The following is a 57,671-nucleotide window of genomic DNA, read 5'->3' on the forward strand; positions in this document are numbered from 1 at the left end:
CCTGTTCCCATGCCGAACACAGAAGTTAAGCTCTTGAGCGCCAATGGTAGTTGGGGGCTGTCCCCCTGCGAGAGTAGGACGTTGCTAGGCATACATAAAGCACAGTTGATTATTCAACTGTGCTTTTTTAGGTGTTCTTAAATGTTTTTCAGAAACGAAGTGTTAACTGAAAGGAAGACAAACAGCTTAGACCAAACGTTATAAGAAAAAAAGTAAAACAAATAAAAATATAGAGCAAATTATCGATGTAACTAATTGACGAATGACAATACCTGCTGCCGTTTTTAGACCAAGTTCTCGGCCAATTGTCCATATAGTGACGAAGCATGCACTTAGTGTTGATGCCATGAAAACCAGTAGAAATAGCTGGCTGACAGAAAGCTGTGCGAGAAGAGCACCATTCCCTTGATTGAAAACGAGCATGCCATCTTTACGAATCATGGAGAAAGCAAGCCCTACTCCTGCATCTAATGGTAAATGCAATAATGCTAATAATGGATAAAATAGATATGCGATAAAATGAATAACATTAAAGAAATTAAGAAAAGAAGCAACAATACAGATTAAAATGAAAATCGGCATTGCTTGAAGCAAAAATTGCTTCACGACACCTTTCAAGCGAAAAATGGTCCCCTTCAGTGTTGGAGCTTGTAAAAAAGATCGTCGAATAAAAGTGGGGCCTCCTAATGCTGTAGTGCCGTGAGCATACCAAAGACGTGTGTGGAGAATACCGCCAAGAAATAAAAGCCCTATGTATGGAAGAAATAGCCAAACATGATGAGCAGCACTAAAGAGGGACAGTGTTGCTCCGATTTGATAACTACAGCTTGATCCGAACGCAATCAGTGATATGCAGGAGGTTCGTGTACAGTAACTACAATTGCGCGTTTGGAAAACGGCAACAACCTTACACCCAAATCCAGTTAAAACAGGAACAAGATCCTGACCATTTAAACCAATTTTTCTAAGCGGAGGATCTAAGCAGTCAACTATACGATCCTTCAGACCACTTTCATCAACAACAGCAGTACTAAAACCAATCAGAACAACAACCGGAAAAGCCCAAATAAACGAATAAATACCCAATGAGAGCAATCCATAATTTCCAACTAATAATTCCTTCAAAATAGAGGGCAGACCGTTCAAGCTTTCACTGAGGGGATGAATGACAAATTGATCTGCTAATGGCTGGATAACTCCAGAGAGCTGATAAGCTATCACAACTGGAATAAGAAAGATAGCAAGAATAAAGATCAACGCCTGAATATAGCCAAATAAGTTTTGACTAAAAATACGCTCTTTCGGAATCACATCATCCAGATGTATTTTAGTTAATAAATCAAGCTGGGAGCGAGTCAACGGTTCTTGCTCATAAATGAAGGAACGAATGTTAGCACATTGTTCCTCTTTTACTTTTCGTGAATCAACCACTATGAATGGTAAGTGATGTTGAAGTATAAATTTTCGCAGCAGCTGTTTGCTGGATTCTTGCATTTTATCAGCATGGGAAACAAGAATGACAAATGGTTTTTGTTGGTCTGTAACGAGTGGAAGGAGCTGGTTGAGCTCGTCATAAAACTGAGTTCCTCTAACAACCAGGATGAATCGACTTGCACGCTCGATTTCCTTTTTTACTACATGATTTGATAAGCTATCGTCAATCCTGATTCCAGGACTATCTACAAATTCTCCATCTGCAATTTTCTGAACTCGGATACTGTAGGTAGATCCCTTTACATTTATTTCATCACCAACATGATTACCAGTAAGATGAGAGAAAAGTGTTGTTTTTCCGGAAGATTCAAGACCAATAAGTAAAACACGCTCAACGACGGCGTTGTTAAACGGCTTTTTTTCCTCTAGCATTCGCAATTCACCTCGCAGCAGCTTAGATCCTCCAGATACATTTGATTTGCACGATACTCAGTGAATACATTAGAATCATGTGGCAAATGAAAGCGATCAACAATTGTCTGCGCAACCACTGCAAAGCGTTGACGAAATTTATAAATAAAACAGAAGACAGCTTGATGATGCTGCACATTAGGTCCAATCAAAAATAAATTTTGTACCAATGTCGATTCATCATTTTCCGTTAATAATGGTTTTCCATTTTCCTGCCATTCAAATAATGAGTCAATTTGCTTCGCACCAGAAATAAACCCAGTTGCTAAGATAGGTTTGGTTTTAGCTTCAAATGTTGATCCATCAGATAAGGAAAATTGAAAACTAGTACCAAGTTTTTTAATAGATTGTACAGATGTATTTTCAATAATACGCAGGAGCTTTGTACGAAGTGCGAGGCGTAGGCGTTCTTGCGTAAATGGTGATAGTGAAAGGCTTGGGTCCGCATCCTGCTCATTAGGAAATAAAAAAGTAGGACTGATCAGCGTTACTTTCTTCCCAAGGCTGGTAAGATGATAAGCGGCATCTACACCACTTTCATAACCGCCAATAACCGTCGCGTGTTCCGCACGGATTTTTTTCCAACTTTTGATTTGCCCATTATGCCGAGCAAATTCTGCACCGGGAAAGGGGCGATCATTCGGAAATTGAAACTCACCGGTTGCCCAAATTAAGGTACGCGTTTCAATTAATCCATGATTGGTCTCCAGTTTGAAAACATCTTGTTCTTTCTTTACATGAATGACTTTTGTCTGTTCTATTATTGGTAGTTCAAAATAACTTGCTAATAATTGAAGATAATCTCCATACTCTTCTCCACTCAAGTGTTCTTTATTAAAGGTATAGGCAGGGGATGTATTAGGTGCAATTGCGTTTAGATCCAATGCTCCGAATCCCTGCCCTGTGAAGGAAGGTGTGATTAATCGCATTTCCTTTGGCCATTGATAAAATGAAGATCCAACTATGTCTTTTTCTAATATCGAAAAGTTTACAATTCCAAGTTTTTTGAATAAAACACCAAGTCCAATGCCAGATGGGCCTGCACCGACAATTATAATGTTCTGCATATGTTGAACACCTCATTATTTCTTTTAAATAGTAATGATTACGGTTTAAAGACTATTATAAGTAAGTCATTCAGTCAAGTCAAACACTTTGGAGAAAAATAGAATGGTATAAAAACAGAACTATTTAATGTGTAACGAATAAACCGATTTTTTTGTAGATAAAAATCTAATTGTGTCGACTTATGAATTAGTATCGAAAATGGATAATAGCAAAAAAATTTTCTATTAAAACCTATTTGACATATTAGAATTATAGACATTATAATACGCTTATAAAATTTTTAAAAAATTTGCAAATTTTAGATATTTGCATAGAAGGAGGAATTCTTTATGGGGGTACAATTTGCCTATTGGGCGCCGAATGTAAGTGGAGGATTGGTTATTTCAAATATTCCTCAGAAAACGGGCTGGTCATTTGAAGACAACAAACGATACGCACAAATTGCAGAAGCAAATGGGTTTGACTATGTATTATTGCAAACTAGATTTTTTGCCAGCTATGGTGCAGAAAAACAATTAGAAGCTGCAACCCTTGCTTCTGCATTAGCTGTATCAACGAAAAAACTTAACATTATTACAGCAGTTTTACCTGGCTTGTGGCATCCAGGCGTGATCGCAAAAATCATTGCGACAATCGATCACATTAGTAACGGTCGTGCTGCCATCAATATTGTAAGTGGCTGGTTTAAAGGAGAATTTAACGGTTACGGAGAACCTTGGCTAGAACATGATGAACGCTATCGTCGTTCTGAGGAATTTATTGAAGTCATTCGTAGCTTATGGACAAATGAAACAACAACGTATAAAGGGGACTTTTATCGCCTGAATGAAGCTCCACTCAAGCCGAAACCTATTCAGTCCCCAAAAATCTTCCAAGGCGGCAATTCAAAAGCTGCGAAAGAAATGGCTGGACGTGTTTCCGATGTGTACTTTATGAATGGAGGCTCTCTGGAAGAAATAAAAGCTCAGATTGATGAAGTGAAAGCATTACGAAAAGCAAATGGGACGGGGGATATTCAGTTCGGAGTAAATGGTTTCGTCATTGTCCGCGATACGGAAGAAGAAGCGAAACAAGTGTTGCGAGATATCATCGTCAGTGCCAATGAAGAGGCTGTGGAGGGATTTAGAGATTCTGTGGCGGCCGCAGGGAAAGCATCTCCTGAAGGAAAGGGAATGTGGGCGGATTCAACTTTTGAAAATTTAGTTCAATACAACGACGGCTTCAAAACAGGATTAATCGGAACTGCTGAACAAGTAGCCAATCAAATATTAGAGCTGAAGAAAATTGGTATTGACATCGTATTAACAGGATTCCTCCATTACGATGAAGACCTAAAAGCATTTGGTGAAAAGGTCATTCCATTAGTTCAACAAAAGGAAGCGGCATTTAACAATGTTGCCGTAGCAAAATAAAGAGAATAATCGTTCAACAATACTAAAAATGAAGGGGGCACACGAATGACTGTCCATTATTTATTAGATTCTAAAGAAAAGCAAAGAGAAAGAGCACATCGAGATTTTCCAACATTCACTACGCCGATAGCGATTGATTCTATTGAATTTCAACAATTGTTAACTAAAATAGCTGAAGATGCTGAAAGACGTAGAAAGGCAGATACGGAAGAACACCCATACTATGGGGTGAAATTAATTCGCCAGGCTAAATTAGGTGCTCTTCGCTTGCCTGTCGAACTGGGTGGTAGCGGTGTAAGCATCCGAGATATTTTTCAAGTGGTGATTCGTTTAGCAGAAGCAGATCCAGATGTTGCACACATCCTGCGTTACCATTATTATCAAGTGGAACTTTTTCTTCTGAATCCACATACGGAACAAAACAAACAATATTTGAAAAAAGTCGCAGCAGGAGAGCTTATTGGCAATGCATTCACAGAAATATCTAAAAAAGATGTTGGAACGTTAACGTTTGAAACAACTATTACGCCAGATGGTGATGGGTATCGATTAAATGGTACAAAATATTTTAGTACAGGAACATTATATGCAGACTTGGTAGCTGTCATGGCAACTTCTCCGGAGGGACAAACAATATCTGCGATTATCCCAACGGATCGAGAAGGTCTAATTTTAGAAGATGATTGGGATGGCATTGGACAAAGATTGACTGGAAGTGGAACGACAAGATTAAATCATGTTTACGTTCAGAAGGACGAGGTAACAGTCGTTCATGTTGACGATACACCATTCAACTCCCATTTACAGCTTTATTTACAAGCTGTAATTACGGGGATCGTACACAATATTGTGGCTGATGCAAAGGCATTAGTTCTGGGGAGAGCAAGATCATTTACGTTTGCTGCCGCTAATACTCCATCAGCTGATCCACAGCTTCTACAAATTATAGGACAGCTTTCGAGCAGTGCCTTTGCTGCTGAAACGATTGTTCTTGAAGCAGCTTCTGCCCAGGATAAAGCTGTTCGCTTAGCCGTAAATGGTGTCATTGATTTTTCTCTTAGTCATAAGGCTTCACTTCGAGCGGCTCAGGCTAAAGTAATCGTGGATGAGCTTGCTTTAAAAGCAGCCTCATTCCTATTTGATGTTGGTGGAGCTTCCGCAACAAGAAAATCTGCACATTTGGACCGTCATTGGCGCAATATCCGTACAATCGCCTCCCATAATCCAGATGTATATAAATCTCGTGCAATAGGCGACTATATTGTCAACGGAAATGAACTCCCGATTAAAAGTGTATATTTTTAAGAATGGCTCAATTTCATAAGCCGTTTTCTTCTTAGAAAGTATGAATGTTTTATTATGAACAATTTTAATTATGATGAAGTGGAGGATAGCGGCTTCTCGAAAAGCATGCATTTACAATCAACATAGGGCATCTTCTCTTTTTCGTTTGATCACTGTAATTGTAACGAAAAGGAGGGAGGTGCCCCATTTTTACTGGAAAAGCGCTTTAATACGGAGAAGGGATTAGAACAATGAAATGAATTCAAAAAAAATCATCGGCATAATGATGATCTATAAGTGAAGTGTAGAGACATAGATTCATAAATCCTATAAGTTATTAGTATGATTCATTAGGGATGTCTAGAGTCAATCATGTATAATAAACGTAATAGTATATGTGGAAGGGTTAGTCATCATGACGAATAAATTATTTTTTACATTTGAAGGTCCAGAAGGTGCAGGAAAAACAACTGTCCTCAAAATGGTAGTCAGCAAATTACAAGAAGAGGGAAAAGAAGTGATTGCAACACGTGAACCGGGTGGTAGTGTTATTGCAGAAGAAATTAGGCAAGTCATTTTAAACCCAGCTCATACAGAAATGGATGCAAAAACGGAAGCTCTATTATATGCTGCTGCAAGAAGTCAGCATTTTGTTGAAAAGATAGAGCCTGCACTAAAACAAGGAAAATTAGTGTTATGTGATCGTTTCATCGATTCGTCATTAGCTTATCAAGGAATCGGTCGAGGGTTAGGTATTGAGGGAGTCAAGTCCATCAACGAATTTGCCATTGGTCAACGAATGCCAGATATGACGATCCTTTTTGATTTAGATCCTAAGATAGGGTTGGCGCGCATTAATGCTCATAAAAATAGAGAAATAAATCGCCTAGATGTTGAAAGCCTCGCGTTTCATCAAAAAGTACGGGAAGCCTATTTAAAACTTGCGGAAGAGTTCCCAGAAAGAATTTATGTTATTGATGCTAGTCAATCATTAGAAGAGGTTTTTCAAAATGTCTGGAAAGTTTTGAAAAATGCGGTATAAAGTAAATGAAGTGAAAGTATAAAATATGTTATAATTATGATTGAATCTATATACATTAAGGGGTGAATGCCGATGAAATTGGTTGTGGCCGTTGTACAAGATCAGGATAGTAACCGTCTTTCAAACGCTTTAACGAAAAATAATTTTCGCGCAACAAAGTTGGCCAGTACAGGTGGATTTCTTCGCTCAGGAAATACCACATTCTTAATTGGTACTGAAGATTCACTAACTCAAAAAGTATTAGATATCATCCGAGATAATTGTCGTTCTCGTGAGCAAATGGTGGCACCTATATCGCCAATGGGAGGAAATGCAGATGCGTATATCCCTTATCCGGTAGAAGTTGAGGTAGGGGGAGCGACTGTTTTCGTTTTACCAATCGACCAGTTTCATCATTTCTAGAGATGGAGGGACAATTAGGTGAAAATTAACCAAGACCTACGTATAGGATTGGATACAGCTAGACAAAAATTGCCCATTCATCAATCAGCTACACGTTTTGGTGAATTAGTTGTAAAGTCTGGGCAACGCATGCAGACAGAACAGATTACAAAGCTATTAGGCGATATATCAACAGCAGGCGACCGTATTGCAAAATCTAGGAATTTACGAGATTTAGCAAAATTTAAAATGCTCGTTAAGAGATTTTTAAAAGAAGCCGTGTCATATGGTTTGGAATTAAAACAATCTCATACTTGGAATCGTTTTGGTGAAGGTCGCCGTCTGAAAGTAGTAAATACAATTGACGAAAAACTAATAGAGTTAACAGAAGACGTTCTAAATGAAGAAAAGGATTCTGTGGATTTATTAGCTAAAATAGGTGAGATTAAAGGATTGTTAATCAACCTTTATACGTAAACCCCGTGTCTTTCGGAGCTCCGAAGCACGGGATTTTTTCAAACAATGAAAAGGTGATGGATAATGCATACAGCTGAAGAACTACTTCAATTACAACCGGTAGTCATGAAGCAGCTTCAAATGATTTTTGAAAAAAGCCGAGTAGGGCATGCGTACATATTCGAGGGTGGAAAAGGTACTGGAACAGAAGAAGTGATGCTTTTCTTTGTTCAGTTGTTATTATGTGAAAATCCACAAAATAATGTTCCATGTGAAACATGTCGTAGCTGTCAACGCATTAAGTCAGGAAATCACCCTAATTTTCATCAAGTATATCCTGAAGGGCAATATATCAAGGTAGATGCGATTGAAAAATTATTGAATGAAATGAGTAAGACAGGGTTAGAAGAAGGGCGTAAAATTTATGTCATTCATAATGCTGAACAATTGAATGTAAAATCAGCCAATAAGTTATTAAAGTTTTTAGAAGAACCTGAAGGTGTTGTAACAGCTATATTCGTGACTCAAAACATTAATGCGATTATCCCAACGATTCGTTCACGCTGTCAGCATATTAAATTTCAAGAAATTCAGCGAAATGTCATGATAAAAGAGTTGGTCGCTGAGGGGATCACACAGTCTATGGCGGCAACTGTCAGCATGGTAACAAGCGATTTAGAGGAAGCCTTGTCTCTTGCAAAAGATGATGCGTTTGCACAGTCTAGAAAGACAGTGTTAAAATTGGTAGAAGCAACTTTTAGAAATGTACATGAAGCAATGCTAGTTGTGCATGAAGACTGGTTACCTCTTTTTAAAGAAAAAGAGCAGATAGAACTAGCTTTAGATTTAATGTTATTTGCTTTTCGAGATATAGTAGCTATTAAAGCAAACGCAGAAGCGATGTGTACGTATCCTGATTTACTTTCAACATGGAAGGAAGCGGCACTTCACACAACCTTCGATAAGTTATCGTCGCAATTGCAAGCCATTTTAAATGCTCGTAAACAATTGCAAAGTAATATGAACAAGACGTTGATGATGGAGCAGTTGATGCTGAATCTGCAGGAGGGAAAAGCCTTTGTATAAAGTAGTAGGTGTTCGCTTTAAAAAAGCGGGTAAAATATATTATTTTGATCCTGGAGAGTATTCTTTGGAAAAAGGTCAATATGTGATTGTAGAAACAGCCAGGGGTATTGAGTATGGAAAAGTCGTCGTTTCTATGAAACAAGTCGGAGAAAATGACGTTGTTTTGCCACTTAAACAGGTGGTACGTCCAGCAAATGAACGTGATCGTATACAAGTTGATGAAAATTCACTAGAGTCTAAGCGTGCTTTTGATCTGGCAACAGGTAAAATAGTGGAACATGGTCTAGAAATGAAATTAGTAGACGTTGAATATACATTTGATCGCAATAAGATTATCTTTTATTTCACAGCTGAAGGAAGAGTAGATTTTCGTGAACTGGTCAAAGATCTTGCAGCCATTTTCCGAACGCGTATTGAACTTAGACAAATTGGCGTTCGTGATGAGGCTAAAATGTTAGGCGGTATTGGACCGTGTGGACGGATGTTATGCTGTTCTACATTTTTGGGGGATTTTGAGCCAGTATCTATAAAAATGGCAAAAGATCAAAACTTATCGCTCAATCCTTCAAAAATCTCAGGATTGTGTGGGCGGTTAATGTGCTGTTTAAAATATGAAAATGATGAATATGAAGAGGTACGAGGACAAATGCCTGATGTAGGTGAAAATGTGACAACACCAGATGGTAAGGGAAAAGTAATCGGACTGAACATATTAGAACGCGTGCTCCAAGTTGAATTATCTGAGGAACAACGAATCTTAGAATATACATTGGACGAATTGTTACAGTATGAAAATAGTTCCGTTCAATAGTGGGAATAACGAGGTGGCTTGAGTGAAGGACCGTAATTTTTTAAATAGTGTTATGGAGTTCGAACAACAGCTTGAATCGATGCAAACACAATTTGAGGCATTGAAGAAATTTGTTGCACTCATGATGGAAGAGCATCAAACATTACAGATGGAGAATAACCATCTTCGGACACGTTTAGAGGAAGTTCTTTCTGCGAAACAAGAGGGATCTGTTGAGTCAAATGATGAGGGAGAAAAGCAACAAATAATTGATGTAGGAGAGGGATATGATAATCTTGCTCGACTATATCATGAAGGATATCATGTCTGTCATGTACATTTTGGTAGTTCGAGAAAGGGCGAGGATTGTTTGTTCTGCCTATCGTTCTTAAATAAACAATAATTGATAAAGAAGACTGATTTCTCGTAAAAAGTAGATGTCAGTCTTTTATTATGTTGGAGGGCAAATGAATGGAACCATGGTTGAAAGAAGATGAAAGATTGGATTATTTGTTGGCAGAAGATTTGCGTATTATCCAAAGTCCATCTGTTTTTTCATTTTCGTTGGATGCCGTTTTATTATCCAAATTTGTTAGTATACCCTATCAAAAAGGGAATATCGTAGATCTATGTGCTGGAAATGGTGCGATTCCATTATTTTTAAGTGCAAGAACAAGAGGGCATATAACGGCTGTAGAATTACAAGATCGACTTGTTGATATGGCGAGTAGAAGTGTACAATACAATCAATTACAGGAGCAAATTACAGTTATGCAAGGCGATGTTCGGACGATTGCTCCATTATTAGGTATTGAAAATTATGATGTGGTAACGTGTAATCCACCTTATTTTCCTGCCTATAAGGCAAGTGAAAAAAATGTAAAAAAGCATGTCGCCATTGCGAGGCATGAAATTTATTTGAAATTAGATGAGATGGTTTATTCTGCGAGTAAACTACTAAAACAAGGTGGTAAAGCAGCATTTGTCCATCGCCCGGGACGATTGCTAGATATTGTAATAGCTATGCGAGCAAATCGTCTAGAACCAAAACGAATTCGCTTTGTCTATCCAAAAGAGGGGAAAGAAGCGAACATGTTATTAGTAGAAGGGATAAAAGATGGTAAGCCTGATTTAAAGATTTTACCGCCTTTATATATCTATGAAGCAGATGGGGAATATACAACCGAAGTGAGTGAAATGCTATATGGCAGCAAGCAATAATCATGTGATGTATGTATTAGAATGTTCGGATGGTACTTACTATACAGGGTATACAAACGATTTAGAAAAAAGGATTGCGACACATAATGCTGGTAAGGGTGCGAAATATACAAAAGCACGTAGACCTGTACACTGTGTTTATTTTGAAACATTTGAAAATAAGCATGATGCAATGAGTGCAGAATATGGTTTCAAACAATTAACGAGACAACAAAAGCTGCATTATATGGCAACAAGGAGTGAAACAGAATGAAATCACAAAAAAGCTCGATGCATGAGAAGGGGAGCTGTTTATATTTAGTAGCAACTCCTATTGGCAATTTGGAAGATATGACGATGCGGGCAATACGAATATTAAAAGAAGCAGATATTATTGCAGCAGAAGATACTAGAAATACAAAGAAGCTTTGCAATTATTTTGACATAGAAACGCCATTAGTAAGTTATCACGATCATAACCAAGCACAAGGTGGAGAAAAATTACTTCAATTTTTAAGAGAAGGGAAAACAGTCGCACTTGTAAGCGATGCTGGTTTACCTTGTATTTCAGATCCAGGAGCAGATATTGCCGCAAAAGCTATTGAGGAAGATTTTGCAGTAGTTCCGATACCTGGTGCTAATGCAGCGATCACTGCGCTTATTGCTTCAGGTCTATCACCACAGCCTTTCTTTTTTTACGGCTTTTTAAGTCGCCATAAAAAAGATCGTAAAGACTCACTGGAATCATTGAAAAAGCGCCATGAAACAATTCTATTTTATGAAGCACCACATCGTTTAAAAGAAACTTTAAAGGATATACAGGGGGTATTTGGCAATCGTCATATTGTCATGGCTCGTGAATTAACAAAGAAATTTGAGGAATTTTTACGTGGAACTGTAGATGAAGCGATCGAATGGGCAAATGATCATGAAATTCGTGGAGAGTTCTGCCTAGTAGTTGAAGGTAATCTAGGTGGAGAAGAAGAGGAAGAAGAAAATTGGTGGGGAAAACTATCCATTATAGAGCATGTCGACCAACTTATTTCTGAACAAAAACTTTCTTCAAAAGAAGCTATAAAAGAGGTTGCTAAGGCCCGCGGATTAGCAAAGAGAGAAGTTTACCAACAATATCATATTGAATCATGAGCCAAAAATCATTCGATTCATATTTATAGTGCTAGATAACCTAAAAATATCTATCTTGCTGAATCCTTGATCGAGGAATTGACGTAATTTGAGGCTAGCCTTAAAAAACTGGTTTGAATAGAGAAGCGTAAAGATTATTTTAAAAAAATAAAAGCCCATCCGAAACGGCGAATATTTCGGATGGGTTTTTTCATTTATGAAAATCACATTTGAAAGCAAGGTAAGGTAATAAAGTAAAAATAGCTTTTTATTTTATATCTTGTTGCTTGAAATTGCTAAATTCAATAAATTATTTATTATTTAATTTAGCTTGGATTTCTTTCATAAGGATTTGTGCACCTTCAGGGCTAAGAATTAGATTACCTCCAGCTAAACGGAAGTTATCATCAGATACTTCACCAGTTACAGCACATGTCATATTAGGCATGTATTTTTTTAAGATGATTTTGTCATCATCCACATAAATTTCCAATGCGTCTTTTTCGGCGATGCCTAAAGTACGGCGAAGTTCGATTGGAATAACCACGCGACCAAGTTCATCAACTTTACGTACAATACCAGTAGATTTCATAACAAGAGTTCCTCCTCTATTCATATTATTCGTCAAATTTCGACATAAACTCTGTTTCCGATGTATATCATACCAACTAATGCCATAAACGTCAATTATTTTTTCTCGCATTAGTAACTTTTTTTCAAAAAATTTCCGTTCTTTAAGGATATTAATCATACGGGGTTGTTTTATTTTACACAATATTTGTGCTTTTATACTGTTTTTTGCTTAAAATTCAAAATAATTTTCAAAAAAATCATTCGACAAAATTAGACAAAAATAAGTTGAGTAAACTTTAATTGAAAGGTTTTTCGTACTCAGATAAAATAGAAGGTATACTGTATAGCACTGGAGGAAGTTTTCGTGACAAATGAAAAGAAAACATTCTATATTACAACCCCAATTTACTACCCAAGTGGTAAATTCCATATTGGTACTGCGTACACAACTGTAGCAGCAGATACGATGGCTCGTTACAAACGATTACGAGGATATGATGTTCGATTACAAACAGGAATGGATGAGCACGGTCAAAAAATCCAAGAAAAAGCAGCAGAAGCAAAGAAACATCCAAAAGAATATGTCGATGAGATTGCAGCAGCAGCTAAAAAGCTTTGGAAACTAATGGACATCTCTTACGATGATTTTATCCAAACGACTGAAGAGAGACATACGAAAACTGTAGAGAAAATTTTCAAAAAATTCTTAGATAATGGTGATATTTATAAGGGTGAATATGAAGGATGGTACTGTACACCATGTGAGTCTTTCTTTACAGATACACAACTAGATAATGGCAATTGTCCAGACTGCGGTCGACCTGTCCATAGAGTAAAAGAAGAATCCTATTTCTTTAATATGAATAAATACGCAGATCGCCTTTTACAATTTTATGAGGAAAATCCGGAATTCATCCAACCGGAATCACGGAAAAATGAAATGATTAATAATTTCATTAAACCGGGACTAGAAGATCTTTCTGTATCTCGTACTTCATTTGATTGGGGCATTCGTGTACCTGGAGATCCTAAGCATGTTATTTATGTTTGGGTAGATGCTTTAACAAACTATATAACAACATTAGGATATGGTACAGAACATGATGAAGATTTCAAAAAATACTGGCCGGCAGATGTCCAAGTGGTTGGAAAAGATATCGTGAGATTCCATACAATCTATTGGCCAATTTTCTTGATGGCTTTAGGTTTACCACTTCCTAAAAAAGTATTCGCTCATGGTTTCATCATGATGAAAGACGGCAAAATGTCCAAATCTAAAGGGAATGTCGTTTATCCTGAAATGTTAATTGAACGTTATGGTTTAGACGCCACACGTTACTTCTTGCTACGTGAACTGCCTTTTGGTCAAGATGGTGTATTCTCTCCAGAGTCATTTGTTGAACGTACGAACTATGACCTTGCCAATGATCTAGGTAACTTATTGAACCGAACTGTTTCAATGATGAATAAATATTTTGATGGCATTATCCCAACGGAAGGTTTAGAGCCTACAGAATTTGATAAATCTCTTCAAGCACAAGCAAAAGAAACACAAGCAAAATATGAAGAAGATATGGAAAAAATGCAATTCAGCGTTGTATTAGCAGATGTATGGGAATTGATATCTCGTACGAACAAATATATAGATGAAACACAACCATGGGTGCTTGCTAAAGATGAGACCTTACAGGGTCAGCTTGCAACAGTTATGCATAATTTAGCAGAAAGTCTACGTCGTGTGGCGATCATGATTCAACCATTTATGACAAATTCACCAAAAGAGATTGTTCGCCAACTTGGCTTATCAGAAAAATTACTTGCATGGGATACGTTAAATGAAGAAAATGTCATTCCAAAAGGAACAAAGGTAGTCGACAAAGGAGTTCCTATCTTCCCTCGTCTAGATACAGAAGAAGAAGTAACTTATATTCGAGATCAAATGCGTCAATCTGTTAAGACTCCTACTGAGGAACCTAAAAAAGAGGAAGTTTCGGAAATTACCATTGATGATTTCATGAAAGTCGATCTCCGTGTAGCAACAGTGACAGCCTGTGACAAAGTTCCAAAGGCTGATAAATTGTTAAAGCTTCAATTAGATTTAGGTTATGAACAACGTCAAGTCGTATCAGGGATAGCAGAATATTATCAACCACAAGAGTTAGTAGGACGTAAAGTAATTGTCGTAGCAAATCTAAAACCTGTAAAACTTCGTGGCGAATTATCACAAGGTATGATTTTAGCCGGAAGTAAAGATGGGGTATTAACGCTAGCAACTGTTGATGAGAAGCTAGAAAATGGAGCAAAAGTTAAATAATCAAGTTAAATCTAAATGGATTAGATATGGGAACCTGCTGGAAAGTAACAGCAGGTTTTTGTATCTAATAGCCGATGTTGATTAGAAAGAAATTAGGCAATATATTTGGCATTATTCTTAAAGAAACATGTATTTTGGGCTCCATTTGTGTAGATTTTCGCTGAGACTTGCTTGAGCCCTCGAAAATGCATACGTATTTCCTTTGTAGTAAATTGATGAATATCAATAGTATTTTTAAATAAAATCTAAAAAAAACACCATAGTGTTTTATAGATTAGGCAGTAAGTATAATCCAAAGTGTAATGTTTGTAATAAAACTGTAATTTGGATGAGAACTGTGAAATGGTTTATTTAGATACAATGTTAATCATGTGAGGAGAATGAATATGTTTATAGATACGCATGTCCATTTAAATGCTGAACAATACGATAATGACTTACAAGATGTAATCGATCGTGCTCTAGCAGCCGATGTCAAAAAAATGATCGTAGTGGGTTTTGATCGTCCAACAATCACTCGCGCAATGGAATTGATTGATCAATATGATTTCCTATATGCGGCGATAGGATGGCATCCGGTTGATGCGATAGATTGCAAAGAAGAAGATTTGCGATGGATCGAAAAATTAGCAGCACATCCAAAAGTTGTGGCAATTGGTGAAACAGGATTAGATTATCACTGGGACAAGTCACCAAAAGACATTCAACAAGAGCTGCTACGAAAACAAATCCATTTAGCAAAACGTGTCAAATTACCAATTGTGATTCATAATCGTGAGGCAACAGCAGACTGTGTGCGTATTTTACAGGAAGAACACGCCGAAGAAGTTGGCGGTGTCATGCACTGTTTTAGTGGTAGCGTTGAAACAGCACAAGTATGTATCAAGATGAATTTTATGATTAGTCTAGGTGGTCCTGTTACATTTAAAAACGCAAAAAAACCAAAGGCAGTAGCAATGGCAATCCCTTTACAATATTTGATGATTGAAACAGATGCTCCGTATCTTGCACCACATCCATATCGTGGTAAAAGAAATGAGCCCTCGTTTGTGCCATTAGTCGCGCAGGAAATCGCACGATTGAAGGGTTTAACGATGGAAGAAGTAGCGCAAAAAACGACTGAAAATGCGCATCGTTTTTTCAAAGTGTAAGCTTAAAAAGAGTTAAATAAACAAATATCTCCCACATTCAAAATAGGATCTTCAACTCTTTTTCAATAATTTGTAAAATAGAATATCTGTTAACCATCAAAAAAGAGTCTATATAATCCAGAGTGAATGATAAGGAGACATTTATATGATAAATAATTCCATAAGAAAACTATTTTTAAAAGCATTAAAAAAACATCGAATAACAAGTAGTATAGCTATATTTTTATTAAGTATTACGGCTATGGTAAGCATAATATTTGCTGGCTTCATAGAGTTTGGACAAGTAGATGGTCAACAATCAGAAAAATGGATGGCAGCAAATACAATGAGTGATGGACATGCCAGCAACATAGGGAAATGGATTTCACTGAATAGCAATCATTTGTATGAGCAGAAAAATGATAAAATTTATAAGCAACCATCAGGAGAAACTTCGACTACGGTCGCTGACTTTTTAAAGCAACCTTCAGTTGAGTCAGGAGAAAATAGCGCAATTCTAAAAAATGAAGATACGCAAAATGCAAATGACACTACTGTATCTAACGTTCGAGTAGAAAAGGCCATCGATGTAGTGGAAGACTCCCATTATTCTGCCAATAAAAATTCTAACAAAAAAATTACGCTCGTAAGTAATCCAAAGAAATATCATACAACTGGAAATTTAAATATGCGTAAGGGTCCAAGTAAGAAATATAGAATCATCAAGGTTATACCTAAAGGTAAAAACGTTACGTATAAGGGCAAAAAAGGTAGTTGGTATAAAGTAACATATGGTGGAAAAACGGGCTATGTATCAAAATCCTATTTGCGATCAGGCTCTATCAAAAAAGTGTCCAACTCACTTGACGGCAAATCTATGTACGTTACATCAACTGCATATACTGCATATTGTAATGGATGCTCTGGCAAAACAGCCATTGGTATTAATCTACGAAAGGATCCATATAAAAAAGTTATCGCGGTAGATCCAAGAGTCATCCCGTTGCGTAAAATGGTTTATGTAAGTGGTTATGGTTTAGCAATAGCTGGTGACACAGGTGGTGCTATTAAGGGACATAGAATCGATGTATTCATGCCAACAAAACGACAAGCATACAGTTGGGGACGTCGAACAGTTAAAATTACCCTTCAAGATTAAAATGATCAGGCTGGGACATAATTAGCTTCAAATAGTGGTAAAGGAGAATTTGAGTGAATTCAAATTCTCCTTTACCTATTTTTGGCTACTTACAAGCGGAAGCAACCGGACTGAGCAAAGCAAGGGAGAAGGCTGGAGCGTGCCAGTGGAAAGCCTCTGCCATAGCGGAGAACAACGGCTACAAAGGCTCAAGTATCTTGATTAACGTTTCTCCCGCGTTAACGGGCAGTAAGATTCCCACCTCAAGGTTTAGAGAGAAGTGAGAAAGATAGGTGGGGGATCAACTGCCGCATGTGCCCGATTGGTTCGGGCCAACAAGATGGTTGGTCCCTCAGGTGTTGCCACAGGACGTGGCGCTTTTAACCTGAGTTCTTCTATTTCAGGGGGGGATGAAGAAAACCCCCACTGATGGAAGCTTTACTTTATAAAAATTTGTTTAAAAACGAATAACCTCAGAGTGATGCTATGTTTAATTTCTCCTGCGTTACTGTACAATAAGTGTAAAATCGAAGTAAAATGGTCAAAGGAACTTTTTAGAAAAGAGGATTTGATATCCGTGGATATAAAAGAAATCATTGTTGTTGAGGGAAAAGATGATACGACAGCCGTTAAGCGGGCAGTCCATGCAGATACAATTGAAACAAATGGTTCGGCTATTTCAGAAGAAACGATCCGTCATATTCAACATGCTCAGGATGTGCGAGGAGTGATCGTATTTACAGATCCTGATTATCCAGGACGTCGTATACGTGCAATTATCGAAGCGCATGTAGCAGGTGTAAAACATGCATTTTTGCCAAAGAAAAAGGCTATTGCTAAGAATGGTAAAAGTTTAGGAATTGAACATGCGAGCGATGAAGATATCCGTTATGCATTATCCAAGGTCTATACACCACAGGAGATAGGTCAAGAAACTCCATGTCCCATTACTTTAGATGACTTAATTGCAGCTAAGTTGTTATCGCATCCTGATGCACAACAGCGACGCGAACGCTTAGGTGAACTTTTAAATATTGGTTCTACAAACGGGAAGCAACTCGTAAAAAGATTAAAGATGTTTCAAATTACAGAAAAGCAATTTGGCGAAGCAATTGCAAAGATTAATCAGGAGGAACGAAATGCATAAAGATATCGCAACACCTGTACGCACAAAAGAAATATTGAAAAAATATGGTTTTTCATTTAAAAAAAGTTTAGGACAAAACTTTTTAATAGATCCTAACATTTTACGGAATATTGTAGGTTATGCCGATCTGACAAAGGAAAGTGCAGCAATTGAAATTGGACCGGGGATTGGAGCGTTGACAGAACATTTAGCTCGTGCTGCTGGGAAAGTGGTATCGTTTGAAATCGACCAGCGTTTATTGCCAGTATTAGAGGATACCTTAAGTCCATATAGCAACGTTAAAATCGTACATTCCGATGTTCTAAAGGCAGATGTTGCCAGTATCATTAAAGAGGAGCTAGCTCATTATAAAGACATAATGGTTGTAGCGAATCTTCCGTATTATGTAACGACACCAATTTTATTAAAACTGATCACAGAAAACCTTCCAATTCGTGGAATGGTCGTTATGATGCAAAAAGAAGTAGCGGATCGTATTTCAGCGACACCTGGGACAAAAGCATATGGCTCTTTGTCCATTGCTGTGCAATATTATATGAACGCAGAAGTCGTGATGACTGTGCCTAAAACAGTATTTATGCCCCAACCAAATGTTGACTCAGCTGTATTGCGTTTAACACGTCGTGAAGAGCTTCCTGTAAGGGTAATAGATGAGTCATTTTTATTTGAAGTAGTTCGTAGCTCCTTTGCACAAAGACGTAAAACGATTTTAAACAACTTACAATCCCAATTACCAAATGGCAAAGAGAAGAAAGAATATATTTTATCAGCATTAGCTGAAGTAAATATTGAACCAACAAGACGGGGAGAAACTTTATCCATTGTTGAGTTTGGGCAATTAGCGGATGCACTGTATCCATATTTCAAAAAATAAACCATATATTAGTATAATAAATAGAAAAAATAAGATTTATACAAAAAGTAATTGACATAGCTTATATGGATTGTTAAAATATAAATTTATATTGACAAGAACGGCTGTATTATGTATACTAGATATTAGTGAGGTGTAAGCGAATGCCAAAAACTTTAGCTGACATTAAAAAGTCGTTAGATTGTCATTTGGGTAAACGTTTGCAATTAAAGGCAAACGGTGGTCGCAAGAAAACGATTGAGCGCGCTGGAATATTACGTGAAACATATCGCGCAGTATTTGTAGTTGATCTTGATCAAGACGAAAACGCTTTTGAGCGTGTGTCTTACAGCTACACAGATATTTTAACAGAAGCAGTAGAGATTACATTTGATGACGAGGCAACTCAAATTGCTGCCATCAAATAAGTAAGTGTCATATTATAATTGAATTTTTTGTTCGAACGCTTGTAAAGCATTCTAGGTATTTCAAGAGAATGTTTTATGAGTGTTTTTTATTTTTGAGGACATACTATTATTGTCAGTCGTTAAAGGAGGAATTTCGTTTGGCGAGAAAGTCAATCATGTCTGACCGTTTAAAAGTTGAGATTGCAAAAGAGTTAGGTTTTTATGATACTGTTGAACGTGAAGGATGGGGCGGGATCAAAGCACGAGATGCCGGAAATATGGTGAAGAAAGCAATTGAAATGGCAGAACGCCAGCAAACAGCGGGCAATAGCCAAAAATAGGGCAATCTAAACCAAGCAACTATTATGAAACGTACTGACAAGAAGCAGTTCCCTTTCCGTTTTAAAGGTGAACTGCTTTTGATGTGCGCAGCGTAATGGGTGGGTAAATTTTTAAAGATCGACATACGATTTTCCTCAATTTTCTTTTCCTATGGTAAAATATGATTTAGTGAAAAAAGAACGGAGACCTGCATCTTCTTTTTTATATTTTTCGGGAGGAGGCGGAGATATGCTTTATGTAAAAGCACCTGCCAAGATTAATTTGACACTTGATGTACTTTATAAACGTCCGGATGGTTATCATGAAGTTGAAATGATTATGACGACAGTTGATCTAGCTGATCGTGTAGGTTTGAAAAAAAGACATGATGGACAAATCCAAATCCATTCGAGTAGTAATTTTGTTCCCGATGATGGGCGTAATCTAGCATATCAAGCAGCACAGTTATTGCAAGATACATATGGTGTTCAAGATGGTGTATCGATTACAATTGATAAGCAAATTCCTGTAGCAGCAGGTTTAGCTGGAGGTAGTAGCGATGCTGCTGCTACATTAAAAGGGCTCAATACTTTATGGAATTTAAATTTATCTATCGATAAATTAGCAGAGTTAGGCGCTAAGATAGGTTCAGATGTTTCGTTTTGTGTTTATGGAGGAACGGCAATTGCTAGAGGACGTGGGGAGAAGATTGAACATATAGCTGCACCACCAGCGTGTTGGGTTGTTTTGGCAAAACCGGCAATTGGTGTTTCAACGGCAACAGCTTACGGTAATTTAAATCTCGATGAAGTTGAACATCCAAATACAAAGCAAATGAAAGAAGCTATTGAAGCCAAAGATTATGCGCAGGTATGTGCTACTGTTAGTAATGTGTTAGAGAGTGTTACACTAAAACTACATCCGGAAGTATCAATTATTAAAGAACAAATGACTAGATTTGGAGCAGATGCCGTATTAATGAGCGGGAGCGGTCCAACAGTGTTTGGACTCGTGCAAAATAAGGCACGCGTTAGTCGGATTGTAAACGGTCTTAGAGGTTTTTGTGATGAAGTATACGCGGTGCGCATGTTAGGAGAAACGGATATTCTTGCTTAAATGCGTATGTTTGTGTTATTTTTTGTATAAAATATTCGTGTTCAGGAGAGGGTTTTTATGAAATGGAAGCGTAGTGAACGTCTTGTTGATATGACGTATTATTTGATGGAGCATCCTCAGCAGTTAATTCCCCTTACATTTTTCGCAGAATTGTATCAATCTGCAAAATCCTCTATCAGTGAAGATTTGTCGATTGTTAAAGATACATTTGAAGAGAGAGGAATCGGACTCCTAATGACTGTCCCAGGGGCTGCAGGGGGAGTAAAGTATATACCTAAAGTACCGGATGCAGCTGTAAAAGATGTAATACAAGAGCTGATTAAAGAATTGAGTCATTCCGATCGTTTATTGCCAGGCGGTTATCTATTTATGACTGATTTATTGGGGAATCCACAATTGATCAATCGAGTAGGTAAAGTATTTGCCTCAGCCTTTTGTGATCAACAAATAGATGTCATTATGACAGTAGCAACAAAAGGAATTTCAATTGCACATGCAATTGCTAGACATTTAAATGTCCCAGTTGTGGTTGTGCGTCGTGACAACAAGGTTACGGAAGGTTCTACAGTAAGTATCAACTACGTATCTGGCTCATCACGTCGTATACAAACGATGGTCCTCTCCAAACGTAGTATGAAAAGTGGCCAGCGTGTTCTTATTACGGATGACTTTATGAAGGTCGGGGGCACAATGAACGGAATGAAAAACTTATTGGAAGAGTTCGACTGTACGCTAGCAGGGGTTGCTGTATTAGTAGAGGCTGAACATCCCGATGAGCGTTTAGTGGACGATTATTATTCATTGGTCAAATTAAAAGAAGTCAATGAAAAAGATCGTACCATTGCTTTATGTGAGGGAAACTATTTTGAGAAAGGTGGAAATTAGTATGAATGTAGTAGCAACGAAAAATGCACCAGAAGCTATTGGACCATATGTACAAGGTGTAATCGCTAACAATCTTTTTTATAGCTCAGGACAGATTCCACTAACACCAGCAGGGGAATTTGTTGGCGGAGATATCACCCAACAAACCAATCAAGTTTTCGAAAATCTTGAAGCCGTTTTAGCAGAAGCTGGATCTTCTTTAGACAAAGTTGTCAAAACAACTGTTTTTATCGCGGATATGGAAGATTTTGCGGCCATGAATGAAGAATATGCAAAACACTTTGGTGCACATAAGCCAGCACGTACTACAGTAGAAGTTGCAAGACTACCAAAGGATGCTAAAGTAGAAATTGAAGTTATTGCATTAATTTAGATTTATCCCGCATTAACGGGCAGTAATGCTCCCCCTCAAAATTCAGCGAAAGCAAAGGCGGTAGGAGGGAGATCAACTGCCGCATGCGCCCGATTGGTTTAACTAATAATCAGTGGGGGATGAAGAAAACCCCACTGATTAACATTTCACTTTATCCTACTCTATCAATCGTGAATCACTTACGAAAAACAAGCCGCTATTGTAAAAGGGGCTTGTTTTTTATTACTATAGTGTTATTTTTCTATAAAATGACAGACGTGTTGATTATTCAATTTAATCCATAAAAATAGAGGAATTCGTTGATTGCAGCGAAGATCTTTATAAATGGTCCTGAAAATACAAGGTTTTTCAAAAATTACACCAAATAATGATTCCTAATTTTTGTAAAATCAACACACGTGATAAAATGAATTTCCACCTAGTCAACGGCTCCTTCATCTCTTGCTGTATATGAGTTGAACGGTTCGAACTTTTTACAAGAGGTTGATCTTCACCTGTCCTTCTTCTTTTTAGTGGAGTTTTGAAATGTGCCAACGATAAAGCCCGTTTATTTCCAAAAGCAGATAAAAATCAATTTTTTAGTTCATAAAACATAAGAAAAGATGGATTTTTGTCTATAAAAATGCCAATGCGATAGATTTTAGCAGCCTACTAGAAGTATGGGAAGAAGTTCACCGCCCGTTCCTGCGAGATAGAAACTAAATCATTTTTTAAATTATGAAAAAATTGTTTAAAATTAAGAAGGAGATAGTTATACTTTTCTTGAATATATAGTTAATAGATTCTGTTTCAACATCCAAGATGAGAGGTGGTGATAAAATGGAAGTAACAGATGTAAGACTTCGTCGTGTAGAGACTGATGGCCGCATGCGTGCCATTGCTTCCATCACACTGGACAACGAATTCGTCGTGCATGATATCCGTGTCATTGATGGAAATGCGGGATTGTTTGTAGCAATGCCAAGTAAAAGGACACCAGATGGTGAGTTCCGTGACATTGCACATCCGATTAACTCGAGTACACGATCAAAGATTCAAGAATCTGTCTTAGCAGCATACGCTGATTCTAGTAAGGAAGAAGTACAAGTACTTGAAAAAGAAAAAGCTCAATAATACGTGAAGCAGAGAGCCTTTCAATATCTGAAGCAGGCTCTTTTTTTATTGCCTGAAAATTACGTTTTACAGGGCGTTCCTTCAATTATTTGCTCCAGGGTCTCTACTGGACACGAATCCTCCTAAGAGTTACACAGGCTCCTCTCAGTCCATTTACACTACATGCTAAATCAGCAATCCCCTGACTTTTGGTGAAGGCTCATTTATAAAGGGCTCATTCCATAATTCGTTTTTTGATCCATTTCGTTAGAAAGAAACCATTTTTCTTTAGTATTCATATTGTTTTTTGGGGAGATTTGTTTTACAATCAAAAAGCCGATAATGATAATCATTATCAGTGCACTTTATAAATTTTAAAATAATTGAGGTGACATCTTGGATACACAAAATAGAAGCAGAATAGGCATGGGTAACATGTATTATGTTGTGATTGCTCTTTTAATCGTTTTTATACTGTTATCCGCTGTTTATTCTGTATCAATTGGACAAGTCCATATCCCATTTAGACAGTCCATGGATATCCTATTGCACACCATTACAAATGGCAAGTTTGGTTCGCTTGACAACGTGCAAAGTGAGTCCTTTTTAAATATCATTTTACAAATAAGAATGCCTCGCGTTGTTTTCGCTTTATTAATTGGCATTGGGCTATCACTTTGCGGGACTGTTATGCAAGCAGTTGTGCAAAATCCACTTGCTGACCCATACATACTAGGAATTTCATCAGGAGCCTCATTAGGGGCAACTTTTGCTATTTTAGTTGGTTTTGGTAGTAGTGCTCTTCTCGCTCAATTTGGCGTAGCATTCGGAGCCTTTGTGGGGGCAATGTTGACTTCAGTGGCAGTGTTGGTGTTATCGAGTATTGGAGGTAAAGCAACATCTGTAAAGTTAGTTTTGTCAGGGGTTGTCATCGGAGCATTATGTAGTTCATTTTCAAGTTTAATCATTTTCTTTGCTAATAATGCTGAGGGAATAAAAACGGTCACCTTTTGGTCAATGGGGAGCTTAGCATCTTCAAGTTGGGACAAGGCACCGATCATGGTGATTGTTGTTTTATTGGGCGCTATTTTATTTCTATTTCAACATCGAATATTAAACACCATGCTATTAGGTGATGAATCGGCGATTACATTAGGAATCAATTTAAGTGCTTACAGAAAATTCTATATGATTGCCACTGCTCTCGTTACAGGAACAATGGTGGCCTATGCAGGAATGATTGGGTTTGTAGGTCTGATTATTCCACATATAGCAAGAGGGATTTTTGGCGCAGATCATAAACGATTGATGCTTGGAACTTTGTTATTAGGTGGCCTTTTCATGATTTGGGCAGACGTTTTGTCACGAATTTTAATCGAAAATGTTGAGTTGCCAATTGGTATCATTACTTCTGTAATTGGATCACCATTGTTTATCTATATGATTGTAAAAAAAGGATACAATTTTGGAGGGTAGATAGAAAATGGAGTTAGTCGTAAAAGATATTGATGTCAATATAGGAAAAAAGGAAATCGTCAAAAATATATCTCTTCAAGTGAAAAATCAGCAGTTTGTAGGTCTAATAGGTCCGAATGGTTGTGGAAAGTCTACATTCTTGAAAAGTATTTATAAAAGTTTGAAGCCACAAAAAGGGCTTGTTTTATTGGATGATTTAGATGTTTTGAAAGCCTCCGAAAAGAAAGTTTCACAAAATCTAGGAGTTGTTGGACAGTTCAATGAGATGCATTTTGATCTGACAGTACAGCAAATGGTCATGTTGGGGAGAACACCGCACAAAAAACTACTTGAGTCAGATAGGCATGAGGATTTTGAAATTGTAGAGGAAGCACTAACGCGAACTAATTTACTAGATTACAAAACTCGCAGTTTCTTATCCTTATCTGGTGGTGAAAAACAGCGCGTTATCTTAGCGCGAACTATTGCACAGCAGCCAAAATTTATGATTTTAGATGAGCCGACAAATCACTTAGATATCCGCTATCAAATTGAAATTTTATCATGTGTCAAAAATTTAAATATTGGTGTTTTAGCAGCCCTTCATGATTTAGAACTCGCAGCACATTATTGTGATTATTTATATGCAGTAAAAGACGGTGAAGTCTATGCGTATGGTACACCCGAAGAAGTTTTAACACCAGAAATCATTGAAGCCTTATACCAAATCAAATGCCAAACCTATAAAAATCCAATTACAAATGGATTAAGTTTTGCGTACGAAATATAGGAGGAAATCATGAAAAAGAAACTATTTATAGGAATTTTATTAGCCGCATTATTAACATTAACCGCTTGTGGAGGAACAGAGAAAAGTAAAGATACATCTTCTTCAAATGATAAAAAAACAGAGGAAAAAACGGAGTATCCTGTCACAATTCATAACTATGCAAAAGCTGAAGGTGGAACAGAGTGGAAAGAAAAGGACCAAACATTCGATAAAGCACCAGAACGTATTATGGCAAATACAAAACCAGCAGCTGAGTTGTTATTACACCTTGGATTAGGAGATAAAATTGTCGGAGTGGGTGCAGATTTTGGCGCTTCAGATGAATCAGTCGCAAAAGAATATGCCAAACTAAAAATTCTTAGTGGGGACTATGTAGGAAAAGAAACAACACTTGGCACAAGCCCAGATTTAGTATTGGGTAGAGGTGATTTATTCGACAATGCAGAGTGGGGCGTCGGGACAGTAGACTCGCTCAATGAAATGGGTGTTAAAACCTATGTCTTGGGATCATCTGTTACAGGTGGTACGTACGATTCTATTTATACAGATATCGAGAATATCGGTAAAATTTTCAATGTTCAAGATAAAGCAGAAAGTTTTGCGAAAGAATTAAAAGATAAAGAAAAATCAATTGAAAAGAAATTAGCCAATATTCAAGAAAATAAAAAATTTGCACTTTTATTTATCTCAGATCCAAAAGATGTATCTATATATCCAGCGAACGGTGAAACTTTCTTCAATGAATCTTTTGAAAAAATGGTAAGATTAGATAATGTATTTAAAGATGTAAAAGGCGATAGTGTAGCTATTGAGAAATTAATCGATGCAGATCCTGATGTACTCATTATTCCTGATTGGCAGACATACAATGGTGATGATGCTGAAAAGGATCCCGAAAAAATTAAAAAGGCTCTTTATGCAAATCCTAAATTATCAGGCATGAAAGCTATCAAAAACAAACAAATTTATGCTGTTGATTATAATTATATGTTTGGTTATGGTTATGATACTATTGACGGTATGGAAAAATTGGCTAAAGAAATGTATCCAGATCTATTTAAATAAGGTCAATTGGGAATAAATAAACGGCTATCTAAAAGTGGAGGTAATCTATTTTTAGATAGCTTTCTTTACTTAAAAGGCTAAAAATTCAATTTTATTAGTAAAAAAGAAAAGAATTAATATAATAATGGTTTTGTAAATGTTTTGTCAAGTCATAAAGTCTTGAAAATTAATGAAATTTGCTTTATAGTCTAAAGAGAAAATCTGCTTAATGGAGGACTTATGAAATGACGAATATTTATGCTGTAGTTTTGGCTGCGGGCCAAGGCACTCGTATGAAGTCCAAATTATATAAAGTTCTTCATCCGGTTTGTGGTAAGCCAATGGTAGAACATGTGGTAGAGCATATTCGAGAATTGAATGCAAAACGCATTGTGACAGTTGTTGGTCACGGTGCTGAGAAAGTTCAAGAGCAATTGAAAGATAAAAGCGAATATGTGTTGCAAGCTGAACAATTAGGTACAGCCCATGCGGTTCAACAAGCAGAGTCGCTACTCGGTGATTTAGAAGGTACAACAATTGTTATTTGTGGCGATACACCATTGATTCGTCCAGAAACAATAAAAGCATTGTATGAATATCACGAAGCAAATCAAGCTAAAGCGACGATTTTAACGGCCATAGCCGAAGATCCTACAGGTTACGGTCGTATTTTACGAGAAGAAAATGGTCAGGTAGCGCAAATCGTCGAACATAAGGATGCAACACCTGAACAACGAAACGTAACCGAGATCAATACAGGAACATATTGTTTTGATAATAAGGCATTGTTTGCTGCATTGAAACAAGTCAACAATGATAATGCACAAGGTGAATATTATTTGCCAGATGTGATTGAAATTTTGCAAAAACAAGGTGAAGTTGTAGCAGCATATGTAACAGATAACTTCTCCGAAACACTTGGTGTAAATGATCGAGTTGCTTTATCGCAAGCAGAAAAGATCATGCGGACTCATATCAATGAAAAGCATATGCGTAATGGTGTTACCATTATTAATCCAGAAAACACTTATATAAGCGTGGATGCGCAAATTGGTCGTGATACAGTTATTCAACCAGGTGTCGTGATCGAAGGTACTTCTGTCATTGGGGAAGATTGTTTAATAGGACCTAACAGTCATATTCAAAATAGCCGGATTGGCGATCGAACTTCCGTACATTCTTCTGTTGTTGAAGATAGCCAAGTCGGAGATGATGTTGCAATTGGACCATTTGCACATATACGCCCAGCATCAAATGTTGGCAACCATGCGAAAGTTGGTAATTTTGTCGAGTTGAAAAAAACGACACTTGATGAAGGCAGCAAAGTATCGCATCTTACTTATTTAGGGGACGCGAAAGTTGGTGCTGATGTCAATATCGGCTGTGGTACAATTACTGTAAATTATGACGGGAAAAATAAATACCAAACAGTCATTGAGGATCATGCGTTTGTTGGATGTAATGCGAATTTAATAGCTCCTGTCACAGTTGGCAAAAATGCATTTGTCGCTGCTGGCTCAACCATTACAACGGATGTTCCAGAAAATGCACTTGCTATCGGTCGTTCTAGACAAGAAAACAAAGAAAACTATGTGAACAAATTAAATTTAAAATAATTAAACATTAACAGGAGGCCATTATGCCGTATCAATATGCTAACTCAAATTTAAAAATCTTTTCACTAAATTCAAACGAACCACTTGCAGCAGCAATTGCTAAAGAAGTAGGGGTAGAGTTAGGAAAAAGTTCTGTAAAACATTTCAGTGATGGAGAAATTCAAATTAGTATTGAGGAAAGTATTCGTGGTTGTGACGTATTTATCGTGCAGTCAACTTCAGCTCCAGTAAATGAAAATTTAATGGAACTACTTATTATGGTTGATGCTGTGAAACGTGCTTCTGCACGCACAGTAAATGTAGTAATGCCATACTATGGCTATGCTCGTCAAGACCGTAAAGCACGCTCACGTGAACCAATTACGGCAAAATTAGTGGCAAACTTATTAGAAACTGCTGGCGCAACTCGTGTAGTTGTTCTTGATTTACATGCTCCACAAATTCAAGGCTTCTTCGATATTTTAATCGATCATTTAATGGGGGTACCATTATTATCTGATTACTTCAAACAAAAAGGCTTCAATCCAGAAGATGTTGTCGTTGTATCACCTGACCATGGTGGCGTAACTCGTGCTCGTAAAATGGCAGAACGTTTGAAAGCACCAATCGCTATTATCGATAAACGTCGTCCAAAACCAAATGTAGCAGAAGTGATGAATATTGTCGGTAATGTTGAAGGAAAAGTTTGTATCTTAATCGATGATATTATTGACACAGCAGGTACCATCACAATCGGTGCGGAAGCTCTTGTCAAAAGCGGTGCAAAAGAAGTGTATGCTTGTTGTACACATCCTGTATTATCAGGCCCAGCAATTGAACGTATTGAAAACTCTGTGATCAAGGAATTAGTTGTAACGGATTCAATTCAATTACCAAAAGAAAAGAAAATACCAAAAATTAAAGAATTATCAGTTGCTACATTACTTGCAGATGCAATCGTTCGTATTTATGAAAATAAATCTGTAAGTAAATTATTTGATTAATCGTCAGTTTTTAAGCAGCTGTTTAAAATAGGATTTCAGTTTCACTTATGTGATGTAGAAAAACGAATCCTAAAAGAAAAAATAGCATGTTAGGAGTGATGCTAGCATGCTATTTTTTTGATATACAGATACATGCTTTTGGAGAAAAATAAGAAGTGTGGGATAAGAACCATAGAAATAGTTCAACATTGAAATTTTTCTAATTTTAAAAGCATATGTTAAAATAACAGGGATTAGTTAAAAAAGGAAGATACCAAATATGAAATTAATAATTGGTCTAGGGAATCCTGGAAAAGAATACGAACATACACACCACAATGTTGGGTTTGCTACCATTGATTTACTAGCAGAAAAGTGGAACATTCCATTAAATCAACAAAAATTTAATGCGCTGTATGGTATGGCTCACCGTCCAGAGGGAAAAGTAATGCTGCTGAAGCCGCTAACATATATGAACTTATCTGGTGAAGCTGTTCGCCCTATGATGGATTATTTTGATGTTGATGTAGAAGATATTGTTGTCATTTATGATGATCTAGACTTAGAAAAAGGCAAATTGCGCCTCCGTCAAAAAGGAAGTGCAGGTGGTCATAATGGAATTAAATCTCTGATTCAACATATAGGCACGCAAAATTTTAACCGTATTCGTATAGGGATTAGTCGTCCACCAGCAGGAATGAAAGTGCCAGATTATGTACTTTCAAGATTCTCAAAAGAGGAACAATCATTGATGCAAGATGCATTTCGTCGTGCCGCAGATGCATGTGAATATTGGTTGGAAAAACCATTTATCGAAGTGATGAATCGTTTCAACTAATCATGAAGCATAAAAGATGCCAAAGCTGTCTATACTTCTTATAAAGGGAGGCATGCTTATGGCTATTCGTTACAGATGTCGTCATTGCAACACGGAAATAGGCGTATTGCCATTTGATTCTGAAGATAGTATTCGTAAACTTCATCAACTAAGTGAACAAGAAGCCAAAGAATTCATCCATCATGAGCAAAATGGTGACACCACCGTAGAAAGTATTTGTGAACATTGCGAAAACTCACTGAAGAAGTTCCCAAATTATTATGCATTAAAAAATTGGTTACAGTAAAATCGCTTTGGCGCTTCGTGCGTCCAAGGCCTTTTTCTGTATTTGTACATTGACGATACATACATGTAGTTGTCAAACAAAGAAGGGAGGCCCATTATGGAAATACTACGCCAATTGTTATCTCAAGATCCACATGTACAACATTTGTTAGAAGATATTAAAAGTGGTCAAGAAGCACAACTAATTACAGGACTTTCAGGAAGTGCAAGACCGGCTTTTTTATATACAATTTATGACACGATTCAAAAACCGATTTACATCATTTCTCCGAATTTATTACAAGCCCAAAAGACATTTGATGATTTAGTAAAACTCTTAGGGGAGGATAATGTTCACTATTATCCAGCAGATGAATTTATCGCAGCGGATATGTCTATTGCTAGCCCAGAATTACGTGCTCAACGTATTGAAACATTAGATCATATGCTACATCAACAAAAGGGGATATATATCATCCCTATAGCAGGTATGCGCAAAATACTACCCCCAAAAGAAGAATGGCTAAATTTACATCTAACGGTAGCGGTTGCTGAAGAAATAATTGTTGAAGAATGGCTGCAAAATTTAGTAACAATGGGGTATACAAGAAGTCAAATGGTTACAACGCCTGGTGAATTTGCTTTACGCGGCGGCATTTTGGATATTTACCCTCCGTATGTTGAAAATCCTATTCGTATTGAATTATTTGACACAGAGGTCGATTCTATTCGTACATTTTCAGCGGATGACCAACGTTCGATTGAAAAATTAAATCAGGTCGATATTTTGCCTGCGTCTGAGTTGGTTTTAACAAAAGAACAACGTTTAATCTTTGCGCAAAAGCTGGAAGAAGCTTTATCGGATAGTTTGAAAAAGGTGAAAAAGAAAGAGATACAAGAACAGCTTTATCAGCATATTCAGGCTGATATCGAATTATTGAAGCAAGGTGAGCTTCCTGAATATGTGAATCGATATGGTTCACTATTATATGATCGAGCATCATTTTTAGGCGATTACTTTGTTCAAGATGGCCTTGTAGTTTATGATGAGCTTGGAAGAATCCAAGAAGTAATGGAAGCTTGGGAAAAGGAAGAAAAAGAGTGGTTCCTGTCTTTAATTGAAGAGGGAAAAATGGTGCATGCGGTGAAGCCTTCCTTTTCATTAAAGGAAATAATCGCTATGATCCATCAGCCATCTATCTATTTTGCTCTTTTTGCTAGGACATTTTCAGGTCTTCGCTTTAAGAAGACAACCAGTTTTTCTTGTAAACCAATGCAGCATTTCCATGGACAAATGCCTTTACTAAAAAATGAAGTAGAACGTTGGCAATTTGGGAAGTTTACGGTTCTTTTTGTGACAGAAGATGAAGAACGTCTAGCAACGATACAGACCACTTTAGAAGATTACGATATTCATATTCAAATCGGTGAACCAAGGGCAGAAGGTATTTTTGCTGTTACAGGTAAATTGACGGCAGGCTTTGAGTTACCTTTACAGCGTTTAGCCATTGTGACGGAAGAAGAACTTTTCAAACAAAAAACAAAGAAAAAAAGAAGCCGTTCTCAAAAAATGACCAATGCTGAACGGATAAAAAGCTATACAGAGATTAAACCAGGCGATTATGTTGTACATGTACATCATGGTATTGGAAAATATATAGGTATTGAAACGCTTGAAGTCAATGGCAAGCATAAGGATTATTTACATATCCGATATCGTGCGGATGATAAATTATATGTTCCTGTCGATCAAATTGATTTAATCCAAAAATATGTTGGTTCAGAAGATAAAGAGCCTAAGCTCCACAAACTGGGCGGAACGGAATGGAAGAAAACAAAGAGCAAGGTATCATCAGCGGTACAAGATATTGCAGATGACTTGATCAAATTATATGCAAAACGGGAAGCAGAGAAAGGTTTTGCATTTACTCCTGATGGGGATGAACAACGTGCCTTTGAGGAAGCGTTCCCATATGAGGAAACGGAAGATCAATTACGGACGATCCAAGAAGTAAAAATAGATATGGAAAAAGAACGCCCAATGGATAGGCTTATTTGTGGCGATGTCGGTTATGGTAAAACGGAAGTCGCTATTCGAGCAGCATTTAAGGCGGTTATGGACGGTAAGCAAGTAGCCTTTTTAGTTCCAACGACGATTTTAGCACAGCAACACTTTGAAACATTCCAAGAAAGATTTCAAGATCAGGCAGTTACGATTGGCCTTTTAAGCCGTTTCCGCACACGCAAACAACAACAAGAAACATTAAAAGGGCTAAGGGATGGAACCGTAGACATTGTGATTGGAACACATCGCCTATTATCAAAAGATGTTAGCTATAAAGATCTTGGTTTGCTTGTCGTCGATGAGGAACAACGCTTTGGGGTTACGCATAAAGAGAAAATCAAACAATTAAAAACAAATGTAGACGTGTTAACGTTAACGGCAACACCGATTCCACGTACACTACATATGTCAATGGTAGGGGTGAGGGATTTATCTGTTATTGAAACACCACCTGCTAATCGTTTCCCTGTTCAAACATATGTCATGGAATATAACGGAGCTCTTATACGAGAAGCTATTGAACGTGAAATGTCTAGAGGTGGGCAGATCTTTTATCTACACAATCGTGTAGACGATATGGCTCGAAAAGTAGAGGAAATTCAAATGCTTGTACCAGATGCTAGAGTAGGCTATGCACATGGACGAATGTCCGAGTCCGAGTTAGAGTCTGTTATTCTACGGTTTTTGGACGGAGATTATGATGTTTTAGTAACAACGACGATCATTGAAACAGGTATTGATATTCCAAACGTTAATACACTAATTGTCAATAATGCGGATCGTATGGGGCTATCACAACTCTATCAATTACGAGGACGTGTTGGACGATCCAATCGTATAGCATACGCCTATTTCATGTATCAACGTGATAAAGTATTAACAGAAGTTGCTGAACAACGTTTACAAGCAGTCAAAGAGTTTACAGAGCTTGGTTCAGGTTTTAAAATCGCGATGCGGGATTTATCTATTCGAGGTGCAGGCAATTTATTGGGCTCTCAGCAACATGGCTTTATCGATTCAGTTGGGTTCGATCTGTATTCACAAATGTTAGAAGAAGCTATTGCTGAACGGCAAACGGGTGTGAAAAAAGAGGAAGAAAAAGATATTGAAATATTGCTTCCATATGATGCATACATTCCAGATGCGTATATTCCAGATGGCTATCAAAAAATCCAAATGTATAAACGGATAAAAGGAATGGAAGAAGAGGAAGATTACTTCGAAATTATAGAAGAATTGCAAGACCGTTTTGGAGATTTACCAGTCGAAACAGAACGTTTGCTACGTATTGCACGTATAAAAGTATGGGCGAAAAAAGCAGGTGTCCATTCGATTAAGACCAAAAATAAGGTCATTACGATTGATATTTCAGAGGAAGGGACAGCAAGCTTAGATGGCAGTAAAATCGTTTCAGAATCGATGCAATTTGGGCATGCGGTAGGCTTCCAATTAGAAGAGCAACGGTTAATTTTAACGATTGATGAGAGAAAAGCAGAAAAGCAGCTACCATTTGATATTTTAGAATCATTAATGAAAGTATTGCCGACTGCCATTCGAGAAAAAGCAGAGGTAAGAGACTAATTTTTGTCATGTATATTTTTTATTTCATTGCCCCATACTAACGACAAGTACTATTATGAAAATTTGTCGAAAGTGAGGCAACATGAATGAAAGCAACAGGCATTGTGCGTCGAATTGATGATTTAGGACGTGTAGTTATCCCAAAAGAAATCCGAAGAACTTTACGCATTCGTGAAGGAGATCCATTAGAAATATTTACGGATCGAGAGGGAGAAATTATATTAAAAAAATATTCTCCGATTAATGAATTAAGTGATTTTGCGCTATCATATGTAGACACATTATTTGAAACATTAGGTGCAAGTGCATTGATCAGTGATCGAGATGAAATTATTGCTGTGGCAGGTGTATCTAAAAAGGATTATATACATCGTCAAATCTCTTCATTTGCGGAAGAATGTATTTTACAGCGTACAGTTCTTGTAGAAAAACATGAGAATTCCATTGAAATTGTACCAGGTCAGATTGAGCAGATTAAATCTTATTGTATAGTACCGATTGTTGTAGCAGGTGATGCAATAGGGGCTGTTTATATTTTATCGAAGATGCATTTTATCGGTGATACAGAACAAAAAGTGGCAGAAACAGCAGCACATTTTTTAGCAAAGCAGATGGAAGATTAATGATAAAAACCATTCGACTATTGATAGATGAAATAGCGAATGGTTTTTTCTTTGGATTCGATTAATCTTTTAAGCGAATGGATTTTAATGCAGACGATGCATTCAGATGATCTAACATTTCTTTCGCATTGCTGCTAGCTGTAGAAGAAAACTGTGAAGGCTTTTCTGAGGATTGTATTTCTTCATTCACACGCATTTCAGCAATTAAAATCTTTGTACCATTTGCTTTGACAAGATATTTACGAACATAACCGTTCTTTCTCTCCGTAATAATACGAAAAGATTTGTTTTTTAATCTTTCTTCAACTTGTAAATAATTTTCTTGAGTAAACGGTGATTGTTTGAATGTTGCTGCATTTTGAAATGTATCTACTTTTGTGACGGAAAACTTCATAGAAATCCCCTCCTTAGCCTTAATGATCAATATACATATCGTCGGAAATTTCTAAAAATAAATAGAAGGTCTTATTTTAATGGGAAAAATAAGGAAAAGGTATTAGAGGAAAGGAGTTTTTGCTTATTTTTTTGACAAAGTAACAGTGTTTCAATACGTTCTTGAACATATTCTCTCATATAGTGGAGATAGAGTAGGCACATTCCCATTTTTTGAAGGTGAATTGTTAAAATGGTAATTTTAGGATTAATATATTAATTTTTTATTATTTTAATTGACTTTGATAATCATTTTCATTTATCATGAAATGGCTAGTTGAAAATGATTATCAAAGGAGAACATTTATGAAAGGCAAAAAGACAATTGCAAATGTGGCAGCGGTTACAATCGCTGCATCAACAATCATGCCATCTGGGTTATGGGCAAAAGCAAATGAGAAACAGGATGAAAAAACACAATTAATCATCAAATATAAGGATGACCAGGAAATAACGGCTAAAAAGGCATCCGATATGAATCTAGATATTGTGAAGAAAACGGACGATACAGCATTAGTTGATGTATCGGTCGAGGATGTAGATCATGTGGTGGAAAAGCTAGAGGCTGATCGGCAGGTGGATTATGTCGAAGAAAATGCTACGTATACATTGGCAGATGATTCCACAACGGGTGATGCGGTGGATGATACATATTATGAGAATCAGTGGAATTTGTCAGCAATCGATGTTGAAGGTGCTTGGCAGCAAGCAAAACAAGAGAGTGATAAGAAAGAAGTAAAAGTAGCCGTATTAGATACAGGGGTATCAATGACGCATGATGATTTAAATGGGCGAGTATTGTCAGGAGAAACATTCCTAGAAGGAGTTGATCCAGAAGCAGAAGGTACTATTGGGGAAGATGATCAAGGTCACGGTACGTTTGTTTCAGGCATCATTGCGGCAAATGCAAATAACGGAAAGGGAATTGCAGGGGTAGCAGGTACAGAAGATGTAGAAATTTTACCTGTGAAAGTCATGAACAAATCAGGTGTTGGTGATGCCTTCCACATAGCTCAAGGAATCGAGTATGCGATCCAGCAAGGTGTAGACGTCATTAATATGAGTTTGAGCGGGGAATATAGTGAGGCCATCGATGAGGCAGTGCAAGAGGCGACTCAAAAAGGAATCGTTGTTGTAGCGGCTGCTGGTAATGGTGGTGGAAATGCAGATACTTCCTTCCCAGCAGCATTAGATAACGTCATTTCTGTTGGAGCAATTGCGAAAAAGGATCAAGTATATGAAGGTTCAAATGTTGGGGAAACAGTTGATCTAGTAGCACCAGGCGTTGGTGTAACAAGTACATCTTTACAAGGTGACTTAGGAGATGACAATGGTCATTATACAACAGGTACTGGAACTTCTTATGCAACTCCTCATGTAGCAGCAGTAGCAGCACTTTACAAAGCACAGCATCAGGATGCATCCGTACAAGAAGTGACAAAGGTATTGACCGAAACAGCTACTGATTTAGACGAAGAGGGCCGCGACAATCTCACAGGCTACGGAAAAGTGAATGCGGCAGCAGCTTTAACAGATCATGTGGAAGTGGCAGCTACGAGTTTTACAGCTCCTAAGAAAAATGCAAATGTAGTAGCAACTACCCCGATTAAATTAGCTATCAACAATCATACCATCACCAAAACAGCTTTCTTTGTAGATGATGTATCGGATAGCCATAAGCTAAAAGAAGTAGAAACAACGGACAATGGGGTTGAATTTGATTGGGATACTACGCAAGTATCAGATGGTGAACATACACTTATTGCTGTCTCTTATAATGACGGGGGTTCAGAGGTTACAAGATGTGAAACGACTGTAAAAGTCCAAAACCATGTAGCGTCAGGTTATATGTTCCATGTGAAAACACCTACTGGGACAATTGCGAAGGGTGCAACGGTAAGATTATTTGAAAAGGGCAAAGATGACAGCGGTCAAGAAGCATATACTGAATTGTGGTCAGGTGCAACAGATCAAGCAGGTGCTTTGCGTGTCCCAAGCTATGTAGGAACCGATTTGAAAGATCTACAAGTTGTAGTTCAGGGGAAATTTGATGCAGGTGAAGGCGAAAATACGAATTCTTGGTTTATGTATGCACGTGAAATAAGTGGTACTGGCGCGATCACATTAGAAAGTGAAAATACGGTGCCTGTAAAACTAAAAACAGTTGATGAAACAAGTTCAGAATTGACAGGTGCTCAATATTTCATTTCTATGAAAGATAAAAAAGGTATAACGCTTGGGAAAATGACCGCTATCAATACATTAGGGAGCGCAGCAGCTCCTACTGTTTATCTGGATAAAGGTGCCTACAATATCTTTTCTTATGCCAAACATAATGGCAATACGTACTTCTTATCCAATACAAAGGCGGATATTACAGCGAATACTTCATCCATAGAGTTTACAACAGCAGCTGCTGGTGAAGTCGAAGTCGATAATCAAGATAAAAAGTTAGAAAATGCTGTCCTCTATTTGTACAATGACGATATGACAGAAGCACTTGGTACAGATGAAACGGCAACTGGTCGTAAATTCTTTGTTTCACCAGGTGATTATCGCTATATGGTAGATGCAGAAGTAAAAGATACAAGTAACGATGGAAAAGGAAATTGGATTTATATTTTTGCAGATGACAAGAAAAAGGCAACCGTAACCACTGGCAACAAAACAACGATCCAAGCTGGTGGGTCTTTAGATATTTCAAACTTTAAGGCAGATCAAGAAGCTATAGAACGCTATGCGATTCAACGGGGCGTTGATTACATTGAACGCGATGATGAAAACACAGCTTATAAGGCTGATCAAGCTTTCTACACTACACAAACATTTAGTGATGCGTATGGCAATCAATTAGTGGGGATGTACCGTGGTTCACTAGATGCACAGGAAGATGCTATTTATAAAAAAGATGTACAAACTGGCGAAACATCTTCCACAACTGGTGATGACGAATGGAAAATAGAAGCTAAGGATTTTGGCGATATCTATCCAAATTATAGAGTTACACGTGTAAGCGATTCAAAAGTGATGGCAGATAGTAATGCCAAAAATCCAACAAATCCTGCCAATCGTATGTATTATATGTATGCATTTACACTGTTGACCTCAGCTGATATGGTAGCAGGACAATACCGATTTGATTTAATCGCAGATCGGAGCCCACTTGCACCACAGGGATTAACCCAAAGCCTTACTATGGACTTAAAGGATTCTGGCACAACGATGGATGTAGTTGATCAAGAAGGTAATAATGTCCCAGCGTATATTACATTAAATCGTGTAGAAAAGGATGAACACGGTGAATATGAATGGACGCAATTCTATGGACGTAATACAGATGCGAAAACAAAAGATCTATCCATTCCTGATAATTTAAAATTGAGTACTGAAAAGGGCGGTAATGTTGCGATTATCCGTTATACTGTAGATGGCAAATATGCATACATCTATCGAACCTTTGATAAAATTGAAGATTTGGATAAAGTTGAAATTCCAAACAATATGCAGGAAGTAACGATTAAAGCGATGGATGGCGATCAAAAACTTGATAAGATCTCCACAAAATTATGGATGATTAAACAGCCAGTAAGTATTAATGGCGAAACGACTTATGTAACAGCCAACAATCTGCAAGTCTATAAATATGACTCCATATACTTGGAACCAGCTGACTATGTTATCGAAGGCAACTATGTATCTATGCCAGATGCAAATGGAAAACAAGATAATTATTATTTCATCGAAGAAAATGCGAAAGTAAAAGAAAATGCAGAAAATATCATTACTTTTGATAAAGCAAAATTAGCTAAACTGACTATTGATGCAGACGCACAAGGTTATAGTGATGTTCGAGGTGCGATTGTATACCCATATAACAAATACAGTGACTCCTTTACAAAAACATTGCGAACAGGTTATACATTCTATTTGCCAACAAACTTAGAAATGAATGTACAAGTACAATTAGGTCTAGGCGATCCAGAATCTAAAAACAAGATTTGGAATTACTTCCTAACAAAAGGGCAAACCATTTTTACAGAACCAACAGCAACGACTTGGAAAGTTGGAGGACAGCTACAAACAAGTGTGAACTTAAAAGAAACAACTGTAGGAAAGGGTGCAGCACTTAGTGGTACAACAGCGATTCAAGATGCTTATGGAAATAATGTTTCATCCGTTTTAGTCAATCAGACAAATGATTATTCAATCGCAGAAGATGAAGAAATCGTTTATAAACAATTAAAAAATGGACAAATTGAAGAACAAAAAGTAAATACAAATTATTCCATTGCACATAGTGTACCAACAGCGGCTGCTGAAAGTGTCAAGCCTGTACTATCGATCGTATCTCAAAGCGGGGAAGTCGTATCCAAAAAAGCAAGTTTGGATTTCTATAGCCATGTAATAGGCGTTAGCGTTCCTACTGTAGCAGGTACTTATTATGCAAAATTAGCTATTGCAGGTAGTCCTTTAGGTGCGACAACTTCCAATTCGAAGGCAGGGATGTTCACTGTATCTACTTCAGACCATTCAACACCAGAAGTGCCAGAACCAGAAACACCAGTAGTATCCGTGCCAAAAACACCAACGATCCCATCAACCATATCAGACAAAACAAAAGTGGTGAGGGGGACAACGACACCAAATGCTACAGTTGTCCTTAAAAAAGGAAGTAAAATAATTGCCAAAACCAAAGCAGACAAAAAAGGAAACTATCAATTAACCATACCAACGCAAACGGCTGGTACGACATTGACGATTTTGTCCACATTGGATGGCAAAGTATATAGCAAAACTAAAACGATTAAAGTAAAAGATCAAACAGCACCTAAAGTGAATCATGTTCTAGTAACCGATAAATCAAATAAAATCACGGTAAAAACAGAAAAAGGTGCAACCATAAAGCTAACGATTGCTGGTAAAAATTATATCAAAAAAGCAAATAAGTCAGGAACTTATACATTTACAGTCAAAAATATAAAGGCAAATGTGAAATGGAGTATTATCGTTACAGATGCTGCAGGAAACGCTAAAAAGATTTCAGGTATCGTAAAAGACAAAACAGCTCCTAAAACAGCTTCCATCTTAACCAAAGTAACGAAAAATACGAAACATATCATCGGGAAAGCTGAAAAAAATGCGACTGTCTATGTTTATAAAAAAGGAAAGAAAATAAAAACGGCTAAAGTATCAAAAATAGGAAAATTTACGTTAGCCATTCCTAAACAAAAAACAGGTACAGTTTTAAGTATCATTGTAAAAGACAAAGCAGGCAATAAATCAAAAACGAAAAAAATCATTGTCAAAAAATGAGAATTTCAGCCACCTCTATAAAACAAATATCAATCATTCGTAGAGAGATCTATAAGTAAATTTGAATAAGACGAATAAGGAAGCCGAGAATGTTGTTCCATCAATATTCTTGGCTTTCTATTTTTACCTCTTGTGACAAGGCAGTAATCTTCCTATATCAAATATTAAATGGATAATTTAGAAGTCCCTCAAAGATTGAAGGTTTCTTTGCTACAGAATATGCGGTTACTCTATAATAAAAGGAGCATATTTTGCACAGTTAACAGAAAATACATTCTAAAGTTTGGAGGTAAAATATGTCTTTCACGAGAATGGATAAAAATGTTGTTTTTTTAGATTTCTATAAGGACCAATATAAAGAGAGGCTCAGCAATTATCGTTTAACGAATGAACAAATAATATATAGTGGACTTCCTATGGAATCAATAAATGAATGTAAACAGGATCCTGAACGACATCCCGTTGTTATTCTGTACGATCATAGACCTGTTGGCTTCCTCGTTCTTCATGGTTGGAGCGGTGTTAGACAATATAGTCAAAATCAAAATGCATTGCTTTTAAGAGCCTTTTCTGTGAATGGTGATTTTCAAGGTAAGGGAATAGCAACAAAATCATTACAACTATTGGATACTTTTATTAAAAAACATTTTCCAAAAACAGATGAAGTAATACTTGCCGTAAACCATAAAAATAATATGGCGCAGCATATTTATAAAAAGGTAGGCTACGTTGATAAAGGAATGAGAGCAATGGGGAAATATGGTGAAATGCTTATTTTAAGTAAGGCATTAGATGAAACGGTTGCTAAAATATAGGCATGTATTAATATTAGCGGATTGCTAGAATCTCGCATGAACAGGCAGTATGCCCCACTATTAATTGAACTTTATAGAGTACATGCTTATTGCCAAGTAAATTGTGTAGTATAAATCAGAAGACACATTATGAGGAGTTTGGTGGATATGCTATACTGATGGCACATATAATTCGTATGATGACAGATGAGATAAGGAATGAGGGTTTACATGTCCGAAAATTGGGGGATGAAGGCATATTTAAAAGGAGTTGCTTTGCTGACGATCGCGGCTCTTTTTGTAAAGGTATTGAGCGTAGTATACCGTGTGCCATTTCAAAACTTAGTAGGAGATCATGGCTTTTATATTTATCAGCAGATATACCCCTTTGTAGCGATTTTTGTTACATGGACATCTAGCGGTTTAGCTGTGGCCATTTCTAAAATTCTAGCAGATTTAGGACAAGATCAACGTCAGTATGAAAAAAACGCAATAGTACATATTCTATTTCTTTTTTTACTTGCGTTATCCATTATATGTTTTGTCATCTTGTTCTTTGGTGCCGCCACTTTTGCGCATTGGATGGGAGATCCGAAACTAGCAGATTTACTTCGACTTGGATCTTTTGTTGTGTTTAGTATGCCGGCATTAGCGGTTTACAAAGGACTCTTTCAATCGGCTGGCATCATGCGGCCTGTAGCATATGCTCAAATGGTGGAACAGATTGTTCGAGTGGCTATTATTTTAGGCGGGACATGGATCATTCTATCAACCACTGGATCTTTATATGATGCTGGGAAAATGGCATTAGCAGGAACGGTTGTGGGAGAATTTGCGGGCATTTTACTGCTGATGATCTTTATCAAAAAGCATACCTCATTAAAGATCAAGATGACTCCTATTGAGAAACGAACATCATCGGCATGGTCCATCATTAAAAAGCTACTGGTTTTAAGTATCAGTATAAGCATGAGTAGCCTTGTGCTATTAGTATTTCAATTAATCGATTCTTTCACGGTATATAGTACCTTGAGAAAATTAGGAATCTCCTCGCTTCAGGCAATGGAGATGAAAGGCGTTTATGATCGAGGGCAGCCATTGGTACAGGTAGGTTTAGTGATTGCTTCTTCACTATCACTGGCTATTGTACCACTTGTAGCACAAGCCTCTAAAAAGCGTCATGGTCAAGATGCTGAACGTTATATACAGCTTACCTACCGCACATCTTTGTTATTTGGTGTTGCAGCGGCTGCTGGTTTAATACTTGTCATGCCAAATGTAAATGTTACACTATTTGAAACACCTGAATTATCCAGTGTATTGTCCATCTTTGTCTTACAAATCATTTGGTTATCACTTATTATGACATTGACAGCAATACTGCAAGGATTAGATCAATTGAAAATACCCGCTTGCTTACTAGTGATAGGTGTTTTGGTTAAACTATGCTTGAATAAGTTTTTGATCTTGCATTATGGTATTGTCGGAGCGGCTTGGGCTGGAAATTTGGGCCTTTTTATAACAGCAATAGGTTTAATATGGTATTTTAAAAAAGAGGAAAAAATGAATTTAGCTACTGCGCGTTTTTATAGCGGCATGGCATTTGCTACACTTGCAATGGTGTTTATCGTTTTACTATTTACGTTGTCTGTGGAACCATTAATCTTTACTTCCATGGATGGACGTATGCGGTCACTTCTATTATGTATTTGTAAAGCTGGGATAGGTGCTTTTGTTTTCGTGACAATGCTCGCAAAGATGAGAATCGTTTCAACTAGGGATTGGTATCTATTCCCTTTTGGACGTCGCATGGCAGGTTACCAGCTTTTATTACAACGAAAAAATAAAAAAACTAGGTGAAGAGTATGCATCAACTTACGGTTATTGGATTAGGCGCAGGAGATTTTGAACAGCTTCCGATTGGCGTCTATCGACAATTAAAACAAGCGAAGAAAATTTGTGTTCGGACAAAGGAACATGCTGTACTAGATGAACTAGCAAATGAAGGAATTCAATTTGAAAGCTTCGATGCCATTTACGAAAAACACGATGATTTCCTACCTGTATATGAGGAAATTGTTGCAACACTACTCAAGTATGTACAAACAGAAGATGTTATTTATGCTGTTCCAGGGCATCCATTAATGGCAGAAATGACTGTGCAACTATTGATCGAAGCAGAAAAAGAAGGGAAAGTTCAGCTTAAAATAGAAGGGGGCCAAAGTTTTCTAGATGCCGTTTTTGGTGCGCTTCGTATTGATCCGATTGATGGTTTTGAGCTTGTCAATGGAACGACTTTCTCGATTCATCAAGTAAGTATGTATAAACATTTATTGATTGCACAAGTGTATGACCCTTTTAGTGCTTCTGAAGTTAAACTCACATTATTGGAAAAATATCCACCAGAATATCCGGTAACGATCATAACAGCTGCTGGATCAAAGGATGAAAGAATCCGTACTGTGCCATTACATGAGTTAGATCATGTTGCAGAGTTGAATAATCTAACAACGGTCTATGTTCCACCCGTTAAAGAACAAAAAGAGGCCCTTCGCGAATGGTCAACATTCCGTGATATTATTACCACTTTACGTGATCCGCAAGACGGCTGCCCTTGGGATCGAGCACAAACACATGAAAGCTTAAAACGGTATATGCTCGAAGAAGTGCATGAATTTTTGCAAGCTATCGATGAGCAAGACGATGAACATATGATTGAAGAACTTGGTGATGTATTACTCCAAGTATTTCTACAAGCACAGATCGCTGAGGATGCTGGTTATTGGAACTTAGAAGATGCTCTAGAAGGTGTCGCAGGGAAAATGATTCGCCGACATCCGCATGTGTTTAGTGGTGTGCATGTAGAGAGTGTGGAAGATGTTAATGCTAACTGGGAAAAGATCAAGAAAAAAGAACATCAAGATGACGGTCATACAGAATCTCTATTAAAAGGGGAATATCGTGCAACCTCTTCCTTGCAGACATCCTATAACTATCAACGTAGAGCAGCAAAAGTAGGATTTGAATGGCCTGATACGAAAGGCTTTTGGGATAAAGTAGAGGAAGAATGGCAAGAGTTCCGCCAAGAGATCGAAAAGGGTACACAAGAAACTAGATTAGATGAATTTGGGGATATTCTCTTTACACTTGTCAATTTAGCACGTGTCTATAAAATTTCTGCGGAAGATGCAATGCTTCACGCAAATACTAAATTTGCGAAGCGATTTGGTTATGTTGAAAAACAAGTAATGGCAGGCCGAAAAGATTTTAAAGCTTATTCACTAGAAGAATTAGATCAATTTTGGCAGCAAGCAAAGCAAAAAGAAAAGGGGATCATTGATGAGATTAGATAAATTTTTAAAAATTTCTCGCCTGATCAAACGACGTACATTAGCAAAAGAAGTGGCAGATCAAGGGCGTATTACGATTAATGGCAAGGTAGTAAAAGCAAGCAGTGCGGTAAAAGTAGGCGATGAACTAGCCATTCGTTTTGGGCAAAAAATCGTCACAGTCCGTGTCGAAGAACTAAAAGACATCGTTCGAAAAGAAGATGCAGCCAAAATGTTTACGATTTTAAAAGAAGAAAAACTAGACAAAATCGAACCTCAGTTTATAGACGATTAAAATAAAAAAACAACGATTCGCCATATTTATGGAAAATCGTTGTTTTTATTTTGCTTCGTATTAAAGGGTAGCCAGTTCTATTAGATGAATGAATACATAGTAAGGGAAGAAGAAAATCCTTACTGTATGAAGTTTTACGCTACTCTCTTTCAATATAAAGTGATAAAATGCAAAAACACAAATCTATAGATATTCGATCCCAAATAAATTAATCATATATTCAGAGAAGAAAATAATTTCAAAGAAGGTGCTGGAGCGCTTCCCTATGCCTTTTAAAAGATAATGGCCCAACGTTTTCGCCATACGTTGTCATATCGTCTTATATCAAGTGCGTGCTACAGTAGAGGAGTTGTTCAAGAGCTACACAAGTTTATATGATCAGGAGGCGCCAGCATAAAATTTTACTGGTATTGTGTAAAATTATTTGTACAACACAAATATAACACTATATATAATGAAAATATATAATCGGAAGTTGGGAAATCGATAGGGCAAATAACGCTATATTTATAGAAAAACGAGATTCATTTTCCCAATAAAAAATAGTACAAAAGTAAGGAGGGACGTTTTAAGATGAATGATATAGGATTTCTTATCAAAGAAGAAAGAATCAAACAAGATATGAAGCAATCAACCTTGGCAAAGGGAATTTGCTCGGTCTCTTATCTTAGTAAGATAGAGAATAACACATCGAAGGCTAGTCAGGAAGTAATTGCTCTATTATTAAAAAGACTGGATATAGCCATTGATTCTTTGGAAACTCCTTCGATAGAAGAAGAAAAGAAGATACAGGAAGATTTATTAACGATATACAAAGAACTCACCATTAACAAAGACAAGAAATATGCGAAAGAAAAAATTAAGTGCATACAAGATCAATTTACCTCGCTATCTGCAAGCTCTTCGTTGTTGATTTATAAAAACTTAGTTTTGTTAAGATTGTTTTTAACGTTAAATGATAAAGACAATTGTGGCAAGTACCTAAAATGGCTGCTAAGTATTGATGATAGATTAGATGATTTTCAACAATATTTACTCTTCAAGTTACAAGCGATTTACTATTATCAAAATCTAGATATAAAAAAATCGATTTTCTTTTTAAATAAAATAAACGAAAAGAATTTTTCAATTTCCTTAGCGGAAGAAGCTGATCTCCATTTTATTAGTGGCATGATTTATATGGCAGATCATGAAGTCATAAAAGCGATTGAATCAATAAATACAGCTCTCCATTATTTTACGAGTCATTTTTATATGGCTAGGGCTGTTGAATGCTATATATGTTTGGGGATATGTTACAAAAATGCTAATTGGCTACGAAAAGCTCAAGATAGTTATTCTTTAGCCATCAAAATAACAAATGAACTACAACTTGATCAATTTAAAGGTATTATCTATCACAATTTAGGCGTGCTATATTCCGCTCAAAATGATAGTGAGAAAGCAATCGAATACTTTAAAAAAAGTATCCAGCATAAAAATGACGATACGAAAAAAATCGTCTCAGTACTTTATATACTGAAAGAACTCTCCAAAAATGGTTATCCATCTCATCAAGAAGAGTTAAAAAACTGGATTCTATTTGTTGAAAGTATACTTAATCCAAGTAATATTCGGTATCAAGAATATAAATATCATTTGACGATGTTTAAAGGATTACTGGACCAAAAATTTAATGAAAAGAATGTAAAAGAATCTTTAGCTTTTTTTAAAGAGAAGCATGATCACAAGAATTTTAGTTATTATAGCAACATGTATGGGGGATATCTGTATAAAAACGGCCAGTATAAAGCAGCTGCAGAGTATTTTCAACAAGCTTACTTATTCCACGTTAATGGGTAGTAACCTCCACTGGGTGAAGTTTTACTTTCATAAGGCTCTGTTATAGTGCAATGTTGATATAGAATACTTTTTGTTCATGAAGCGAAAGGCGGTGGCATTAACAGGAGAGACAAGCAAAATAAGATCTTCCATTTCAACGTAGCGAGAGAAGTAAGGGCTGTTTGTCTATGGATGCCCGCCTGTAGTGACATAGTGAAAAAATCGATCAATTTCTATAACGGAGTAAAAAATATACAAATGGAGGAAAGAACATGAAAAAAACAATCATTTCACTTCTTTTGGTTTTCACTGCATTCTTTTTATCTGTTGACTACACTTTAGGCCAAAAAATTCAAAGCTCTCTTTCACCATTAACAAATTTATTCAAACCACTTGATGAGGTGCCAGATATTGCGTTGAAGATCAAACCGTTAGATGAAGTACCGGAAATAGCGTTCAATATCGAACCACTTGACGAAGTACCAGAGATTGCATTCACCGTTGAACCACTTGATGAAGTACCAGAGATCGCTTAAATTCTAGTATGATGAAAATATAAATTTATCTAGTTCTAATAGAGGCGCTACGTTGATGATAAAAGACTCTCTAAGAGCAAATAGCTATATCAAAAGAGCACCGCAGGAAAAATCGCTGCTGGTGCTTTTTAAACATCTGTTTGTTTTCCCGCTTTAACGGGCAGTAAGACCCCCATCTCAAGATATAGAGAGAAATGAGAAAGATAGGTGGGGGATCAACTGCCCGTAAAAGTCCGATTGGTTCGGGCTAACAAGATGCTGGTCACTCAGGTGTTGCCACAGGACGTGGCGCTTTTAACCTGAGTTCCTTTATTTTAGTGGGGGATGAAGAAAACCCCCACTGATGGAGTTTCACTTTATCTAGTTTTTTCCAATCTTACAAAAGTTCATGCAGCATTTACTCTAGTTAATGAGAGGAGATCATGATGATATTTTTTGATATTGATGGTACTTTATTCGATCATGATAGAGCTGAAACATTGGGAGCTTTGGATTTCTATCATAAATACACGAAAGAATTAGCTTATACTGTGGACGAATTCGCCGATATATGGAGTAATCTATCAAAGAAATATTTTGAAAAGTATTTAAAAAAAGAATTAACATTCCAGGAACAAAGAAGAAAAAGAATGGAAGAATTATTTGCTAAGAACTTTACGGATGAAATTGCCGATGAGAAATTTAGTGAATATCTTTACTTTTATACTCAAAGGTGGGCAATTTATGCCGATGTCATAAATTGTTTAGCGTTCTTAAAGGAATCGGGTTATTCTCTAGGGATCATTACGAATGGCGACAATCAACAACAAACAGAAAAACTAAAAACATTAGGCATCAAAGAATATTTCGATCATCATATTTTTGCATCTAGTGAAATGGGTTTTTCTAAACCTCACGCCAAAATATTCGAAGCTGCCTGTAAAAGAGCGGGGTGTCAGAAAGAAAATTGTTACTATATTGGTGATAATCTAGAAATAGATGCAATCGGCAGCATGAAAGCAGGTTTAAAAGGAATTTGGTTAAATAGGAAACATAAAAAGACTTCTCCAGATGTTATAACCATTCATACGCTTGATCAAATAAAGGAAATACTCGCTTGACAGTTTTGAATTTTCTATACATATTTTATCAATTTCATCATGTAAGTCTATTTTTATATTTTCCCTCATATATTAGAATGTCCAAGCATACAGTTATAGAAAGGACAAGGAGGGGAAATGAAAATGACATTTCAACAAGATAATGCGACTTATACTATTCCAACAGGAGATCATTTATTAACGGTGCGTAATCGCAAAAGAATGGACGTTACATCTGTAAAATCAATTGAACGGTTTGATCAAGAGGAGTTTTTAGTACTCACCTCTCAAGGTCATCTCCAAATTCGTGGGGAAGATTTAAGGATTGTACACTTAGATGTAGATAAGGGGTTGCTCACTTTAGAAGGAACTGTGAAAAACCTTCAATATGATGAAGAGGAAAGTGGACTATCTCGTAGCATTTTGCATAAATTATTTGGATGACAGTTTCTGAACAATTCCTTAGCATAGCAGCACTAATTGCGAGTGGTGTTATCGGAGCAGCTTGTATTGATCTAGTACGCACATTCAGTCATTACGCGCCACCGAAATCTTTATGGCGAAAAGGCTACATCATATTTGAATTATCTACATGGATTCTATTAGGAATTGGCACATTTCTATTATTGATGATCGTGAGGGATGGGGAATGGCATTTTGTGGATTTCCTCTCCCAGCTAGCAGGTTTTTGCCTTTACCAGTTATGTCTGCAAGGAATTTTTCGCTTTATAGGGCGGATGATTGATAGATTGGTTATACAACCTATATTTTTTATGTGGCATTTATTGACGAGCCTCATACGACAAATCATTCGGCTAATCGTTGCTATATTCAAGATTATTACATTTCCAATAGCATTTGTTGTCAAAAAAATTAAAAAGTTAACTCTTAAAAAATAGGTAAAAGTTAGATATAATAACATTGATATGTAAATAAAAATGATTGCCAATAACCATACTTAAGGAGGGTACCCGCATGCCACTAACATCTAAACAACCATATAAAAAAACAACCCAAATGCCAACTGATTATACGAAAACGGAAACACGAAAGAAAATGATAAGCCGTAATCGTAAAATTGGTTTGTATCGTCGCTTAACATTAATGACACTAGTGTTTACATTAATTGCAGGTTCCCTTGTTTTTATGTTGATCAAGCAAAAACACGTATTGGCAGAGAAAGAACAGCAAAAAATTGAATTGCAACAGGATTTAGCAAAACAAAAAGAGAAACATGACGATTTAAAAATCCAAATTGCGAAATTAAAAGATGATGACTACATTGCTAAGCTTGCACGCAAGGATTTATTCTTATCTGAAGATGGGGAAATTATTTTCTCAATCCCAAAAGCCTCAGAAAAAGATAAGAAAAAAACAAATTCAAAAGAGTAGTCTTATTGACACTCTTTTTTTGTTGGCTATAATAAAAGGTAAGAACCACTAAAGTTTTACAAATTGATTATAAGGCTTAACAAGTCGCTTAAATTTTAAGGAGGAGCATTTTTTTTATGTCAATTGAAGTAGGCAGCAAGGTACAAGGTAAAGTAACAGGTATCACAAATTTTGGAGCATTCGTGGAGCTGCCAAATGGCTCAACAGGTCTTGTTCATATTAGTGAGGTTGCTGACAACTACGTAAAAGATATTAATGACCATTTAAAGGTTGGAGAAATGGTTGAAGTGAAAGTTATGAATGTTGAAGCTGACGGTAAAATTGGTTTATCCATCCGTAAGGCAAAACCTCAAGCTGAACGACCAGAGCGTCCTCAACGTTCACGCCATAACAACCATCGTTCAAATGATCGTGGTGAACATCGTCAAACAAAAGAAAACTTTGAACAAAAAATGGCACGATTCTTAAAAGATAGTGAAGATCGTCTTGCTACATTAAAACGTGCGCAAGATTCTAAACGCGGTGGCCGTGGCGCAAGAAGAGGATAACTTGCTGGCTATTTTAATCGTAGAAAAAGTGTTTTATTGATATGATGGAGACTATTAGAAACCCTTAGGAAATATTTTCTAATAGTCTTTTTTAATTGAATCAATTATAAGAAAATATACTCTTTACCGCACATTAACAGACAATATGTCTCCACTGTATGAAGCCATTTTATTTTCCTAGGGTATTATGCCAAAAATGATAGATGAAATATCGACAAAAGAGGCAAAAGAAAAGAAGCTATCCTATTTGGAATAGCTTCTTTTAGTGTTTGTTCTACAAATAGTTTCGTTTACTAACTATATAAAAGTATGGCGGCAGAGGGGATCGAACCCCCGACCTCACGGGTATGAACCGTACGCTCTAGCCAGCTGAGCTACGCCGCCGTTTGAAACAACATAATAAATAATACAAGAGGATATAATTCAGTGTCAAGCGGTTTTTGTTAAAAAAATATGGTCTATGCTATTTATCGTCGAACGATTTTTTGTATGCACCTTCAGGAACAGACAAACTTTACACAAATTTCTAGGTATACTAGCAGAAATATATAATGGAGGTTTTGTCACAATGAGAAAAGTGTTCATACAATCAAACAAACTATCATTTCCGAAAGTAGCTTTGAATTTACAACAACAATCCCCTATCCTTTTTGCCATGACGCTATGTTTTGCCGCCTTTTTCTTATCTAAAGCTATCCTTTTTGAAGCGATTGTCCCCTTTTTCTTACCGACACTAGCTGTTGTATTTGTGAATCACCGAGATTATTTTATGTGGGCGCTCATCGGAGGAATTATTGGTAGTGTTACATTAGGGATGGGTGAACTATCTATTCATATCATTGAATTATTTCTCTTTTTACTACTGATCAAAACATTTATCCGTAAATGGTCTGTTTCATTTGTAGTTGGATTGTCCGTATTTCTTACTCAAATGGGATGGCAAATGATTTCTTATCATGCAGAACCCCCGACAATGATTCTAGTATATGTTGGCTACGAGAGTGTATTATCCATTTTTATGACTTTATTTTTAATGCAGCTTTTATTGCCCATGCCAGCTTTGTGGAAGGCTTCTTGGTCTTTAGAAAGAATAGGAGCGGCACTAATTGTACTAGCTGTCATGCTAACTGCAACGAACAATGTGGTTTGGAAGGTGCTATCTCCTACGTATATAGCTTTACAGTTTATCATACTGGCCTCCGCTTATGTTGGAGGGGTTACATTATCAACCGCTATTGCTGTTTTGATGGGGACTATTATTAGTCTATCTCATTTATCTTTCAGCGGAATGATCGCGGTGTATGCTTTGACAGGTCTTTGTGCAGGAATATGCAAAAAATTAGGACGTTTTGGAATTGTGTTAGGAAGCGGCATTGCAACAGCATTTTTTACACTCTATGATGTCACATTACCAATTGATAACACATACTATATAGCCTTAGGCGCAGCAGCTCTTTTATTCTTTACAATGCCTAAAAGCTGGCTACAATATTGGCAACGGCAATTATATCCAAATCAAGAGGATGTGTTGTTGGAAAGGCAGCGCTGGCTTACTGAAAAAGTGACGACCAAATTAACCAATTTCAATGATTTTGTTATTTTCATGAAAGAATTGGTGAATGATCGCTTTAGTATCGCCGAACAACAGCAGGAAGTGGAGATAGAAGCAAGGCCGCTATCTCCTTGTGAAAGTTGTTATCGATTTGAAAAATGTTGGGGAAAGGGAAAAGCAGAAATGGAACCTTTGATGCAGCAGTGGTTAATGGCACAAACAATTGGTCATAATGGTTCTAGGTTGCAATATGACGATAAAATCCGTAACAAATGTGTGCGTTCATCATTATTTTTAAATTCTCTGGCAGAATATGTTTCAAAACAACAGTTGAGTGGTCAATTCCAACATGGTAAGAAGATGATTGCTTTACAGCTAAGAGATATGTCTACCCATATCGATCAGGTTATGAAGGATATGACAAACGATACGGTTTCATTCCAACAACAAGAAGATCAATTAGCCAATCGCTTTAGAGAAATAGGCATTGATTTCTTTCAAATTGATATTTTGACGAATGATCCCGGTTATAGAAAGATTGTTTGTTGTATTCCATATAAAAAATCTCAATGGGAAACAGATCAAATGGTTTCAGAAAGATTGATCTTACCAGTTCTCCAAGAAGTTTTCAAAGAACCGTTTGAAATCCATCAAACGATCAAGAAGACAAAGCCTTATGCGCATTTGCAGATCACTTTCCAATCAGCGATACGATTTGAGATGCAGTATGATGTATTATCAATGTCTAAAAATAACACGATGTATTCTGGAGATTCTCATGCTGTATTTTCACTTAACCCAGGTTTGACCGTTATTCTGTTATCGGACGGAATGGGTCATGATAAACGCGCGCATAAAGAAAGTAGAAAACTGATCCGCTTGATGCGGCAATGTTTAAATCATCAAATGTCACCTGAAACAGCTATGCATACGCTACATTATGTCATGTCGCTCAAGCAAGATGACGAAATGTATGCAACGATGGATTTTGCATTGATCGATCTACAGCATGGAAAACTATGGTCCTGGAAGGCGGGAAGTATGGCAACATATTTAGTAAGAGGAAAAGAAGTCACTAGGGTTGAAAGTGCCAGTGAGCCGTTTGGATTGTTTACATCATTTTCAGTTGAAGCTGAACAAAGAAATTTAAAGGCGGGAGATATTATCTTCATGTGCACAGATGGCTTGTTTTTTGAGGATATGCCATGGGCGCAACAAGAAGAGCTATTACGCAATAGTTTATTACAGCATAGGCATCTTCCTATTCAAGAGATTTGTCCCCAAATTTTAAATACTTTTCGTCATAATAATCAGCCAATGGATGATTGTACCATCGTATGTGTTGAAATCCAACATAAAACAGTAAATTGGTCATTATTTAAGCCTACTTTACAAGAAATTTCCCGGGAAAGAATGGTAAAATAATGATGAGGTGAGAAGATGACGAAACTCGAGCAAAAAGTATCTGAATATATACAACAATATAGGTTGTGTCATGTAGGAGATCGTCTTCTTGTAGCTTGCTCCGCCGGGGCCGATTCGATGGCTTTACTGCATTATTTACATCATCAGCAAGAGAAATTAGGTGTTTCTGTTGCCGCTGTGCATGTCAATCACATGTTAAGGGGTGAAGATGCAGCTGGTGATCGGCATTATGTAGAATCTTTTTGCAGGGAACGTGGCATCCCGGTATATGCCACTGATATTCCCATCCCATCTATTTTAGAAGCGGAACAAGGTAATATGCAGGCAGTTTGTAGAAGAGAGCGCTATACCTATTTTGAACAGGTCATGACAGAAACAAACAGTTCTAAACTAGTCGTAGCGCATCATGCAGATGATCAAATCGAAACAGTTTTAATGGCGTTGATCCGTGGATCGCATGATATTGGGATGCAAGGGATCTTACGCCGTCGACCATTTGCAAATGGAGAATTGATTCGACCATTTCTTTCAATAACTAGAGAGGATATTCTTGAATATTTGCAAGCCTACAACCAAGATTATAGAGAGGATTCCAGCAACAAAAAAGACTCCTACACTCGTAACCGAATGAGACACCATGTTGTTCCACTATTAAGAAATGAAAACCCAAAGATAGCAGAAGCGGTTATGCACTATACTGAAAAAGTACAAGCCGATGAAGAATTATTGCAATCATTGGCTAAGGAAGCTTTGCAAGATGTATTGATTGAAAAACAGAGCGATTTATGGAAAATTAATATAAATACATTCCAAAATCAGCCGCTTGCTTTACAAAGGAGAATCATTCTACTACTATTAAATTATCTCTATAAAGATACAATCATGTTACAAAGTTACACCCTTTGGAATTCCATTCTAAAACTAGTACGAACAACAACTGGAAATGCGACGATTGATTTACCTAAAGGAGCAAAAGCAATTCGCCAATATGATGAGTTAATCCTGATGAAAAAGGTAAGTACATCTCATCCAACATCTAAGATTTTGCCATTTGGACATTGGATTGAATTACCTAATCGTTTGCGCCTTTATATCGGGAAAGTGGATGACAAGATTCCATCAGATATATCATCACAGGCAAAAAGCTACTTTGTAAATGCAACATGTTTCGCATTACCATTACATATTCGTGGCAGAATGGATGGAGATCGCATACAATTGCTTGGAGCAAATATACAAAAGCGAATTTCCCGTCTTTTTATTGACGAAAAAGTTCCAATGGCGCTTAGAGAAATTTGGCCGATTGTTGTTACCAATGACAATGAGGTCATTGCCGTCCCAGGGCTCCGTGTAAGTAGCTATTTTTCGAATAGCAAACGATTAACGGATGATACAATATTCATCGTTGATCAGCAAACTTTGTAGTGTCTATATATAATCAAGGAGGAACTAAAGATGCTTCAGAAGGACATCGAAAAAGTATTAATTTCAGAGGAAGAGTTACAAGACAAGATTAAAGAGCTTGGGGAATCTCTAACAATAGAATACCAAGATAAGTTTCCATTATTGGTGGGTGTACTTAAAGGTGCAATGCCATTTATGGCAGATTTGATGAAACGAATTGATTCTTATGTAGAAATCGATTTTATGGATGTAACTAGCTATGGTAATGCAACCGTTTCTTCAGGAGAGGTAAAAATTGTTAAAGACCTGAACACTAGTGTTGAGGGTCGTGATATTATCATTATTGAGGATATTATTGATAGTGGTCTTACGCTAAGCTATCTTGTCGATTTATTTAAATACCGTAAAGCAAAATCTATCAAGATCATTACTTTGTTAGATAAACCATCTGGTCGTAAGGTGAATTTACGAGCAGATTATGTTGGCTTTGAGGTTCCAGATGCATTTGTAGTAGGTTTTGGCTTAGACTACGCAGAAAAATACCGTAATTTACCTTATATAGGTGTTTTAAAGCCATCAGTTTACTCGTTTTAAGAAAGATGTATCTTTTTAGACAATTTTAAAAGGAAACATCTTGAATAAGAGGCTTTTCATTGTACGACCAAAACTTCATATGTTAAGATTTACTATAGTTTTTCTGTTTATCTTGTGAGGAGGCTGGGGATGAATCGAATATTTCGATACACCATATTTTATTTATTAATTTTCCTCGTGATTATCGGGATCTTTGGGACGTTTAATAATGCGAACCAACCTACGAAAGAGATACAATATCACGAGTTTATTACAGCATTAGAGAATGGCAAAGTAACTAAAGCTACAATTCAACCAGATAAAGCGGTCTATGTAGTAAAAGGTGAAATGGAAGGGTATAAAAAAGGCGAGTCTTTCGTTACCAATATACCCCTTGATGATCAAGAATTGATGAATGAGATTCATAAAGAAGCGAAAGCAAATACTAAGATCCAATTTTTAGGGGCTCCAGAATCGAACGGATGGATTCAATTTCTGACTGGGATTATTCCATTTATAGTCATCTTTATCCTGTTCTTCTTCTTGTTGAATCAGGCTCAAGGCGGCGGAAATCGTATGATGAGCTTTGGCAAAAGTAAAGCAAAATTATATGATGACCAAAAGAAAAAAGTTCGTTTCACAGATGTAGCTGGTGCCGATGAAGAAAAACAAGAACTTGTAGAGGTTGTAGATTTCTTAAAAGACCATACCAAGTTTGATGAAATCGGCGCACGTATTCCAAAAGGGATCCTACTAGTAGGACCTCCAGGTACAGGTAAAACGTTATTGGCTCGAGCAGTAGCTGGTGAAGCTGGCGTTCCTTTCTTCTCAATCAGTGGTTCTGATTTCGTTGAAATGTTCGTTGGTGTTGGTGCTTCTCGTGTGCGTGATTTATTTGAAACTGCTAAGAAAAATGCTCCATGTATCATCTTCATCGATGAAATTGATGCAGTAGGCCGTCAACGTGGTGCAGGTTTAGGCGGTGGGCACGATGAACGCGAACAAACGTTGAACCAATTACTTGTTGAAATGGATGGTTTCGGTGGAAATGAAGGTATCATCATCATCGCTGCAACTAACCGACCAGATATACTAGACCCTGCATTATTACGTCCAGGTCGTTTTGACCGACAAATTACTGTAGGTCGTCCAGATGTAAGAGGCCGTGAAGCAGTACTTAAAGTACATGCTCGTAAAAAACCATTAGATGAAACAGTAGACTTAAAGGCAATTGCACAACGCACACCAGGATTTTCCGGTGCAGATTTAGAGAATTTATTGAACGAAGCTGCATTAGTAGCAGCCCGTGAAAATAAGAAGAAAATCGATATGGGCGATATTGATGAAGCAACCGATCGTGTTATTGCTGGGGTTGCCAAAACAAGCCGTGTCATTTCGGAAAAAGAACGTAATATTGTTGCATTCCATGAAGCCGGACACGTAGTGGTAGGCTTGACATTAGATGAGGCAGAAAAAGTGCATAAAGTAACAATCGTTCCTCGTGGTCAAGCTGGTGGTTATGCTGTAATGCTTCCAAAAGAAGATCGTTATTTCATGACAAAACCAGAACTACTAGATAAAGTGGCAGGGTTACTTGGTGGACGTGTATCAGAAGATATTGTCTTCGGTGAAGTTTCAACAGGTGCTCATAATGACTTTCAACGTGTAACAAGTATTGTTCGCTCAATGGTTACTGAATACGGTATGAGCGATAAGCTTGGACAATTGCAATTTGGCTCTAGCCAAGGTGGCAATGTATTCCTAGGTCGTGACTTAAATTCTGAACAGAACTATTCCGATCGCATTGCATACGAAATTGATCAAGAAATGCAACAAATCGTGAAGGAACAATATGAGCGTACAAGAAAAATTTTGACAGAACGTCGTGATCTTTTAAATCTAATTGCTACAACTTTACTCGAAGTTGAAACATTAGATGCTGAACAAATCGAGCATTTAGAAAAATACGGTAAGCTTCCAGAACGCTCTTATGAAAGAAAAAATCATAAACTTGGAGACGAAAACGATGCTCAAGAGATCGAATCTACTGATGCTAAAATTGTTCAAGAAACAAAATTAGATATAAACGGTAAATCCGATCCGACAGTTAGCGATCTGCCTAAAGATTCTAACGGTGAACAAAAAAGCGACGGAATTCAAGAAGAACATTGATCATTGCAACAGTAAGAGCTGACTCCTACATTCAGTAAGGTAGTCAGCTTTTTTTCATCTATGTAGATATGTTATGATTCATGAAGAATGACATAATAAGTGAGGATAATTTTCATGATTTTAGTGATGGATGTAGGAAATACGAATATCTCAATAGGAATTTATAAAGAGGATCATCTTGAACACCATTGGCGAATGAAAACAGACACCTTAAAAACAGAAGATGAGTATGCTATGCAGCTTAAAACTCTGTTTATGGATGGAGACTTATCTTTTAAAGACATACAGGGTATTATCATTTCTTCGGTCGTACCGCCAATCATGTTTTCGCTTGAAACGATGTGTCGGAAATATTTTTCTATCGAACCTATAGTAGTAGGACCTGGAGTAAAAACAGGGCTCAATATCAAATGTGAAAATCCAAGAGAAATCGGTGCCGATCGAATTGTCAATGCTGTTGGAGCTATCCAAGAATATGGGGCCCCAATAATCGTTGTGGATTTCGGTACAGCAACAACATATTGTTATATCAATGAAAATAAAGAGTACATGGGTGGTGCAATTGCCCCGGGGATGACAATATCTATGGAGGCACTTTTTACACATTGTTCAAAACTACCGAGAATAGAAATTGCGACACCTCAAAACGTTATCGGAAAAAATACGGTTT

At 37.0% G+C, this 57,671-nt stretch carries 54 protein-coding genes, 1 tRNA gene and 1 rRNA gene (1 of these 56 running past the window's edge); 51 read left to right on the plus strand and 5 right to left on the minus strand.

Translation table 11 applies throughout. The features are described 5' to 3' along the window. A 5S ribosomal RNA gene (gene rrf, locus FEU33_RS18130) occupies positions 1–90 on the plus strand; the annotation flags it as partial. 108 nt (positions 91–198) lie between these two features. Here rrf and FEU33_RS18135 read toward each other — a convergent pair. Together FEU33_RS18135 and FEU33_RS18140 are read right to left on the minus strand one after the other, a co-directional pair. Continuing rightward, entirely contained in the window at positions 199–1,866 is a 1,668-nt protein-coding gene (locus tag FEU33_RS18135; RefSeq protein WP_146550880.1) for a nucleoside recognition domain-containing protein, read from the minus strand. After that, positions 1,860–2,972, minus strand: a complete 1,113-nt coding sequence (locus FEU33_RS18140; protein WP_146550881.1) for an NAD(P)/FAD-dependent oxidoreductase — start codon at positions 2,970–2,972, stop codon at positions 1,860–1,862. The genes FEU33_RS18135 and FEU33_RS18140 overlap by 7 nt, the downstream gene beginning before the upstream one ends. Before the next feature lie 330 nt (positions 2,973–3,302). On the opposite strand from FEU33_RS18140, the gene sfnG reads away from it, so the two are divergent. The 11 genes from sfnG to rsmI all read left to right on the plus strand — a co-directional run bounded on the left by sfnG (position 3,303) and on the right by rsmI (position 11,770). Next, positions 3,303–4,385, plus strand: a complete 1,083-nt coding sequence (gene sfnG / locus FEU33_RS18145) for a dimethylsulfone monooxygenase SfnG (protein ID WP_146550882.1) — start codon at positions 3,303–3,305, stop codon at positions 4,383–4,385. 45 nt (positions 4,386–4,430) lie between these two features. Next, positions 4,431–5,690 carry an acyl-CoA dehydrogenase family protein gene (locus FEU33_RS18150; RefSeq protein WP_146550883.1) on the plus strand — a complete coding sequence of 420 codons (1,260 nt, stop codon included), beginning with the start codon at positions 4,431–4,433 and terminating at the stop codon, positions 5,688–5,690. Positions 5,691–6,084: 394 nt separating this feature from the next. Next, entirely contained in the window at positions 6,085–6,711 is a 627-nt protein-coding gene (gene tmk / locus FEU33_RS18155) for a dTMP kinase (RefSeq protein WP_146550884.1), read from the plus strand. A gap of 72 nt (positions 6,712–6,783) precedes the next feature. Further along, the gene (locus FEU33_RS18160) at positions 6,784–7,113 is read left to right on the plus strand and encodes a cyclic-di-AMP receptor (protein ID WP_146550885.1); all 330 of its coding nucleotides are present in this window, start codon (positions 6,784–6,786) and stop codon (positions 7,111–7,113) included. An 18-nt stretch (positions 7,114–7,131) separates the two neighbouring features. Next, the gene (locus FEU33_RS18165) at positions 7,132–7,569 is read left to right on the plus strand and encodes a YaaR family protein (protein ID WP_146550886.1); all 438 of its coding nucleotides are present in this window, start codon (positions 7,132–7,134) and stop codon (positions 7,567–7,569) included. 60 nt (positions 7,570–7,629) lie between these two features. Then, positions 7,630–8,634 (plus strand): DNA polymerase III subunit delta', encoded by a 1,005-nt coding sequence (holB, locus tag FEU33_RS18170; RefSeq protein WP_376752457.1) that lies wholly within the window; start codon positions 7,630–7,632, stop codon positions 8,632–8,634. Next, positions 8,627–9,445, plus strand: coding sequence for a PSP1 domain-containing protein (locus FEU33_RS18175; RefSeq protein ID WP_146550888.1), 819 nt, complete (start codon positions 8,627–8,629; stop codon positions 9,443–9,445). Before holB ends, FEU33_RS18175 begins: the two co-directional genes overlap by 8 nt. Before the next feature lie 22 nt (positions 9,446–9,467). Then, positions 9,468–9,827, plus strand: a complete 360-nt coding sequence (yabA, locus tag FEU33_RS18180) for a DNA replication initiation control protein YabA (RefSeq protein WP_146550889.1) — start codon at positions 9,468–9,470, stop codon at positions 9,825–9,827. Positions 9,828–9,895: 68 nt separating this feature from the next. Next, complete coding sequence (locus tag FEU33_RS18185) at positions 9,896–10,645, plus strand: tRNA1(Val) (adenine(37)-N6)-methyltransferase (protein WP_146550890.1); 750 nt, start codon at positions 9,896–9,898, stop codon at positions 10,643–10,645. Next, entirely contained in the window at positions 10,629–10,898 is a 270-nt protein-coding gene (locus FEU33_RS18190) for a GIY-YIG nuclease family protein (protein ID WP_146550891.1), read from the plus strand. The genes FEU33_RS18185 and FEU33_RS18190 overlap by 17 nt, the downstream gene beginning before the upstream one ends. Beyond that, positions 10,895–11,770, plus strand: a complete 876-nt coding sequence (rsmI, locus tag FEU33_RS18195; protein WP_146550892.1) for a 16S rRNA (cytidine(1402)-2'-O)-methyltransferase — start codon at positions 10,895–10,897, stop codon at positions 11,768–11,770. Before FEU33_RS18190 ends, rsmI begins: the two co-directional genes overlap by 4 nt. Before the next feature lie 289 nt (positions 11,771–12,059). Here rsmI and FEU33_RS18200 read toward each other — a convergent pair whose 3' ends face one another. Then, the gene (locus FEU33_RS18200) at positions 12,060–12,341 is read right to left on the minus strand and encodes a transition state genes transcriptional regulator AbrB (protein ID WP_146550893.1); all 282 of its coding nucleotides are present in this window, start codon (positions 12,339–12,341) and stop codon (positions 12,060–12,062) included. Between the two features lie 345 nt (positions 12,342–12,686). Between FEU33_RS18200 and metG the strand changes: the two genes are divergently transcribed. The 22 genes from metG (at position 12,687) to spoVT (ending at position 34,336) form a co-directional block, all read left to right on the plus strand. Then, positions 12,687–14,636: a methionine--tRNA ligase gene (gene metG, locus FEU33_RS18205; RefSeq protein ID WP_146550894.1), complete on the plus strand. Its 1,950-nt coding sequence runs from the start codon at positions 12,687–12,689 to the stop codon at positions 14,634–14,636. A 386-nt stretch (positions 14,637–15,022) separates the two neighbouring features. Next, entirely contained in the window at positions 15,023–15,787 is a 765-nt protein-coding gene (locus tag FEU33_RS18210) for a TatD family hydrolase (protein WP_146550895.1), read from the plus strand. Between the two features lie 145 nt (positions 15,788–15,932). Then, the gene (locus FEU33_RS19345) at positions 15,933–16,925 is read left to right on the plus strand and encodes a 3D domain-containing protein (protein ID WP_186731484.1); all 993 of its coding nucleotides are present in this window, start codon (positions 15,933–15,935) and stop codon (positions 16,923–16,925) included. Between the two features lie 259 nt (positions 16,926–17,184). Next, on the plus strand, positions 17,185–17,334 hold the full coding sequence (locus FEU33_RS18970) for a hypothetical protein (RefSeq protein ID WP_186731485.1): 150 nt from the start codon (positions 17,185–17,187) through the stop codon (positions 17,332–17,334). Between the two features lie 147 nt (positions 17,335–17,481). Next, the gene (gene rnmV, locus FEU33_RS18220; protein WP_146550896.1) at positions 17,482–18,051 is read left to right on the plus strand and encodes a ribonuclease M5; all 570 of its coding nucleotides are present in this window, start codon (positions 17,482–17,484) and stop codon (positions 18,049–18,051) included. Beyond that, the gene (gene rsmA, locus FEU33_RS18225; RefSeq protein WP_146550897.1) at positions 18,044–18,925 is read left to right on the plus strand and encodes a 16S rRNA (adenine(1518)-N(6)/adenine(1519)-N(6))-dimethyltransferase RsmA; all 882 of its coding nucleotides are present in this window, start codon (positions 18,044–18,046) and stop codon (positions 18,923–18,925) included. Before rnmV ends, rsmA begins: the two co-directional genes overlap by 8 nt. A 143-nt stretch (positions 18,926–19,068) precedes the next feature. Next, positions 19,069–19,332 carry a biofilm formation stimulator Veg gene (gene veg, locus FEU33_RS18230; protein WP_146550898.1) on the plus strand — a complete coding sequence of 88 codons (264 nt, stop codon included), beginning with the start codon at positions 19,069–19,071 and terminating at the stop codon, positions 19,330–19,332. A gap of 137 nt (positions 19,333–19,469) precedes the next feature. Then, positions 19,470–19,652, plus strand: a complete 183-nt coding sequence (locus tag FEU33_RS18235) for a small, acid-soluble spore protein, alpha/beta type (RefSeq protein WP_279590435.1) — start codon at positions 19,470–19,472, stop codon at positions 19,650–19,652. A gap of 229 nt (positions 19,653–19,881) precedes the next feature. Next, the gene (gene ispE, locus FEU33_RS18240; RefSeq protein ID WP_146550900.1) at positions 19,882–20,748 is read left to right on the plus strand and encodes a 4-(cytidine 5'-diphospho)-2-C-methyl-D-erythritol kinase; all 867 of its coding nucleotides are present in this window, start codon (positions 19,882–19,884) and stop codon (positions 20,746–20,748) included. Positions 20,749–20,805: 57 nt separating this feature from the next. Further along, complete coding sequence (gene purR, locus FEU33_RS18245) at positions 20,806–21,633, plus strand: pur operon repressor (RefSeq protein WP_146550901.1); 828 nt, start codon at positions 20,806–20,808, stop codon at positions 21,631–21,633. Position 21,634: 1 nt separating this feature from the next. Continuing rightward, positions 21,635–22,006, plus strand: coding sequence for a RidA family protein (locus FEU33_RS18250; protein WP_146550902.1), 372 nt, complete (start codon positions 21,635–21,637; stop codon positions 22,004–22,006). 83 nt (positions 22,007–22,089) lie between these two features. Next, positions 22,090–22,290 (plus strand): hypothetical protein, encoded by a 201-nt coding sequence (locus FEU33_RS18255; protein WP_146550903.1) that lies wholly within the window; start codon positions 22,090–22,092, stop codon positions 22,288–22,290. Positions 22,291–22,825: 535 nt separating this feature from the next. Then, positions 22,826–23,119, plus strand: a complete 294-nt coding sequence (gene spoVG, locus FEU33_RS18260; RefSeq protein ID WP_146550904.1) for a septation regulator SpoVG — start codon at positions 22,826–22,828, stop codon at positions 23,117–23,119. A 405-nt stretch (positions 23,120–23,524) separates the two neighbouring features. Then, positions 23,525–24,574 carry a FecCD family ABC transporter permease gene (locus tag FEU33_RS18265; RefSeq protein WP_370467737.1) on the plus strand — a complete coding sequence of 350 codons (1,050 nt, stop codon included), beginning with the start codon at positions 23,525–23,527 and terminating at the stop codon, positions 24,572–24,574. A 7-nt stretch (positions 24,575–24,581) separates the two neighbouring features. Continuing rightward, positions 24,582–25,343 (plus strand): ABC transporter ATP-binding protein, encoded by a 762-nt coding sequence (locus tag FEU33_RS18270; RefSeq protein WP_146550906.1) that lies wholly within the window; start codon positions 24,582–24,584, stop codon positions 25,341–25,343. Between the two features lie 9 nt (positions 25,344–25,352). Then, positions 25,353–26,408, plus strand: coding sequence for an ABC transporter substrate-binding protein (locus FEU33_RS18275; RefSeq protein WP_146550907.1), 1,056 nt, complete (start codon positions 25,353–25,355; stop codon positions 26,406–26,408). A gap of 224 nt (positions 26,409–26,632) precedes the next feature. Then, complete coding sequence (gene glmU / locus FEU33_RS18280; protein WP_146550908.1) at positions 26,633–28,003, plus strand: bifunctional UDP-N-acetylglucosamine diphosphorylase/glucosamine-1-phosphate N-acetyltransferase GlmU; 1,371 nt, start codon at positions 26,633–26,635, stop codon at positions 28,001–28,003. Between the two features lie 23 nt (positions 28,004–28,026). Beyond that, positions 28,027–28,986 carry a ribose-phosphate diphosphokinase gene (locus tag FEU33_RS18285; RefSeq protein ID WP_146550909.1) on the plus strand — a complete coding sequence of 320 codons (960 nt, stop codon included), beginning with the start codon at positions 28,027–28,029 and terminating at the stop codon, positions 28,984–28,986. A gap of 259 nt (positions 28,987–29,245) precedes the next feature. Continuing rightward, positions 29,246–29,803, plus strand: a complete 558-nt coding sequence (gene pth, locus FEU33_RS18290) for an aminoacyl-tRNA hydrolase (RefSeq protein ID WP_146550910.1) — start codon at positions 29,246–29,248, stop codon at positions 29,801–29,803. Positions 29,804–29,861: 58 nt separating this feature from the next. Next, positions 29,862–30,089: an anti-sigma-F factor Fin family protein gene (locus FEU33_RS18295; protein ID WP_146550911.1), complete on the plus strand. Its 228-nt coding sequence runs from the start codon at positions 29,862–29,864 to the stop codon at positions 30,087–30,089. 96 nt (positions 30,090–30,185) lie between these two features. Further along, positions 30,186–33,713, plus strand: coding sequence for a transcription-repair coupling factor (gene mfd, locus FEU33_RS18300; protein ID WP_146550912.1), 3,528 nt, complete (start codon positions 30,186–30,188; stop codon positions 33,711–33,713). 86 nt (positions 33,714–33,799) lie between these two features. Further along, positions 33,800–34,336: a stage V sporulation protein T gene (spoVT, locus tag FEU33_RS18305; protein WP_146550913.1), complete on the plus strand. Its 537-nt coding sequence runs from the start codon at positions 33,800–33,802 to the stop codon at positions 34,334–34,336. Between the two features lie 61 nt (positions 34,337–34,397). Here spoVT and FEU33_RS18310 read toward each other — a convergent pair whose 3' ends face one another. Next, positions 34,398–34,730, minus strand: coding sequence for a hypothetical protein (locus tag FEU33_RS18310; protein ID WP_146550914.1), 333 nt, complete (start codon positions 34,728–34,730; stop codon positions 34,398–34,400). Between the two features lie 344 nt (positions 34,731–35,074). Between FEU33_RS18310 and FEU33_RS18315 the strand changes: the two genes are divergently transcribed. The 12 genes from FEU33_RS18315 to FEU33_RS18370 all read left to right on the plus strand — a co-directional run bounded on the left by FEU33_RS18315 (position 35,075) and on the right by FEU33_RS18370 (position 49,875). Next, on the plus strand, positions 35,075–40,081 hold the full coding sequence (locus FEU33_RS18315) for a S8 family serine peptidase (RefSeq protein WP_186731486.1): 5,007 nt from the start codon (positions 35,075–35,077) through the stop codon (positions 40,079–40,081). A 296-nt stretch (positions 40,082–40,377) separates the two neighbouring features. Further along, entirely contained in the window at positions 40,378–40,896 is a 519-nt protein-coding gene (locus tag FEU33_RS18320) for a GNAT family N-acetyltransferase (protein WP_146550916.1), read from the plus strand. Between the two features lie 210 nt (positions 40,897–41,106). Then, positions 41,107–42,735, plus strand: a complete 1,629-nt coding sequence (locus FEU33_RS18325) for a putative polysaccharide biosynthesis protein (protein ID WP_146550917.1) — start codon at positions 41,107–41,109, stop codon at positions 42,733–42,735. A 5-nt stretch (positions 42,736–42,740) separates the two neighbouring features. Beyond that, complete coding sequence (gene yabN / locus FEU33_RS18330) at positions 42,741–44,228, plus strand: bifunctional methyltransferase/pyrophosphohydrolase YabN (RefSeq protein ID WP_146550918.1); 1,488 nt, start codon at positions 42,741–42,743, stop codon at positions 44,226–44,228. Beyond that, entirely contained in the window at positions 44,215–44,499 is a 285-nt protein-coding gene (locus tag FEU33_RS18335) for an RNA-binding S4 domain-containing protein (protein ID WP_146550919.1), read from the plus strand. Before yabN ends, FEU33_RS18335 begins: the two co-directional genes overlap by 14 nt. Before the next feature lie 573 nt (positions 44,500–45,072). After that, positions 45,073–46,341, plus strand: coding sequence for a helix-turn-helix domain-containing protein (locus FEU33_RS18340; protein WP_146550920.1), 1,269 nt, complete (start codon positions 45,073–45,075; stop codon positions 46,339–46,341). 251 nt (positions 46,342–46,592) lie between these two features. After that, a complete protein-coding gene (locus tag FEU33_RS18345; RefSeq protein WP_146550921.1) occupies positions 46,593–46,856 on the plus strand; it encodes a hypothetical protein in 264 nt (87 codons plus the stop codon). Between the two features lie 422 nt (positions 46,857–47,278). Further along, a complete protein-coding gene (locus tag FEU33_RS18350) occupies positions 47,279–47,956 on the plus strand; it encodes an HAD family hydrolase (RefSeq protein WP_244951077.1) in 678 nt (225 codons plus the stop codon). Positions 47,957–48,079: 123 nt separating this feature from the next. Continuing rightward, on the plus strand, positions 48,080–48,379 hold the full coding sequence (gene yabP / locus FEU33_RS18355; RefSeq protein WP_146550923.1) for a sporulation protein YabP: 300 nt from the start codon (positions 48,080–48,082) through the stop codon (positions 48,377–48,379). Beyond that, positions 48,376–48,834, plus strand: coding sequence for a spore cortex biosynthesis protein YabQ (gene yabQ / locus FEU33_RS18360; RefSeq protein ID WP_146550924.1), 459 nt, complete (start codon positions 48,376–48,378; stop codon positions 48,832–48,834). Before yabP ends, yabQ begins: the two co-directional genes overlap by 4 nt. 76 nt (positions 48,835–48,910) lie before the next feature. After that, complete coding sequence (locus FEU33_RS18365) at positions 48,911–49,327, plus strand: FtsB family cell division protein (RefSeq protein WP_146550925.1); 417 nt, start codon at positions 48,911–48,913, stop codon at positions 49,325–49,327. A gap of 116 nt (positions 49,328–49,443) precedes the next feature. After that, positions 49,444–49,875 carry a S1 domain-containing RNA-binding protein gene (locus tag FEU33_RS18370; protein ID WP_146550926.1) on the plus strand — a complete coding sequence of 144 codons (432 nt, stop codon included), beginning with the start codon at positions 49,444–49,446 and terminating at the stop codon, positions 49,873–49,875. Positions 49,876–50,185: 310 nt separating this feature from the next. On the opposite strand, the gene FEU33_RS18375 is transcribed toward FEU33_RS18370, so the two are convergent. Continuing rightward, a tRNA-Met gene (locus tag FEU33_RS18375) sits at positions 50,186–50,259 on the minus strand. Positions 50,260–50,443: 184 nt separating this feature from the next. Here FEU33_RS18375 and FEU33_RS18380 point away from each other — a divergent pair. The 5 genes from FEU33_RS18380 to FEU33_RS18400 all read left to right on the plus strand — a co-directional run. Then, complete coding sequence (locus FEU33_RS18380; RefSeq protein ID WP_186731487.1) at positions 50,444–52,852, plus strand: SpoIIE family protein phosphatase; 2,409 nt, start codon at positions 50,444–50,446, stop codon at positions 52,850–52,852. 15 nt (positions 52,853–52,867) lie between these two features. Next, on the plus strand, positions 52,868–54,277 hold the full coding sequence (gene tilS, locus FEU33_RS18385; protein WP_146550928.1) for a tRNA lysidine(34) synthetase TilS: 1,410 nt from the start codon (positions 52,868–52,870) through the stop codon (positions 54,275–54,277). A 30-nt stretch (positions 54,278–54,307) separates the two neighbouring features. Then, the gene (gene hpt / locus FEU33_RS18390) at positions 54,308–54,850 is read left to right on the plus strand and encodes a hypoxanthine phosphoribosyltransferase (RefSeq protein WP_146550929.1); all 543 of its coding nucleotides are present in this window, start codon (positions 54,308–54,310) and stop codon (positions 54,848–54,850) included. Between the two features lie 129 nt (positions 54,851–54,979). Further along, entirely contained in the window at positions 54,980–57,001 is a 2,022-nt protein-coding gene (ftsH, locus tag FEU33_RS18395) for an ATP-dependent zinc metalloprotease FtsH (protein ID WP_146550930.1), read from the plus strand. Positions 57,002–57,115: 114 nt separating this feature from the next. Beyond that, on the plus strand, positions 57,116–57,671 hold the 5' portion of the coding sequence (locus FEU33_RS18400; RefSeq protein ID WP_146550931.1) for a type III pantothenate kinase. It continues 233 nt past the right edge of the window; 556 of the gene's 789 nt are visible here — the first part of the coding sequence; the start codon lies at positions 57,116–57,118; its stop codon lies off the right edge, out of view.

It is taken from the genome of Rummeliibacillus suwonensis (assembly GCF_007896435.1).
Classification (GTDB): domain Bacteria; phylum Bacillota; class Bacilli; order Bacillales_A; family Planococcaceae; genus Rummeliibacillus; species Rummeliibacillus suwonensis.

What these genes read in the sequence shown, in the direction of transcription:
- FEU33_RS18295 (WP_146550911.1), top strand. Translation starts at nt 29,862, where the DNA reads ATGGCTATTCGTTACAGATGTCGTCATTGCAACACGGAAATAGGCGTA.
- FEU33_RS18340 (WP_146550920.1), top strand. Translation starts at nt 45,073, where the DNA reads ATGAATGATATAGGATTTCTTATCAAAGAAGAAAGAATCAAACAAGAT.
- mfd (WP_146550912.1), top strand. Translation starts at nt 30,186, where the DNA reads ATGGAAATACTACGCCAATTGTTATCTCAAGATCCACATGTACAACAT.
- FEU33_RS18210 (WP_146550895.1), top strand. Translation starts at nt 15,023, where the DNA reads ATGTTTATAGATACGCATGTCCATTTAAATGCTGAACAATACGATAAT.
- FEU33_RS18265 (WP_370467737.1), top strand. Translation starts at nt 23,525, where the DNA reads ATGGGTAACATGTATTATGTTGTGATTGCTCTTTTAATCGTTTTTATA.
- pth (WP_146550910.1), top strand. Translation starts at nt 29,246, where the DNA reads ATGAAATTAATAATTGGTCTAGGGAATCCTGGAAAAGAATACGAACAT.
- purR (WP_146550901.1), top strand. Translation starts at nt 20,806, where the DNA reads ATGAAATGGAAGCGTAGTGAACGTCTTGTTGATATGACGTATTATTTG.
- sfnG (WP_146550882.1), top strand. Translation starts at nt 3,303, where the DNA reads ATGGGGGTACAATTTGCCTATTGGGCGCCGAATGTAAGTGGAGGATTG.
- FEU33_RS18345 (WP_146550921.1), top strand. Translation starts at nt 46,593, where the DNA reads ATGAAAAAAACAATCATTTCACTTCTTTTGGTTTTCACTGCATTCTTT.
- rsmA (WP_146550897.1), top strand. Translation starts at nt 18,044, where the DNA reads ATGCATAAAGATATCGCAACACCTGTACGCACAAAAGAAATATTGAAA.
- glmU (WP_146550908.1), top strand. Translation starts at nt 26,633, where the DNA reads ATGACGAATATTTATGCTGTAGTTTTGGCTGCGGGCCAAGGCACTCGT.
- FEU33_RS18200 (WP_146550893.1), bottom strand. Translation starts at nt 12,341, where the DNA reads ATGAAATCTACTGGTATTGTACGTAAAGTTGATGAACTTGGTCGCGTG.
- tilS (WP_146550928.1), top strand. Translation starts at nt 52,868, where the DNA reads ATGACGAAACTCGAGCAAAAAGTATCTGAATATATACAACAATATAGG.
- ftsH (WP_146550930.1), top strand. Translation starts at nt 54,980, where the DNA reads ATGAATCGAATATTTCGATACACCATATTTTATTTATTAATTTTCCTC.
- FEU33_RS18365 (WP_146550925.1), top strand. Translation starts at nt 48,911, where the DNA reads ATGCCACTAACATCTAAACAACCATATAAAAAAACAACCCAAATGCCA.
- yabQ (WP_146550924.1), top strand. Translation starts at nt 48,376, where the DNA reads ATGACAGTTTCTGAACAATTCCTTAGCATAGCAGCACTAATTGCGAGT.
- FEU33_RS18380 (WP_186731487.1), top strand. Translation starts at nt 50,444, where the DNA reads ATGAGAAAAGTGTTCATACAATCAAACAAACTATCATTTCCGAAAGTA.
- yabP (WP_146550923.1), top strand. Translation starts at nt 48,080, where the DNA reads ATGACATTTCAACAAGATAATGCGACTTATACTATTCCAACAGGAGAT.
- FEU33_RS18325 (WP_146550917.1), top strand. Translation starts at nt 41,107, where the DNA reads ATGTCCGAAAATTGGGGGATGAAGGCATATTTAAAAGGAGTTGCTTTG.
- FEU33_RS18285 (WP_146550909.1), top strand. Translation starts at nt 28,027, where the DNA reads ATGCCGTATCAATATGCTAACTCAAATTTAAAAATCTTTTCACTAAAT.
- FEU33_RS18140 (WP_146550881.1), bottom strand. Translation starts at nt 2,972, where the DNA reads ATGCAGAACATTATAATTGTCGGTGCAGGCCCATCTGGCATTGGACTT.
- FEU33_RS18315 (WP_186731486.1), top strand. Translation starts at nt 35,075, where the DNA reads ATGAAAGGCAAAAAGACAATTGCAAATGTGGCAGCGGTTACAATCGCT.
- FEU33_RS18185 (WP_146550890.1), top strand. Translation starts at nt 9,896, where the DNA reads ATGGAACCATGGTTGAAAGAAGATGAAAGATTGGATTATTTGTTGGCA.
- ispE (WP_146550900.1), top strand. Translation starts at nt 19,882, where the DNA reads ATGCTTTATGTAAAAGCACCTGCCAAGATTAATTTGACACTTGATGTA.
- FEU33_RS18160 (WP_146550885.1), top strand. Translation starts at nt 6,784, where the DNA reads ATGAAATTGGTTGTGGCCGTTGTACAAGATCAGGATAGTAACCGTCTT.
- spoVG (WP_146550904.1), top strand. Translation starts at nt 22,826, where the DNA reads ATGGAAGTAACAGATGTAAGACTTCGTCGTGTAGAGACTGATGGCCGC.
- FEU33_RS18270 (WP_146550906.1), top strand. Translation starts at nt 24,582, where the DNA reads ATGGAGTTAGTCGTAAAAGATATTGATGTCAATATAGGAAAAAAGGAA.
- FEU33_RS18255 (WP_146550903.1), top strand. Translation starts at nt 22,090, where the DNA reads ATGCGCCCGATTGGTTTAACTAATAATCAGTGGGGGATGAAGAAAACC.
- FEU33_RS18350 (WP_244951077.1), top strand. Translation starts at nt 47,279, where the DNA reads ATGATGATATTTTTTGATATTGATGGTACTTTATTCGATCATGATAGA.
- spoVT (WP_146550913.1), top strand. Translation starts at nt 33,800, where the DNA reads ATGAAAGCAACAGGCATTGTGCGTCGAATTGATGATTTAGGACGTGTA.
- FEU33_RS18310 (WP_146550914.1), bottom strand. Translation starts at nt 34,730, where the DNA reads ATGAAGTTTTCCGTCACAAAAGTAGATACATTTCAAAATGCAGCAACA.
- rsmI (WP_146550892.1), top strand. Translation starts at nt 10,895, where the DNA reads ATGAAATCACAAAAAAGCTCGATGCATGAGAAGGGGAGCTGTTTATAT.
- FEU33_RS18150 (WP_146550883.1), top strand. Translation starts at nt 4,431, where the DNA reads ATGACTGTCCATTATTTATTAGATTCTAAAGAAAAGCAAAGAGAAAGA.
- FEU33_RS18250 (WP_146550902.1), top strand. Translation starts at nt 21,635, where the DNA reads ATGAATGTAGTAGCAACGAAAAATGCACCAGAAGCTATTGGACCATAT.
- yabN (WP_146550918.1), top strand. Translation starts at nt 42,741, where the DNA reads ATGCATCAACTTACGGTTATTGGATTAGGCGCAGGAGATTTTGAACAG.
- hpt (WP_146550929.1), top strand. Translation starts at nt 54,308, where the DNA reads ATGCTTCAGAAGGACATCGAAAAAGTATTAATTTCAGAGGAAGAGTTA.
- FEU33_RS18335 (WP_146550919.1), top strand. Translation starts at nt 44,215, where the DNA reads ATGAGATTAGATAAATTTTTAAAAATTTCTCGCCTGATCAAACGACGT.
- FEU33_RS18370 (WP_146550926.1), top strand. Translation starts at nt 49,444, where the DNA reads ATGTCAATTGAAGTAGGCAGCAAGGTACAAGGTAAAGTAACAGGTATC.
- FEU33_RS18320 (WP_146550916.1), top strand. Translation starts at nt 40,378, where the DNA reads ATGTCTTTCACGAGAATGGATAAAAATGTTGTTTTTTTAGATTTCTAT.
- FEU33_RS18275 (WP_146550907.1), top strand. Translation starts at nt 25,353, where the DNA reads ATGAAAAAGAAACTATTTATAGGAATTTTATTAGCCGCATTATTAACA.
- FEU33_RS18190 (WP_146550891.1), top strand. Translation starts at nt 10,629, where the DNA reads ATGGCAGCAAGCAATAATCATGTGATGTATGTATTAGAATGTTCGGAT.
- veg (WP_146550898.1), top strand. Translation starts at nt 19,069, where the DNA reads ATGCCAAAAACTTTAGCTGACATTAAAAAGTCGTTAGATTGTCATTTG.
- tmk (WP_146550884.1), top strand. Translation starts at nt 6,085, where the DNA reads ATGACGAATAAATTATTTTTTACATTTGAAGGTCCAGAAGGTGCAGGA.
- FEU33_RS18135 (WP_146550880.1), bottom strand. Translation starts at nt 1,866, where the DNA reads ATGCTAGAGGAAAAAAAGCCGTTTAACAACGCCGTCGTTGAGCGTGTT.
- FEU33_RS19345 (WP_186731484.1), top strand. Translation starts at nt 15,933, where the DNA reads ATGATAAATAATTCCATAAGAAAACTATTTTTAAAAGCATTAAAAAAA.